General features: G+C 65.5%; 53 protein-coding genes and 1 tRNA gene (1 of these 54 only partly in view). 23 read left to right on the plus strand and 31 right to left on the minus strand.

Annotated elements, in window-relative coordinates:
• On the plus strand, positions 1 to 272 hold a 272-nt coding region (locus tag QMG28_RS14240), incomplete at its 5' end, for a hypothetical protein (protein WP_281842986.1).
• Here QMG28_RS14240 and ccmE read toward each other — a convergent pair.
• The 5 genes from ccmE to glnE all read right to left on the minus strand — a co-directional run bounded on the left by ccmE (position 254) and on the right by glnE (position 5972).
• Positions 254 to 697, minus strand: coding sequence for a cytochrome c maturation protein CcmE (gene ccmE, locus QMG28_RS14245; protein ID WP_281843141.1), 444 nt, complete (start codon positions 695 to 697; stop codon positions 254 to 256). The two genes, QMG28_RS14240 and ccmE, sit on opposite strands and share 19 nt — an antisense overlap.
• A 19-nt stretch (positions 698 to 716) precedes the next feature.
• On the minus strand, positions 717 to 1745 hold the full coding sequence (gene argC / locus QMG28_RS14250; RefSeq protein WP_281842987.1) for an N-acetyl-gamma-glutamyl-phosphate reductase: 1029 nt from the start codon (positions 1743 to 1745) through the stop codon (positions 717 to 719).
• Between the two features lie 54 nt (positions 1746 to 1799).
• Entirely contained in the window at positions 1800 to 2612 is an 813-nt protein-coding gene (locus tag QMG28_RS14255; RefSeq protein ID WP_281842988.1) for a glutamate racemase, read from the minus strand.
• 298 nt (positions 2613 to 2910) lie between these two features.
• Entirely contained in the window at positions 2911 to 3174 is a 264-nt protein-coding gene (locus QMG28_RS14260; protein ID WP_281842989.1) for a hypothetical protein, read from the minus strand.
• On the minus strand, positions 3171 to 5972 hold the full coding sequence (glnE, locus tag QMG28_RS14265; RefSeq protein WP_281842990.1) for a bifunctional [glutamate--ammonia ligase]-adenylyl-L-tyrosine phosphorylase/[glutamate--ammonia-ligase] adenylyltransferase: 2802 nt from the start codon (positions 5970 to 5972) through the stop codon (positions 3171 to 3173). The genes QMG28_RS14260 and glnE overlap by 4 nt, the downstream gene beginning before the upstream one ends.
• Before the next feature lie 116 nt (positions 5973 to 6088).
• Between glnE and QMG28_RS14270 the strand changes: the two genes are divergently transcribed.
• The 5 genes from QMG28_RS14270 to QMG28_RS14290 all read left to right on the plus strand — a co-directional run bounded on the left by QMG28_RS14270 (position 6089) and on the right by QMG28_RS14290 (position 9161).
• Entirely contained in the window at positions 6089 to 6565 is a 477-nt protein-coding gene (locus tag QMG28_RS14270; protein ID WP_281842991.1) for a YbaK/EbsC family protein, read from the plus strand.
• 110 nt (positions 6566 to 6675) lie between these two features.
• Positions 6676 to 7161, plus strand: a complete 486-nt coding sequence (locus QMG28_RS14275) for a DUF2852 domain-containing protein (RefSeq protein WP_281842992.1) — start codon at positions 6676 to 6678, stop codon at positions 7159 to 7161.
• A gap of 54 nt (positions 7162 to 7215) precedes the next feature.
• Positions 7216 to 7689, plus strand: a complete 474-nt coding sequence (locus tag QMG28_RS14280) for a DUF2852 domain-containing protein (RefSeq protein ID WP_281842993.1) — start codon at positions 7216 to 7218, stop codon at positions 7687 to 7689.
• Positions 7690 to 7750: 61 nt separating this feature from the next.
• Positions 7751 to 8218 (plus strand): RDD family protein, encoded by a 468-nt coding sequence (locus QMG28_RS14285; protein ID WP_281842994.1) that lies wholly within the window; start codon positions 7751 to 7753, stop codon positions 8216 to 8218.
• Positions 8219 to 8324: 106 nt separating this feature from the next.
• On the plus strand, positions 8325 to 9161 hold the full coding sequence (locus QMG28_RS14290) for an arginyltransferase (RefSeq protein WP_281842995.1): 837 nt from the start codon (positions 8325 to 8327) through the stop codon (positions 9159 to 9161).
• A 65-nt stretch (positions 9162 to 9226) separates the two neighbouring features.
• Here QMG28_RS14290 and QMG28_RS14295 read toward each other — a convergent pair whose 3' ends face one another.
• The gene (locus QMG28_RS14295) at positions 9227 to 11086 is read right to left on the minus strand and encodes a PhoX family protein (protein WP_281842996.1); all 1860 of its coding nucleotides are present in this window, start codon (positions 11084 to 11086) and stop codon (positions 9227 to 9229) included.
• 452 nt (positions 11087 to 11538) lie between these two features.
• Here QMG28_RS14295 and QMG28_RS14300 point away from each other — a divergent pair, with 452 nt between their 5' ends.
• Both QMG28_RS14300 and ilvN read left to right on the plus strand, forming a co-directional pair.
• Entirely contained in the window at positions 11539 to 13293 is a 1755-nt protein-coding gene (locus tag QMG28_RS14300; RefSeq protein ID WP_281842997.1) for an acetolactate synthase 3 large subunit, read from the plus strand.
• Between the two features lie 13 nt (positions 13294 to 13306).
• Positions 13307 to 13870, plus strand: coding sequence for an acetolactate synthase small subunit (gene ilvN / locus QMG28_RS14305; protein WP_281842998.1), 564 nt, complete (start codon positions 13307 to 13309; stop codon positions 13868 to 13870).
• 39 nt (positions 13871 to 13909) lie between these two features.
• Here ilvN and QMG28_RS14310 read toward each other — a convergent pair whose 3' ends face one another.
• From QMG28_RS14310 to pdxH, 8 genes are all read right to left on the minus strand, one after another.
• Positions 13910 to 14200, minus strand: coding sequence for a hypothetical protein (locus QMG28_RS14310; protein ID WP_281842999.1), 291 nt, complete (start codon positions 14198 to 14200; stop codon positions 13910 to 13912).
• 326 nt (positions 14201 to 14526) lie between these two features.
• On the minus strand, positions 14527 to 14823 hold the full coding sequence (locus tag QMG28_RS14315) for a hypothetical protein (protein WP_281843000.1): 297 nt from the start codon (positions 14821 to 14823) through the stop codon (positions 14527 to 14529).
• 15 nt (positions 14824 to 14838) lie between these two features.
• Positions 14839 to 15378: an ImmA/IrrE family metallo-endopeptidase gene (locus QMG28_RS14320; RefSeq protein ID WP_281843001.1), complete on the minus strand. Its 540-nt coding sequence runs from the start codon at positions 15376 to 15378 to the stop codon at positions 14839 to 14841.
• Positions 15379 to 15387: 9 nt separating this feature from the next.
• Positions 15388 to 19107: a vitamin B12-dependent ribonucleotide reductase gene (locus tag QMG28_RS14325; protein ID WP_281843002.1), complete on the minus strand. Its 3720-nt coding sequence runs from the start codon at positions 19105 to 19107 to the stop codon at positions 15388 to 15390.
• A gap of 602 nt (positions 19108 to 19709) precedes the next feature.
• Positions 19710 to 19786: transfer RNA gene (locus QMG28_RS14330), tRNA-Pro, on the minus strand.
• 54 nt (positions 19787 to 19840) lie between these two features.
• Positions 19841 to 20317, minus strand: a complete 477-nt coding sequence (locus tag QMG28_RS14335) for a DUF192 domain-containing protein (protein WP_281843003.1) — start codon at positions 20315 to 20317, stop codon at positions 19841 to 19843.
• Positions 20314 to 20886 (minus strand): cold-shock protein, encoded by a 573-nt coding sequence (locus tag QMG28_RS14340; protein WP_281843004.1) that lies wholly within the window; start codon positions 20884 to 20886, stop codon positions 20314 to 20316. The genes QMG28_RS14335 and QMG28_RS14340 overlap by 4 nt, the downstream gene beginning before the upstream one ends.
• 211 nt (positions 20887 to 21097) lie before the next feature.
• The gene (pdxH, locus tag QMG28_RS14345; protein WP_281843005.1) at positions 21098 to 21703 is read right to left on the minus strand and encodes a pyridoxamine 5'-phosphate oxidase; all 606 of its coding nucleotides are present in this window, start codon (positions 21701 to 21703) and stop codon (positions 21098 to 21100) included.
• Between the two features lie 122 nt (positions 21704 to 21825).
• On the opposite strand from pdxH, the gene fabI reads away from it, so the two are divergent.
• Complete coding sequence (gene fabI, locus QMG28_RS14350) at positions 21826 to 22650, plus strand: enoyl-ACP reductase FabI (protein WP_281843006.1); 825 nt, start codon at positions 21826 to 21828, stop codon at positions 22648 to 22650.
• Positions 22647 to 23150 (plus strand): xanthine phosphoribosyltransferase, encoded by a 504-nt coding sequence (gene gpt, locus QMG28_RS14355; protein ID WP_281843007.1) that lies wholly within the window; start codon positions 22647 to 22649, stop codon positions 23148 to 23150. Before fabI ends, gpt begins: the two co-directional genes overlap by 4 nt.
• Before the next feature lie 58 nt (positions 23151 to 23208).
• On the opposite strand, the gene QMG28_RS14360 is transcribed toward gpt, so the two are convergent.
• From QMG28_RS14360 to QMG28_RS14370, 3 genes are read right to left on the minus strand one after another with little or no spacing between them, the layout of a single operon-like run.
• A complete protein-coding gene (locus QMG28_RS14360; RefSeq protein WP_281843008.1) occupies positions 23209 to 23733 on the minus strand; it encodes a gamma carbonic anhydrase family protein in 525 nt (174 codons plus the stop codon).
• Positions 23730 to 24374, minus strand: a complete 645-nt coding sequence (gene gmk / locus QMG28_RS14365; protein ID WP_281843009.1) for a guanylate kinase — start codon at positions 24372 to 24374, stop codon at positions 23730 to 23732. Before gmk ends, QMG28_RS14360 begins: the two co-directional genes overlap by 4 nt.
• Positions 24375 to 24383: 9 nt before the next feature.
• Positions 24384 to 25274, minus strand: coding sequence for a YicC/YloC family endoribonuclease (locus QMG28_RS14370; RefSeq protein WP_281843010.1), 891 nt, complete (start codon positions 25272 to 25274; stop codon positions 24384 to 24386).
• Positions 25275 to 25445: 171 nt separating this feature from the next.
• Between QMG28_RS14370 and QMG28_RS14375 the strand changes: the two genes are divergently transcribed.
• A complete protein-coding gene (locus QMG28_RS14375) occupies positions 25446 to 26102 on the plus strand; it encodes a PAS domain-containing protein (RefSeq protein ID WP_281843011.1) in 657 nt (218 codons plus the stop codon).
• A 69-nt stretch (positions 26103 to 26171) separates the two neighbouring features.
• Here QMG28_RS14375 and QMG28_RS14380 read toward each other — a convergent pair whose 3' ends face one another.
• On the minus strand, positions 26172 to 27545 hold the full coding sequence (locus QMG28_RS14380) for a class II 3-deoxy-7-phosphoheptulonate synthase (RefSeq protein WP_281843012.1): 1374 nt from the start codon (positions 27543 to 27545) through the stop codon (positions 26172 to 26174).
• A gap of 206 nt (positions 27546 to 27751) precedes the next feature.
• Between QMG28_RS14380 and QMG28_RS14385 the strand changes: the two genes are divergently transcribed.
• On the plus strand, positions 27752 to 28717 hold the full coding sequence (locus tag QMG28_RS14385) for a GlxA family transcriptional regulator (RefSeq protein ID WP_281843013.1): 966 nt from the start codon (positions 27752 to 27754) through the stop codon (positions 28715 to 28717).
• Positions 28714 to 29226 (plus strand): GNAT family N-acetyltransferase, encoded by a 513-nt coding sequence (locus tag QMG28_RS14390; protein ID WP_281843014.1) that lies wholly within the window; start codon positions 28714 to 28716, stop codon positions 29224 to 29226. The genes QMG28_RS14385 and QMG28_RS14390 overlap by 4 nt, the downstream gene beginning before the upstream one ends.
• On the opposite strand, the gene QMG28_RS14395 is transcribed toward QMG28_RS14390, so the two are convergent.
• Positions 29210 to 30334 carry a PQQ-dependent sugar dehydrogenase gene (locus QMG28_RS14395; protein WP_281843015.1) on the minus strand — a complete coding sequence of 375 codons (1125 nt, stop codon included), beginning with the start codon at positions 30332 to 30334 and terminating at the stop codon, positions 29210 to 29212. The two genes, QMG28_RS14390 and QMG28_RS14395, sit on opposite strands and share 17 nt — an antisense overlap.
• A gap of 157 nt (positions 30335 to 30491) precedes the next feature.
• Between QMG28_RS14395 and QMG28_RS14400 the strand changes: the two genes are divergently transcribed.
• The 7 genes from QMG28_RS14400 to QMG28_RS14430 all read left to right on the plus strand — a co-directional run bounded on the left by QMG28_RS14400 (position 30492) and on the right by QMG28_RS14430 (position 36648).
• Entirely contained in the window at positions 30492 to 31667 is a 1176-nt protein-coding gene (locus QMG28_RS14400; protein WP_281843016.1) for an ABC transporter substrate-binding protein, read from the plus strand.
• Between the two features lie 74 nt (positions 31668 to 31741).
• Positions 31742 to 32530 (plus strand): ABC transporter ATP-binding protein, encoded by a 789-nt coding sequence (locus QMG28_RS14405; RefSeq protein ID WP_281843017.1) that lies wholly within the window; start codon positions 31742 to 31744, stop codon positions 32528 to 32530.
• Positions 32527 to 33354 carry an ABC transporter ATP-binding protein gene (locus QMG28_RS14410; RefSeq protein WP_281843018.1) on the plus strand — a complete coding sequence of 276 codons (828 nt, stop codon included), beginning with the start codon at positions 32527 to 32529 and terminating at the stop codon, positions 33352 to 33354. The genes QMG28_RS14405 and QMG28_RS14410 overlap by 4 nt, the downstream gene beginning before the upstream one ends.
• A 3-nt stretch (positions 33355 to 33357) precedes the next feature.
• Positions 33358 to 33723, plus strand: a complete 366-nt coding sequence (locus QMG28_RS14415; protein ID WP_281843019.1) for a hypothetical protein — start codon at positions 33358 to 33360, stop codon at positions 33721 to 33723.
• Positions 33723 to 34733: a branched-chain amino acid ABC transporter permease gene (locus QMG28_RS14420; protein ID WP_281843020.1), complete on the plus strand. Its 1011-nt coding sequence runs from the start codon at positions 33723 to 33725 to the stop codon at positions 34731 to 34733. Before QMG28_RS14415 ends, QMG28_RS14420 begins: the two co-directional genes overlap by 1 nt.
• The gene (locus tag QMG28_RS14425) at positions 34730 to 36049 is read left to right on the plus strand and encodes a branched-chain amino acid ABC transporter permease (protein ID WP_281843021.1); all 1320 of its coding nucleotides are present in this window, start codon (positions 34730 to 34732) and stop codon (positions 36047 to 36049) included. The genes QMG28_RS14420 and QMG28_RS14425 overlap by 4 nt, the downstream gene beginning before the upstream one ends.
• On the plus strand, positions 36046 to 36648 hold the full coding sequence (locus QMG28_RS14430) for a nucleotidyltransferase family protein (RefSeq protein ID WP_281843022.1): 603 nt from the start codon (positions 36046 to 36048) through the stop codon (positions 36646 to 36648). The genes QMG28_RS14425 and QMG28_RS14430 overlap by 4 nt, the downstream gene beginning before the upstream one ends.
• Before the next feature lie 95 nt (positions 36649 to 36743).
• On the opposite strand, the gene QMG28_RS14435 is transcribed toward QMG28_RS14430, so the two are convergent.
• The 7 genes from QMG28_RS14435 to QMG28_RS14465 form a co-directional block, all read right to left on the minus strand.
• The gene (locus QMG28_RS14435; RefSeq protein WP_281843023.1) at positions 36744 to 37454 is read right to left on the minus strand and encodes a Hint domain-containing protein; all 711 of its coding nucleotides are present in this window, start codon (positions 37452 to 37454) and stop codon (positions 36744 to 36746) included.
• 343 nt (positions 37455 to 37797) lie between these two features.
• Positions 37798 to 39699, minus strand: coding sequence for a Hint domain-containing protein (locus QMG28_RS14440; RefSeq protein WP_281843024.1), 1902 nt, complete (start codon positions 39697 to 39699; stop codon positions 37798 to 37800).
• Between the two features lie 294 nt (positions 39700 to 39993).
• Positions 39994 to 44937, minus strand: a complete 4944-nt coding sequence (locus QMG28_RS14445; RefSeq protein ID WP_281843025.1) for an Ig-like domain-containing protein — start codon at positions 44935 to 44937, stop codon at positions 39994 to 39996.
• A 1-nt stretch (position 44938) separates the two neighbouring features.
• A complete protein-coding gene (locus QMG28_RS14450) occupies positions 44939 to 45181 on the minus strand; it encodes a hypothetical protein (protein ID WP_281843026.1) in 243 nt (80 codons plus the stop codon).
• A 692-nt stretch (positions 45182 to 45873) separates the two neighbouring features.
• Complete coding sequence (locus QMG28_RS14455) at positions 45874 to 46860, minus strand: hypothetical protein (protein WP_281843027.1); 987 nt, start codon at positions 46858 to 46860, stop codon at positions 45874 to 45876.
• A 92-nt stretch (positions 46861 to 46952) separates the two neighbouring features.
• The gene (gene mfd / locus QMG28_RS14460; RefSeq protein WP_281843028.1) at positions 46953 to 50411 is read right to left on the minus strand and encodes a transcription-repair coupling factor; all 3459 of its coding nucleotides are present in this window, start codon (positions 50409 to 50411) and stop codon (positions 46953 to 46955) included.
• 57 nt (positions 50412 to 50468) lie between these two features.
• A complete protein-coding gene (locus tag QMG28_RS14465) occupies positions 50469 to 50996 on the minus strand; it encodes a component of SufBCD complex (RefSeq protein ID WP_281843029.1) in 528 nt (175 codons plus the stop codon).
• A gap of 124 nt (positions 50997 to 51120) precedes the next feature.
• Between QMG28_RS14465 and hemB the strand changes: the two genes are divergently transcribed.
• Positions 51121 to 52116, plus strand: coding sequence for a porphobilinogen synthase (gene hemB / locus QMG28_RS14470; protein ID WP_281843030.1), 996 nt, complete (start codon positions 51121 to 51123; stop codon positions 52114 to 52116).
• Between the two features lie 97 nt (positions 52117 to 52213).
• Positions 52214 to 52702, plus strand: a complete 489-nt coding sequence (locus QMG28_RS14475; RefSeq protein WP_281843031.1) for a GNAT family N-acetyltransferase — start codon at positions 52214 to 52216, stop codon at positions 52700 to 52702.
• Positions 52703 to 52807: 105 nt separating this feature from the next.
• On the opposite strand, the gene QMG28_RS14480 is transcribed toward QMG28_RS14475, so the two are convergent.
• The gene (locus QMG28_RS14480; RefSeq protein WP_281843032.1) at positions 52808 to 53233 is read right to left on the minus strand and encodes a DoxX family protein; all 426 of its coding nucleotides are present in this window, start codon (positions 53231 to 53233) and stop codon (positions 52808 to 52810) included.
• Between the two features lie 230 nt (positions 53234 to 53463).
• Between QMG28_RS14480 and QMG28_RS14485 the strand changes: the two genes are divergently transcribed.
• Positions 53464 to 54024, plus strand: a complete 561-nt coding sequence (locus QMG28_RS14485) for a lipid-binding SYLF domain-containing protein (RefSeq protein ID WP_281843033.1) — start codon at positions 53464 to 53466, stop codon at positions 54022 to 54024.
• On the opposite strand, the gene QMG28_RS14490 is transcribed toward QMG28_RS14485, so the two are convergent.
• From QMG28_RS14490 to QMG28_RS14505, 4 genes are all read right to left on the minus strand, one after another.
• Complete coding sequence (locus tag QMG28_RS14490) at positions 54014 to 54613, minus strand: hypothetical protein (RefSeq protein WP_281843034.1); 600 nt, start codon at positions 54611 to 54613, stop codon at positions 54014 to 54016. The two genes, QMG28_RS14485 and QMG28_RS14490, sit on opposite strands and share 11 nt — an antisense overlap.
• Complete coding sequence (locus QMG28_RS14495) at positions 54613 to 55197, minus strand: HupE/UreJ family protein (protein ID WP_281843035.1); 585 nt, start codon at positions 55195 to 55197, stop codon at positions 54613 to 54615. The genes QMG28_RS14490 and QMG28_RS14495 overlap by 1 nt, the downstream gene beginning before the upstream one ends.
• A 133-nt stretch (positions 55198 to 55330) precedes the next feature.
• Positions 55331 to 55774, minus strand: coding sequence for a phospholipase A2 family protein (locus tag QMG28_RS14500; RefSeq protein ID WP_281843036.1), 444 nt, complete (start codon positions 55772 to 55774; stop codon positions 55331 to 55333).
• A gap of 136 nt (positions 55775 to 55910) precedes the next feature.
• Positions 55911 to 56760: the 3' portion of an NAD(P)-dependent oxidoreductase gene (locus QMG28_RS14505; RefSeq protein WP_281843037.1), read on the minus strand. It continues 23 nt past the right edge of the window; only the last 850 of its 873 coding nucleotides appear in the window; its start codon lies off the right edge, out of view — the gene reads right to left on this strand; its stop codon occupies positions 55911 to 55913.

Genomic DNA, 56760 nt, shown 5'->3' on the forward strand with positions numbered 1-56760 from the left:
CGGTTTTCCGGTTTTCCGGTTTTCCGGTTTTCCGGTTTTCCGGTTTTCCGGTTTTCCGGTTTTCCGGTTTTCCGGTTTTCCGGTTTTCCGGTTTTCCGGTTTTCCGGTTTTCCGGTTTTCCGGTGAAGCCGAAATCCGGGCAAGGTGCGGCGTCAAGCGCCTTCTGCCCCGGCCACCTGCTTCCACGCGGCGGACAAGGAAAAACGCCCCGCACAAAACGGGGCGCTCAGCATTCCCGGGATCAAGGTCGCGATCAGGAGCCGGGCTCCTGATACAGCCCCTCGTCCTTCAGCGAGTCGATCACCTCTTTCGGCATGTAGCTTTCATCATGTTTGGCAAGGATGTCGCTGGCGACGAACACGCCGTTCACATAGGTGCCGGTGCCGATCATGCCCTGGTTCTCGCCAAAGAGGTCGGGCAGGATGCCGGTGAATTCGACCGGAATGCTCTCGGCCCCGTCGGTCACGCTGAAGCGCACCACCTCGCCATCGCCGCGCACGAGGCTGCCCGATTCGACCAGCCCGCCGATGCGGAACACCTCCGTCGGCCCCGGCGGATCGGCGAGGATCTGGCTCGGGTCGCGGAAATAGTTGATCCCGTCGCGCAGGGCATAGCCGATCAGCGCCGTCGATAGCCCCAGCGCAACAAACGCCACCAGCACGATCTGGATACGCCGTTGTTTTTTCAGACCTTTCATACCAGCCATTTTCGTCTCCTCAGGGGAATACCGGGGCGAGCATCAGCCCGGCCGTCTCCTCCTCCCCCAACATCAGGTTCGCGTTCTGCACAGCCTGGCCCGACGACCCTTTGGTAAGATTGTCCAAGGTCGAGACGACAAGCGCGCGGTTCTCCTTGCGGTCTGCAATAACACCGATATGGCACTGGTTGGACGCGGTAACATGTCCCATCCCCGGCGCCTGACCGTAGGGTAACACGGTGACGAAGGGTTCGCTTGCATATTGCCGCGCCAGCGCCGCATGGATCGCCTTCGGATCGCCCTCGACATAGCAATCGGCCAGGATGCCCCGGCTCGCCGGCACCAGATGCGGTGTGAAGACGATCTCCACCTTCCGCCCGGCCAGCGCCGAAAACTCCTGATCGAACTCGCCCAGATGGCGGTGCTTGCCGCCCTGGGCATAGCCCTCGACATTGGTCCAGCGCTCAGCGAAGAGCATGTTTTCCTTCAGGCTCCGCCCGGCGCCGGAAATGCCGTTCTTGAGGTCGCAGATGATCCGGTCGAGGTCGATCAGCCCCTGCCCGATCAGCGGCCGCAGCGCATATTGCACCGTCGCGGCGTTGCAGCCGGTGCCCGCCACCAGCCGCGCCTCGCGGATCTCGTCGCGGTAGAACTCGGTGAGGCCGTAGACCGCCTCCTTCTGCAGTTCCACCGCCACATGCGGCTGGCCATACCACTTTTCATATGCCGCCGGATCGCGCAGCCGGAAATCGGCGCCGAGATCGACCACCTTCACCGAGCGCGGCAGATCGCGCACCAGCGCCTGGCTCAGCCCGTGCGGCAAAGCGGCAAAGGCCAGATCGACCTGCGAAAAGTCGATCTCGTCGATCGTGGTCAGCTTCGGCAGCGCATAGGCGCGCAGATGCGGGTAGACGTCCGACATCTCCATCCCCGCCTTGCGGTCGGCGGAGAGGGCGACGATTTCCATCGTCGGATGGGTGGCGATGATGCGGACCAACTCCGCCCCGGTATAGCCGGATGCGCCGAGGATAGCGATTTTGTGGGTCATGGGTGACCTCTTCAATTCAAGTCAGATATGGGAATACAGGGGCCCGCGTGCAAATCAGGCGGCTTCGAAGGTGATCTGTCGTCGCAGGAATTGCGTCGCCTGGTTCGACACCTTGCGCGGATCGCCGGTGGTGAGCAGCCGCGACACCTCGCCCGGACCGATCATCTTCGGATGCCGGCCGAGGTAATCGGCAAGGCTGTCGGCCACGAGGCCAGCCTGGCTGTACACGGTCACATCCGCGCCCAGCGCATCCTGAAACACCTCCTGCATCAGCGGGTAATGGGTGCAGCCGAGGATCGCGGCTTCGGGCTTCGGCATCTTGCGTTTGAGCGCATCCACATGGCTGCGCACCAGCGCTTCGGCGAGGATCGCATCGCCCTCCTCGATCGCATCGACCACGCCGCCGCAAGCCTGCGCCTCGACATCGACACCGATGGCGCGAAACGCCAGCTCGCGCTGAAAGGCGCGGCTCGCCACCGTGGCGGGCGTGGCGAACAGCGCCACATGCTTCACCCCCACCTCGCGCGGCGGGCTGTTGTCGCCCCAGTCGCGCTCGGTCAGCGCCTCGATCAGCGGCACGAACACACCGAGCACCCGCTTGTCGGCGGGCAGCCATTGCTCCTGCATCCGGCGCAGCGCGGCGGCGGAGGCGGTGTTGCAGGCGAGGATCACCAGATCGCAGCCTTCGGCCCAGAGCCGTTCGACGGCGGCGGTGGTGAGGTTGTAGATATCGTCGGCATCGCGCACACCGTAGGGCGCATGCTTGTTATCGCCGAAATAGACGAAGGGCACGTCGGGCAGCCGTTTGGTCACCGCGTCGTAGACCGTGAGCCCGCCAAGCCCGCTATCGAAAATCCCAACCGCCATGTCACCCTGCCTGAACCGCGTTTTCCCGGTTTCTACGCCCTATCGTGGATCAAAGCCAGAGGGATGCGCGGACCCGCTGCCACAGGTGCAACCGGCCCGCTGGCAGGGCAAGTGAGCCTGTCACGCCCGCCGGGACGCAGCGAAGAAAACCGCACGCCCGGAAACCGGCGCCATTGCCGCTACAGCGCTAGAATCCTGGAGTTCTGGAGTTGCGGCATCGCCGCGCCACGACATCGCGGCACGGGTTCCGCAATACATTGTTTTTAGGTTGAATAACCCAAACTCGCCGCGATATCGCTCAATGCGCCAGCCGCCCGCGCCGCCCGCCGCGGCGGCCCTTGGGCCGGGCCGCGCCCGCAAGCCCTTCGCGCAGCACCGCCGTCATCGGGTGATCGGGCGCAGCGGCGCCGTGATCGGCAAGCAGCGCCGAGATCGCCTCGCCCTCGTCGCCTTCGGGGCGCGACATCGCCCAGTCGAAAAAGATCGACCGGCACTCGGCCAGGCCGATACCCTCGATGTTATACGCCTCGGCGATCAGCCTGCGTGGATCGTGATCGGTCATGTTACCCTCCCTGCGGGCACGCGGCCCAGCGCCGCCTCGATGGCCGCTTGCGCCGCGGCGGCGCGGGCGGTTACCGCCGCCTCCAGCGCGGCGGCATCCTCCATCCCGGTCTCGCGCAGCAAGAAGGCCAGCCCGCCCGCGCCGATGCTCTCGAAATCGAGCGGCCCGTCGCTCAGCAGCTTCGCCGCCGCCTGCATCCGCCACAAAAGCATATAGGCCGCGATCATCGCCCCGGCTTCGGCCTCGGTGAACCAGCCGATGGCGACGCCCTGCGCCAGTTGCCCGGCCACATCGCCGGGGCCGTCGCCCGCGAGCAGCACCGCGCATTGCGCGGCCAGTTCGATATCCTGCAGCCGCCCCGCACCGATCTTGGCGTCGAGCGGGCCGGCCCCCTGCGCCTTCGCCTCGGCGATGCGCGCGCGCATGTCGATCACATCCCTGAACACCGCCTCCGGCTCGTGCTTCTGCGCCAGCACGTCATGGCGCACCGCCTCCACCTCGGCGCCGATCCCGGCATCGCCCGCCACCAGCCGTGCCCGGGTGAGCGCGAGGTGCTCCCAGGTCCAGGCTTCATCGCGCTGATAGGCGCGGAAACTGTCGATCGAGGTCGCCACCGGCCCCTGCCGCCCGGAGGGGCGCAGCCGCATGTCGACCTCGTAGAGCTTGCCCTCGGGCATCGGTGCGGTGAGCGCCGTCACCATCGCCTGGGTAAGCCTGGAGAAATAGGCACGCGCCGCCAGCGGGCGGCGGCCGTCGGAGCTTTCCACCCCGTCCGCGTCGTAGATCACGATCAGATCGAGATCGGAGGTCGAGGAAATCGTCCGCGCCCCAAGGCTGCCCATGCCGATCAGCGCCGCGCCGCGCCCCGGCGGATCGCCGTGCTTGGCGGCGAATTCCGCCACCACCAGCGGCCAGAGCGCGCGCAGCACCGCCTCGGCCAGATCGGAATATTGCGCGCCCGCGTCCCAGCCCGAGATCAGCCCGCGCAGATGGTGCACGCCGATGCGGAAATGCCATTCCTTCATCCAGTGGCGCGCCGCGTCGAGCTGGGCCTCGTAATCGCCTTCCAGCGCCGCGAGCCGCTCGGTGAGCGCCGCGGTCAGCACGTCGAGCCCCGGCCAGGGGCTGAAGAAATCGCCCACGATCACCGCTTCGAGCACCCGGCTGTTGCGCCCGAGATAGACGGCGAGCGCCGGGGCGGTGGCGGCGATATCGACGATCAGGTCGACCAGCGCCGGGTTGGCCTCGAACAGCGCGAAAAGCTGCACCCCCGCCGGCAGGCCCTTGAGGAAGGCATCGAACTGCACCAGCGCCTCGCGCGGACGCGCGGCCTTGGAGAGCCGGGCCAGCAGATCGGGCTTCAGCCGCTCGAAGATCCCCGCCGCCCGCGCCGAGCGGCAGGCGGGATAGGAGCGCCAGCGGTCGACGATCTCGGCCTCTTCCTCGTCGATCTCCGGCATCGCCGTCACCCGCTCCTCGGGCGCGAAGAACCCTTCGGTCAGCGCGTGCACCTCCTCCAGCGCCGCGCGCAGCCGGCCCTGCCAGGCAGGCACGTCCGTCTCGCCCATCATCATCACCAGCCGCCGGAACCCTTCGGGGCTAGTCGGCAGCGCATGGGTCTGGGCATCGCGCACCATCTGCACGCGGTGCTCGATCTCGCGGTGATTGCGGTAATGCCAGGTGAGCAGCTCGGCCACATCGTCGGGCACCCAATTGGCGGCCGCGAGCGCCGCGAGGCCCGGCACGGTCCCCCGCTCGCGCAGGCTGGGATCGCGCCCGCCGGAGATAAGCTGGCGGGTCTGGGTAAAAAACTCGATCTCGCGGATGCCGCCACGCCCGAGCTTCATGTCATGCCCGTCAAGGGTGATCGGCCCGCCCAGCCCCTTATGGGCGCGGATGCGCAGCCGCATGTCATGGGCGTCCTGAATGGCGGCGAAGTCGAGATGCTTGCGCCAGACGAAGGGGCGCAGCCGGTCGAGATAGGCATCGCCCGCCGCGATATCGCCGGCGCAGGCGCGCGCCTTGATATGCGCCGCCCGCTCCCAGGTGCGCCCGAGGCTTTCATAATAGCTCTCGGCGGTGGCCATGGCGAGGATCACCGGCGTGACCGACGGGTCTGGCCTGAGCCGCAGATCGGTGCGAAACACATAGCCCTCGGCGCTCATCTCGCTCAGCGTGGCGCTCATCCGCCGCGTGGCGCGGATGAAGCTCGCCCGCGCCTCGTGAAAATCGTCGCGCTCGAAACGGCTTTCGTCGAACAGCATGATCAGGTCGATATCGGAGGAATAGTTAAGCTCCCCCGCCCCCATCTTGCCCATCGCCAGCGCCACCGCACCGGCGGCGGTGGGGATATCGTCTTCGGTCGCGCCCGGCAGCTTGCCGCGCGCGATCTCGCGGCCCACCTGGTAGGTAAGCGCCCGGTCGGTCGCGGCGTCTGCCAGCCGCGTCAGCGCCCCGGTCACCGTCTCCAGCGGCCAGACCCCGGCGAGATCGGCCAGCCCGGTCAGCAGCGCCACCCGGCGCTTGGCGATCCTGAGCGCGGCGGCCGGATCGCCCTCGCCCGCCACGCCCTCGGCAATTGCCGCATCAAGCGCTTCATCCGGATCGCCGGCAAGTGCCATGCGCAGCCAGTCGGCGTCGCGCTCCATCAGGCCCTTGAGATAGGGGCTGCACCCGGCGGCGCCCTCGATCAGCTCCTGAAGCTCTGGCGCAAGGTCACCAAAGGCATCGCGGGCCTCGGCGCCATGGTCGGCATCGAAGGGCAAGGGAACGCGGGTGATCCGGGCGGCGAATGTCATGGCCGGACCATGCGTCGGGGCCGCGGGACGGTCAAGCGGCACCCTGCCTCAGCCGGTGGACATTCCGCGCGCCCGCGGGAATAGTCGCGCGAAACGCGCAACGCCCGGAGCGGATCATGGCGAAATCGAAATCACTGAAACGGGTCGAGCAGGCGCTGGAGGCGGCCGGCGTGGCCGCCGAGATCATGGAAATGGCCGAGGGCACGCGCACGGCGGCGGACGCGGCGGCGGCGGCAGGCTGCGAGCTCGACCAGATCGTGAAGTCGATCATCTTTCGCGGCGAGGCCGACGGGCGGGTGGTGCTCTTTCTCACCGCCGGCGGCAACCAGGTGGATGCGGGCAAGGCCAGCGCCGCCGCCGGCGAAGCGCTCGGCAAGGCCGATGCCGGGCTGATCCGGGCGCAGACCGGCTTTGCCATCGGCGGCGTCGCGCCGCTCGGTCACCTCTCGCCGATCCGCGCCTTTTTCGACCCGCGACTCCTCGATTTCCGCGTCGTCTGGGCCGCCGCTGGCACGCCCCGGCACATTTTTGCCGCCGATCCGCGTGAAATCCTCCGCCTGACTGGGGCGGAAGTTACTGATTTTACAGTGTAATCAAAATTAATGTGAAAAGCCTTCACATTTTTCCTTGAAACCGGCGGGCATGGTGCCAATCTAGGCAATGTGAAAGACATTCACATCCAACCGGACCAAAGGAGCCCCCAATGACCTTCGCCGTCGATCTTGAAACCCAAAAGACTGACGAGGGCTTTTTCCGCCGGGCCGAGAACTGGCTCGATGACCGTGGCAAAGGCGCATGGATCGCCGTCATGGTCCTCGGTTTCATCTTCTTCTGGCCCGTCGGCCTCGCCCTTCTCGCCTATATGATCTGGAGCAAACGCATGTTTTCCAACGGTTGCGCCCAAAAGGGCGCCCATCGCCGCCACGCCTTCGCCGAAGCGCACCGCATGAACCGCCGCCACGGCTTCCGTTCGTCGGGCAACACCGCCTTCGACGCCTATAAGGCCGAAACGCTGAAACGGCTGATGGACGAACAGGAACAGTTCGAGGCCTTCCTCGACCGGCTGCGCGCCGCCAAGGACAAATCGGAATTCGACCAGTTCATGGACGATCGCGCCAGTGCCGCCCGCGATGCCCGCGCCTCCGACGAGGCCGATGACATCGAGGACGGCGAGGCCGGCAAAGCCTGATCCACCTTTCCGGGCTCCCCTCTGGGGGCCCGGCTTCATTCAGGGAGTTTTTTCATGCACGCCACGATGACCACCGAACGCGGCTTTGCCCGCCCTGCCCCCGCGCAGCCGCGGATGCCCGTCTCGGTTCAGATCCTGTCGACGCTGATCTACGGCGCCTTCGCCATCACCGCAGTCGCCCTGGCCTTCGTGCATTTCTGGCCCGCCGGCGTGGCGCTGGCCGCGATCCTCGGCTGGCGCGGCGGCTTCGTGCCGCAGAACTTCACGCAAGTGAATGCCGATGAGATCGTCGAGCAACTGCGCAGTCTCGGGCCGGAGGCGCGCGAGCGCACCAGCGGCAATGCCAGCTTCGACGCCTACCGCACCGATACGCTGCGCCGCCTCGAAGACGAGCAGCACAGCTTCGAGACCTTCCTCGACCGGCTGCGCTCGGCCCGCGACCAGCGCGAATTCGACACCTTCATGGACGAACGCGCCGACCGCGCCCGCCTTGCGCGCAGCGACGCCGACGCGCTGGCCGAGGCCTGATTTCCCAAGCCGATGCGCGGCCCCACCCCCCGGGGCCGCCCCCCTCATACCCCGGACCAAGATGACCTATTCGAGCAGCTTTCCCCCCAAAATCAGCGGGTTGCCAGACCCGGACACGCAGGCCGAGTTTTACGCCGATGTGCCGGCCAAGCGCCTGATCGCCTGGGCTATCGACGCCACGCTGATCTTTCTCACCGCCTTCCTGATCTCGCTTCTGACGGTCGGGGTGGGGTTTTTCTTCTTCGGCGTGCTGATCGTGATCATCGCCTTCATCTACCGCACGGTGAGCCTCGCCAACCGCTCGGCCACGCCGGGGATGCGGCTCGCGGCCATCGAGATGCGCACCCATCGCGGCGAGCGCTTCGATCTCGCCACCGCCGCACTGCACACGCTTCTCTACCAGGTGTCGATGTCGATGGTGGTGCCGCAGGTGATCTCGATCGTGCTCATGCTCACCTCGGCGCGCGCCCAGGGGCTGACCGACCACGCCCTCGGGACGGCGGCGGTGAACCGCATGGCGCGGGCCTGACGGGCGGATTTACCCCGTTCCGCATGCCCCCTTGGCGGAAGGCGCATTCATTGCTAGGCTTCCGGGCAAGGAAATCCTTACCGTTTCAACCGCTCACGCCCGACCCATGCGCCACACACTTCCGCTCGCCCCGCAGTTCTACGTGACTGCCCCGCAGACCTGCCCTTACCTGGCGGGCCGGATGGAACGTAAGCTGTTCACCGCGCTTCAGGGCGAACAGGCGGGCGAATTGAACGACACCCTGTCGAAGCAGGGCTTCCGCCGCTCGCAGAACGTGCTCTACCGGCCCTCCTGCTCGGATTGCTCGGCCTGCCTCTCGGCCCGGGTGCGGGTGAAGGACTTCAAGCCAAGCAAGAGCCAGCGCCGCGCAACCAGGCGCAACGAACAGCTTCTGCGCCGCACCCGCGCGCCCTGGGCGACGGAGGAGCAATACGAACTCTTCCGCCGCTACCTCGATGACCGCCACGCCGATGGCGGCATGGCGGATATGGACGTGTTCGAATTCGCCGCGATGATCGAGGAAACGCCGATCAAGAGCCGGGTGATCGAGTATTCCCAGCCGATCGACGATCCCGACCGCCAGCGCCAGCTTGTCGCCGTCTGCCTGACGGATGTGCTCGATGACGGGCTGTCGATGGTCTATTCCTTCTTCGATACCGACCGGCAGGGCGACAGCCTGGGCACCTATGTAATCCTCGATCATATCCGGCTCGCCGCCGAGGCGGGGCTGCCCTACGTCTATCTCGGCTACTGGGTGCCCGGCAGCCCGAAGATGGATTACAAGGCGCGCTTTTCCGCGCTCGAAGTCTATGTTGGCGGCGAATGGATCGAGATGGACGATCCCGCCGCCTTCTGTGCCGATCCGCACCCGCTCTCGAACGATCCGATTGCCGAGCAGGTGGCCGCGATCACCCTGCCCGGCTCCGCCCCCGTCAGAGGCTGACCTCCCGACAGAGCGAAAAGGCGCGCTCTGCAGCGCGCCTTTCCGGTTTGCCGATGCGATCGGGCTCAGCCGATGGTCGCGCCATCGTCGCGCCACACGGCGATGACCGACGAGCGCGGTTTGCCGTTGCCATCGGGCCAGGCGCCGCCCGGATGCTGGATGCCGACAAAGGCGGTCTTGCGGTCGGCCGACCAGCACAGGCCGGTCACCTCGGCGCCGTTCGGCGCGGTGAGGAAGCGGGCGATCTCGCCGGTATCGGGGTTGCCGACCAGCATCTGGTTGTTGCCCTGCCCGGCAAAGTCGCCTTCGTTGGAATCGTCGCCATCGGTCTGGATCCACAGAAGCCCGGTGCTGTCGAAGGCCATGCCGTCGGGCGAGTTGAACATGTTGCCATCGGTGATGTTGTCCGACCCGCCATAGACGTTGTCGTAAACCGCCGGGTTGCCCGCCATCACGTAGAGATCCCAGGTGAAGCCGGTGGCGCCGTGGTCGCCGCCCGCCGGCTGCCAGCGCACGATCTGGCCGTAATCGTTGGTCTCACGCGGGTTGGCCGCGTTCACCGGCATCGAGTCGCCGCCGCGCTTTGAGTTGTTGGTCAGCGCGCAATAGGCTTCGGCGCGGGCCGGATGCGCCGAGATCCATTCCGGGCGGTCCATCGTCGTCGCGCCCACTTTCGAGCCGGCAAGGCGCGCGAAAACAAGGATCTCTTCGAGGCTCATGCCGGTGGTTTCCGGCGTCAGCGCCAGCCATTCGCCGGTCATGTCGTCATTGAACTTCGCCACATAGAGTATGCCGTCCGACAGCAGCCCCTCGGTCGCGCCACCCTCGGTGTAGAGGCCGTTGGAGACGTATTTGTAGATGAACTCGCCGCGCTCGTCGTCGCCCATATAGACGACCACCCGGCCATCAGCGGCCTGCACCATCTCGGCGTTTTCGTGCTTGAAGCGGCCAAGCGCCGAATGCTTCACCGGCGTGCTTTGCGGGTCGGCCGGGTCGATCTCGGTCACCCAGCCATGGCGGTTGGGCTCGTTCGGCTCGGCGCTCAGGTCGAAGCGCGGATCGAACTTTTCGTAGGCGTAGCGGCCCTCGCCGCCGATGCCGTAGCGCTTGATCCCATCGGTCTCGTCATAGGCGCCGGTCGCGCCGAAATAGCCGTTGAAGTTTTCCTCGCAGGTCAGATAGGTGCCCCAGAGGGTCTTGCCCGAACCGCAATTGTTCATCGTGCCCACGGGTGACAGGCCCGCCGGGTCGGCATTGGTCTGCACCAGCGCGGAGCCCGCCGCCGGGCCATCCATGACCATCGGGGTATCGTGGTGAATACGGCGGTTATAGGGGCTGTCGACCACCACGGCGTAGCCGTTGGCCGATTTGGCCACTTCCATCACCGTCACGCCCTGCATGTGCTTGAGCATCGCCACTTCGTCGGCATTCTGCGCGACCCCCTCGGAGGCGGCGGGCAGATTGATCTTCGGGTTCACATATTCGGAGTTCACCGCGATGATCTCGCGGCCATCCACCTCGAACAGCTCCATCCCGTCGGTGTTTTCGCCAAACACCTTGTCGGCCATCGCCACCGGCACGCCGGTTTCGGGCGAATAGGCGCCCTCGGCCTCGGAGACGAGCGCATCGCCCCAGCGCACCAGCGTCGACCAGGAATAGCCGGCGGGCACGTGGATGTCGAAATCGGTGCCGATGGCGATCGGCTCGAACGGGAAGGCGCCCGAGGCGGCGGCGCGGGCGCCGAGCGGGGTCAGCATCGACGCGCCGAAGACAGCGGCGCCGGAGCCGAAGGCCAGCGCCCCGCCGAGAAAGCCCCGGCGCGAGATCGCGCGCTCGACGACCGCGTCGAATTCATTGGTTGCCGGGCGCGGGTCGCGCATCTCGTCGAAATCGTCCCAGGACATATCGGTGAGGTCTTTGGTCATGCTGGCTGCCTTTCCTGTTCGCGTGTGACCGGAATCGCCGCAAAACGCGGCGGTCCCGCGCCATGTGCCAGAGCCACGCGACAGAAAAACGACAGCCATGTAACGGATCGGTAAAACTCTCCGGCGCGGCAAATCGGCGCTCAAAGGCCGAAAATGACCAAAACCGCCGCCCAATTTTAAGGAAGTTCCGCACATCAGCACCATGACGGAAGAAAAAATCGCAGCTAAGCACCCCTGCGACACTTTATTCGGAGTTTTCAGCGTTGACGCCCCCGGTCACGCTGCTAGGGTGACGCCCGTTAAGAGAGGAGCCCTGAGAATGACCGGCATTCTCATCGTAGTAGTGGATGAGCGGCGCATGGGACGGTAAACGTCACCAGGTCTGAGACCCCATGCGCCCCCGAAACCTCGGGGGCCTTTTTTTTGAGACGACGCGTGATACGGAGAGAAAGATGACACGTCAGATGACCGGAGCGAAAATGGTGGTTCAGGCCCTGAAGGATCAGGGTGTGGACACGGTATTCGGCTATCCCGGCGGCGCCGTGCTTCCGATCTATGACGAGATCTTCCAGCAAAACGACATCCGCCACATCCTCGTGCGCCACGAACAGGGCGCGGTTCATGCCGCCGAGGGCTATGCCCGTTCGACCGGCAAGCCGGGCGTCGTGCTCGTCACCTCGGGGCCTGCCGCCACCAATGCGGTAACCGGGCTGACCGACGCGCTGATGGATTCGATCCCCATCGTCGTACTCACCGGCCAGGTGCCCACCTTCATGATCGGCACCGATGGCTTTCAGGAGGCCGACACGGTTGGCATCACCCGGCCCTGCACCAAGCATAACTGGCTGGTGAAGGACACCAACAAGCTCTCGGAGGTGATCCACCAGGCCTTCCACGTCGCCACCACCGGGCGGCCGGGGCCGACGCTGGTCGACATTCCGAAGGATGTGCAGTTCGCCACCGGCGACTATACGCCCCCCGCCAAATCGCGGACCGACCATTACCGCCCGCAGCTCAAGGGCGACGTGGCGGCGATCACCCAGCTCGTCGAGCTGATGGAAGCCGCCGAACGGCCGATCTTCTACACCGGCGGCGGCGTGATCAATTCCGGCCCGCAGGCCAGCCTCTTGCTGCGCGAACTGGTCGAGGCCACCGGCTTTCCCATCACCTCGACGCTGATGGGCCTCGGCGCCTACCCGGCCTCGGGCGACAAATGGCTGGGGATGCTCGGTATGCATGGGCTCTACGAAGCCAACATGGCGATGCATGATTGCGATCTGATGATCAATATCGGCGCCCGGTTCGACGACCGGATCACCGGCCGGCTCGACAGCTTCTCGCCGGAGTCGAAGAAGGCGCATATCGACATCGACGCCTCGTCGATCAACAAGGTGATCCACGTCGATATCCCGATCATCGGCGACGTGGCCCATGTGCTCGAAGACCTGCTGCGCATCTGGAAATCCCGGGGCCGCAAGGTCAACAAGGACGGGCTCAAGGGCTGGTGGGAGCAGATCGGAAAGTGGAAGGCGGTGAACTGCCTGAACTACACCAACTCCGACACGATCATCAAACCGCAATACGCGCTCGAACGGCTCGAAGAGCTGACCCGCGGCATGGATCGCTATGTAACCACCGAAGTGGGCCAGCACCAGATGTGGGCGGCGCAATTCCTCGGCTTCGACGAGCCGAACCGCTGGATGACCTCGGGCGGCCTCGGCACGATGGGCTACGGCCTGCCCGCCTCAAACGGCGTGCAGATCGCCCATCCCGATGCGCTGGTCATCAATGTCGCGGGCGATGCCAGCTTCATGATGAACATGCAGGAGATCTCGACGGCGGTGCAGTTCCGCCTGCCCGTCAAGCAGTTCATCCTCAACAACGAACGCCTCGGCATGGTCCGCCAGTGGCAGCAGCTTCTGCATGGCGAGCGCTATTCGCAAAGCTGGACGGAAAGCCTGCCGGACTTCCCCAAACTCGCCGAGGCGATGGGCTGCAAGGGCCGCACGGTGAAAGACCCCGCGGAGCTGGACGATGCGATCCGCGAAATGATCGAGTATGACGGCCCCTTCCTGCTGGAAGTGCTTGTCGAGAAACACGAAAACTGCTTCCCGATGATCCCGTCGGGCGAGCCGCATAACAAGATGCTGCTGGGCGACGCCCAGGCGACCGATGCGATCGGCGACGATGGCGCGGTTCTGGTGTAAGGAGGGTTGACCAATGGCCGCACTTAAAATCAAAAAAGGCGCCTCCCGCAAATCGGCCTACGATCTGCGCGACCCGCATGCCGAAGTGATCGAGCGCCACACGCTTGCCGTGGTGGTCGACAACGAGGCGGGCGTGCTCGCGCGGGTGATCGGCCTGTTCTCGGGCCGGGGCTACAATATCGAAAGCCTCACCGTGGCCGAGGTGGATCACACCGGCCACCGCTCGCGGATCACCATCGTCACCACCGGCACGCCGCAGGTGATCGAACAGATCAAGGCGCAGCTTGGCCGCATCGTGCCGGTGCATGAAGTGCATGACCTCACCGTCGAGGGTGCGGCGGTGGAGCGGGAACTGGCGCTGTTCAAGGTGGCGGGCAGCGGCGAACGGCGCGTCGAGGCGCTGCGGCTGGCCGATATTTTCCGCGCCAACGTGGTGGATTCGACGCTGGAAAGCTTTGTCTTCGAGATCACCGGAAGCCCGGAAAAGATCGACGCTTTCGCCGATCTCATGCGTCCGCTCGGGCTGGCCGAACTGGCCCGCACCGGGGTTGCCGCACTGGCGCGTGGCGCCGAGTAACCGCTGAGAATGTGCTGCGGGGCGATGGCCCCGCAGACCTCAGGCGACGATCGACAGCCGCGCTTCGGCGAAATCGCCGCGATACTGGCCCATGATGATGTCGCGCGGGTCGCTGCTCGCGACGCCGGGGGTCACATGGTAGATGTCGCGCACGTAGCGCACATCTTCGCGCATTTCGACGGTGAATGTGACCTGATCGCCGCTCGAAAGGGTCTCGTCGCCGCCCGTCATGGACGCTTCGGGACCGATAAAGGCCAATGGCCCCTGGTCTTCGCACCAAACCATTCCGACTTGCGCAGTCGGATTGTACCACAGAACAAGCCCGTTCATCGCATCTGCCTCCTGTATGCAGTGTTTACCACTGACTATTCTTGAATTGCGATAGTTTTAGGGCAGACCTACCCGAAAGTACAAGTCAACGCCAGAAAAATTGCATCTTCCGGCGCAGCGCTCGCGGCCTGTGGCCGGCACGCCGCGCCTCCGGCCAAGAAAAAGGGGAGCGCAGGGCTCCCCAGTTTCGCTGATAAGGCTCGTATTTCGTACCGCCCGGTTGCTTTCTGCCTGCGGCCCTATCCGCGTCGGGGGCGAGCGCACCCGCCCCGTGTGAGGTACTGGTATTCGCGCCGGTGGAGCGCCGGCCTACCTACCCTGCCCGTTCATGCCGATCGCGCCGTGCCGGAGCCGGCGGTTTGCGGCACCCGCCCGGAGGTGAGGAAATAGGCCCGCCCCTCGGTCAGAATGAAGTCGCGCACGAGAACGGTGATCTCGTCGCCCGCGCTGGTGCGAAAGGTGAGCGGGCCCTCCATGACCCGCCCCGCCAGCGCCGCCGGAACCGGAAAGCTGCCCGACCCGGAGGTGACCCCGCCGCCGGTGGAGAGGATCACACGCAGATCCATCTCCTCGGTTTCGCGGCCGTCGATCAGGAAAGACCCTGTGAAATCACGGACTTCCATTGAGTGACCTCGCCATCAACGAATGTTGAACCGCTTCAAAGCAATTCGAAGAACATTGTCGGAAACGCCGAAATGCCTGCGCACACGCTCAATGTTCCCGAAATGCAAAGAATAGGCTGCCTGAAGAGCACCGTCCCCGAACAACAGAGTTTCGGCAAACTCGTTCGCTTCGCGTTCCTTGATGCGGTCCTCGTCAAAGTAGAGCCAGTTTCCCGACGCATCAAAATGCATGTCAAAAGCAAATGGATCTTCATGATCCGCATGCCGGAAAAAGTGTCCTATTTCGTGCAAAACCGCGAACCGCCGCGCCTCAACGCTATGGTTCCTATTTACTTCGATCCGGTAGCCCGCCCTTGCAAATGCATCTTTTACCAGTCTACCAGTCATCCCTTTTGGAAGATCAACCTGGTCGACTTCGAAGCCCAAGCGTTCGGCGAACTCTTTGACTGATCGGGCTTTCCCCTCAATGATAGGAGAAATGTTAAAGTTCCGAAAAAGTTGGCGGATTTCTCCGTTGTCCGGGAGATACCGCATGATATCACGCATGCTCTTCATGTGTTCACCTCACGAACAACCCGTCGTGCCACCGCAGGTATTGCACTTCAGGCAGGTGCCGTTGCGCACCAGCGTGTAATTGCCGCATTCGGGGCACGGATCACCCTCGTAGCCCTGCATCCTGGCCTTGATGCGCGCATCCACCGTGGTCACCGTGCCGGAGGACAGCGCCGTCGAGCCGGTGGTGCCGGTCGATTTCAGCATCGTGCCGCCGGCAAGCCCGTCGGCCGTTTCCGGCACCAGGGTGTGCAGCGCCTCTTCCGGGTCCGCCGCGGCGAAGCCGGCACTGCCCTGGGCGCCGCCCTGCAGCACGACCAGCTCTTGCGGCAGGCGCTTGCGCAGATAGCCGGTGGAGCTGATCTGCTTCAGAACCTCCAGGCTGCGCGATGCGGCTGTTTCGCTCATCTCCTTGATATTGCTCACACCTTCCTCTTCGCCACGGCCCAGATCGTCAAAGGTCGAGCCTTCGGGTTTGACATGGGCCAGGTCCGTGCGGTCGAGGTAGGACACGGCAAGCTCGCGGAAAATGTAATCGAGGATCGAGGTCGCGTTCTTGATCGTGTCGTTGCCCTGCACCATGCCCGCCGGTTCGAACTTGGTGAAGGTGAAGGCGTCGACGAATTCCTCCAGCGGCACGCCATATTGGAGGCCGACCGAAACCGCGATGGCGAAGTTGTTCATCATCGCCCGGAAGCCCGCGCCTTCCTTGTGCATGTCGATGAAGATCTCGCCGAGCGCCCCATCCTTGTATTCGCCGGTGCGCAGGTAGACCTTGTGGCCGCCCACCACCGCCTTCTGGGTGTAGCCCTTGCGGCGTTCGGGAAGTTTCTCGCGGCCAGCGCGGGCCACTTCCTTGATGATGACCTTCTCCACGATCTTCTCGGCCAGCACTTCCGCCTTCTGGTGCGGGGTGCCGGTGGCGAGCACCTCTTCGGCCTCCTCGTCATCCTCGACGAGCGCCGAGGCGAGCGGCTGGCTCAGCTTCGAGCCGTCGCGGTAGAGCGCGTTGGCTTTCACGCCGAGGCTCCACGAAAGCTCATAGGCTTTCTGGCAATCCTCGATGGTGGCGTCGTTGGGCATGTTCACCGTCTTCGAGATCGCGCCCGAGATGAAGCTCTGCGCCGCCGCCATCATGTAGATATGGCTGTCGGTCGAGAGGGTGCGCCTGCCCTTGCGGCCCGAGGGGTTGGCCGTGTCGAACACGTTGTAATGCTCTTCCTTCAGGTGCGGCGCGCCCTCGGTGGTGCCGGTGCCGATCGCATGGTCGTTGGCGGCCTCGATATCGGCGCGGGTGAAGCCCAGATGGCGCAGCATGTCGAAGGACGGGTCATTGAGCTGCTCATCGGTCAGCCCGAGGCTTTGCTTGCAGAAATCCTCGCCCAGCGTCCACTGGTTGAACAGGAAGCGGATGTCGAAGGCGCCCTTGAGGCTGGATTCGATCTTTTCGATCTCGGCCTCGCCGAAGCCCTTCTGCATCAGCGTTGCGGTGTTGATCCCCGGCGCGTTGCCAAGGGTGCCGTGACCCACCGCATAAGCGATGATTTCCTCGATCTGGCTCGACGAATAGCCGAGCGCCTCAAGGCCGGCGGGCACCGAGCGGTTGATGATCTTGAAGTAGCCGCCGCCGGCCAGCTTCTTGAACTTCACCAGCGCGAAATCGGGCTCGATGCCGGTGGTGTCGCAATCCATCACAAGGCCGATGGTGCCGGTCGGCGCGATCACCGAAACCTGGGCGTTGCGGTAACCGTGCGCCTCACCCAGCGCCAGCGCCTCGTCCCAGCAGCCCATGGCCAGATCCACCAGCTTGCGGTCGGGGCAGTTGGTGTGGTCCAGCGCCACCGGCTTCACGGTCAGGCTGTCATAGCCCTCCTCGGCGCCATAGGCGGCGGTGCGGTGGTTGCGGATCACCCGCAGCATGTGCTGGGCGTTGCGGGCATAGCCGTCAAACGCGCCCAGCTCGCCCGCCATCTCGGCGGAGGTGGCGTAGGCCGTGCCGGTCATGATCGCGGTCAGCGCGCCGGTGAGCGCCCGGCCCTCTTTCGAATCGTAGCCGTAGCCCATGTTCATCAAGAGCCCGCCGACGTTGGCGTAACCAAGGCCCAGCGTGCGGAAATCATACGACAATTGCGCGATTTCCTTCGACGGGAACTGCGCCATCATCACCGAGATTTCCAGCGTGATCGTCCACAGCCGGGTGGCGTGCATGTAGTCTTCGGCCTGGAACTCGCCGCCTTCAAGGAATTGCAGCAGGTTCATCGAGGCCAGGTTGCAGGCGGTGTCGTCGAGGAACATGTATTCCGAGCACGGGTTCGAGCCGCGGATCTCGCCATCCGCCGGGCAGGTGTGCCAGTCGTTGATCGTATCGTGATACTGGATGCCCGGATCGGCCGAGGCCCAGGCGGCATGGCCGATCTGCTCCCACAGATCGCGCGCCTTGATCGTCTTGGCGACCCCGCCATCGGTGCGGCGGATCAGTTCCCAGTCGGCATCGTCCTTGACGGCTTGCAGGAAGGCATCGGTGACGCGCACGGTATTGTTCGAGTTCTGGCCCGATACGGTGGCATAGGCTTCGCTGTCCCAGTCGGTGTCATAGGTCGGGAATTCGATCGAGCTGTAGCCCTGACGCGCGTAGTCGAGCACGCGCTTGACGTAATTCTCCGGGATCGCGACCTTTTTCGCATCGCGGATCGCCGTCTTGAGGGTTTCGTTCACCTTCGGATCGGTGGCGTCTTCGATCGCGCCGTCCCAGGCGCGGATCGCGGCGAAGATCTGGTTGAGATGCATCTCGTGCATCTTCGAGCCGGCGACGAGCGAGGCCACCTTCTGCTCTTCCTTCACCTTCCAGTTGATATATTCCTCGATATCCGGGTGGTCGGCGTCGACGATCACCATCTTCGCCGCCCGGCGCGTGGTGCCGCCCGACTTGATCGCGCCCGCCGCGCGGTCGCCGATCTTGAGAAAGCCCATCAGGCCCGAGGATTTGCCGCCGCCCGAGAGCGGCTCGTTGGCCGCGCGCAGCGACGAGAAGTTGGTGCCGGTGCCGGAGCCGTATTTGAACAGACGCGCCTCGCGCACCCAGAGATCCATGATGCCGCCATCGCCGACAAGATCGTCGCCAATCGACTGGATGAAGCAGGCATGCGGCTGCGGGTGCTCATAGGCCGAGGCCGACTTGGTGAGCTCTTTCGTCTCGTGATCGACGTAGTAATGCCCCTGGCTGGGGCCGTCGATGCCATAGGCCCAGTGCAGGCCGGTGTTGAACCATTGCGGGCTGTTCGGGGCTGCCATCTGGCCTGCCAGCATGTACCGCATTTCGTCGAAATAGGCCTGGGCGTCGGCCTCGGTGGTAAAATAGCCGCCCTTCCAGCCCCAATAGGCCCAGGCGCCCGCAAGGCGATTGAACACCTGCTTGGCCGAGGTTTCACCGCCAAAGCGCTGATCTTCCGGGAGTTTTTCAAGCGCCGCCTCGTCGGCCACATGCCGCCAGAGGAACGAGGGAACGCCGGTTTCCTTCACCGGCTTGGTGGCGGCGGGCACACCGGCTTTGCGGAAATATTTCTGGGCGATCACGTCGGACGCCACCTGGCTCCAGTTTTCGGGCACTTCCACGCCTGCGAGGTGGAAGACCACCTTGCCATCGGGATTGCGGATCTCCGACGATGTCGTGGTGAAGGATATATCGTTATAAGCGTCTTTGCCTGCCTCGGTAAATTTGCGTTCGATCTTCATATCGGCCCCTTCGTCTGCCACCCGCCTTTTCATGCGGATTGAATTGATACCTCCCGGTCAGGCGATAAGCAGGAAAAGGATAGTGATGGACGGCCAAAGAGGGGCCGCCGCCGACCGATGACGCGATCAACGCTTTATCGCTCCCCACCTCTGAGCGGGGCTGCTCGATACCAAGGTCTTCCTATCCCTACCTGCCCAACGGCCACACTATATATTGTGGCTTGCCGACCAGCTCGCACAAACTGGCGTAGGCTTAACGAAATATCAACGTCCAATTTTCATGTTTTTTGCTTGACGCGGGCGCCGGTTTGCGCGGCTCCGAGTCGGCGCCTGTGGGCGATTTGTGGACAGAGCGGGAAACGGCCCGTTTTTTCAGGCCCTTCCCCCACGCTTCTTGCGCAGCGCTTCAGCCTGCCCCCGGCAATGGCGAAAACGCCGCAGCAGACCCAAAGCGCGGCAGGGCTGCAACAGGCAAGCGCCAGCCTGGGTGAAATGTTGGATTAGCGTAAGAATCGGGCAGAAAGCACACCAGATTTCGGCCCTGCTGATCGAAATCCACTGTATGTTGTGGTTTCCCAAAGGGTTGGGCCAAACGGTGAAGATGGTCGGGACGGCGAGATTCGAACTCACGGCCTCCTGTACCCAAAACAGGCGCGCTACCAGGCTGCGCTACGCCCCGACGGCGGTGTCATACAGAGGCCCGCCGGAATTGGGAAGCCTTGTTGCGCCACGATCACTCGGCGCAGGGCCAGGCCGCGTCAGATCCGAAGGCCGGGTGGCGCAGCTCGTCGCCCGGCGCGATTCCCAGCATCGCCGCAAGCCCGCCCCTGATCTCAAGCACCGCAATCACCCCGTCGCCGCCGCCGATCGGCGTCAAATCGCCGGGTTGGGCCATCGCATGCACATGCTGCACCACACCCTCGGGAGTGACGAAAACCATGTCGAGCGGAATGAGCGTATTCTTCATCCAGAACCGCGGATCACCGGCGCGCGGATAGACGAAGAGCATCCCCTGCGAGGTGCCCAGGCTCTCGCGGAACATCAGCCCCTGCGCCCGCTCGGCATCGTCATCGGCAATCTCGACGGTGAACCGCGCCTCGCCAAAGCCGCCCCGGATATCGAGCCGCTCGGGCGCGCAGACATCTCCGGCCCAGGCCGCCTGTGCGAAAGCTGCCAGCGCAAATCCTGCCGCTGCCAGCCCTGCCCTCACGCGCCCTCGCCTTCGTCGCCGCCGTCGCCTTCGTCGCCGCCCAGCGCCATGTCCCAGGCGCAGACCAGCACCGCCATCCGGCCGCGCGATCCGTCGATCACCCGCAGGCAGACGGCCTCGCCCGGCTGCAGATCGGAAAAGCCCGACCGGCGCAGAACCTCGATATGGATGAACACGTCTTCCGGCTTGCCGAAGACGTTGGCGAAGCCGAAGCCCTTGCCCTTGTCGAACCATTTGATTCGGGCCGGCTCCAGCGGGCCGGCCTCTGACAGGTCGACCTGATCGTGCTGCAAAACGTCGGAGCTTGCCTCCGCGCTTTCGGGCGGTTCGATGGCCAGCACCTCGACGGCCTGCATCCCGCGTTTGGTCGTCTGCGCGATCAACTCGATCTGCGCGCCGTCCGCCACGGAACTCTGGCCGAAGTTTCGCAATACATTTGCGTGCAGCAGGATATCCGGCCGCCCCTGATCCACCACCACGAAGCCGAAGCCCTTGGCTGGATCAAACCATTTTACTTGCCCGCGCACGGTTTCCCGCTCGCCGGCGACCTCATCATGATCTTTCGTCATGTCGCGCGCTTCCCGCGATGTGTTCGCATCCCACCACATATCTGCGACAGAACGTTGTTATGTGCAACCAACTAAAACATATACTTTTGTACAGAACACCATATCACGGATTTTTCGTTGCGTCACATTGGGGATAGGTGAATCACGAATAATCATCCGCAAGGCGAAACGCCCGCCGGAGCTGTATGCATAGGTTGAGTAGCGGGCCGAGTCAGGGGTTGAGGCGCTGCACATCCCAGGCGGCATCGACGCTGTCGCGCCGCCAGCGGAATCGGTCATGCAGCCGGAAGGCGCCATCGGCCCAGAACTCGATCTCAAGCGGCCGGATCCGGTAGCCGCCCCAGAAATCCGGGCGCGGCGGATGCAGCCCGAGCCGGGGGGTGAGCCGCGCCACCTCGGCCATCAGCGCCGCCCGGCTGTCGAGCGGCTGGCTCTGCTGCGAGGCCCAGGCGCCGAGCCGGCTCTTGAGGCTGCGCGAGGCGAAATAGGCATCGGCCTGTTCCCCCTCCTCGCGCGTCACCAGCCCGCGCACCCGCAACTGACGGCGCAGGCTTTTCCAATGCATCACGAAGGCCGCCTTGCCCGCGCCCTCGATCTCGCCCGCCTTGGCGGAGCCGTAATTGGTGTAGAAAACGAAAGCGTCCGGCTCGATCTCTTTCAGCAGCACCATACGCACATTCGGCAGCCCGTCGGCATCGACACTGGCCAGTGCCATCGCATTCGGATCGTTGAGCTCCAGCGCCTCGGCCTCGTCGAGCCAGTCCTGGGCGATCCGGAACGGATCGTCGCCCGCGAAAATGCCCGTTCTGTCACTCATGCCGGCCTCCGTCTTCGCGCCCCGATTGCCGCCACGTCAGCACAGCCTCGTGGCAGGCTTGAAGCAGTCCGATCAATCGCCTAAACCGACTTAACCGATAGTAGCGGGACGGGGAACAGCGAATGTCGAACGGGTTGATGAACGGCAAGCGGGGCCTGATCATGGGGCTCGCCAACGACAAGAGCATGGCCTGGGGCATCGCGAAAGCGCTGAGCGACGCGGGTGCCGAACTGGCCATCTCCTATCAGGGCGAGACCATGCGAAAACGGGCCATCCCGCTGGCCGAACAACTCGGCGCTCCCATCGTCGCCGAATGCGACGTGTCGGACGACGCCTCCGTGGATGCGCTGTTCGGCCGGCTGGAGGAGAGCTGGGGCAAGATCGACTTTCTCGTTCACGCCATCGGCTTTTCCGACAAGTCGCAGCTGCGCGGCAAATACGCCGATACGACGCGCGACAATTTTCTGCTGACGATGGATATCTCCGTCTATTCCTTCACCGCCGTGGCCCGCCGCGCCGCCGCGCTGATGCCCGATGGCGGCGCGATGGTGACGCTCACCTATCTCGGCGGCGAGCGCGTCATGCCGCATTACAACGTGATGGGCGTGGCCAAGGCCGCGCTGGAGGCCAGCGTGCGCTATCTCGCCGAGGATTTCGGCAGGGATGGCATCCGCGTCAACGGCATCTCCGCCGGGCCGATCAAGACGCTGGCCGCCTCCGGCATCGGCGATTTTCGCTATATTCTGAAGTGGAACGAGCTTAATTCGCCGCTGCGCCGCAACGTGACCATCGACGATGTGGGCAACTCGGCGCTCTATCTGCTCTCCGATCTCGGTGCCGGCGTGACGGGCGAGACCCACCATGTCGATGCCGGCTATCACGCGGTGGGTATGAAGGCAGTGGATTCGCCCGATATCGACGTGTCCAACGGGAGGAAAGACGCATGACCGACCGCCTGCCCCACGAAAAGGGCTTTCACGTTTCCTGGGATCAGATCCACCGCGACAGCCGGGCGCTCGCCTGGCGGCTCGACGGCCACGGGCCGGATGGCGGCGGCTGGAAGGCCGTTGTGGCGATCACCCGCGGCGGCATGGCCCCGGCGATGATCGTCAGCCGCGAACTGGATATCCGGCTGGTCGATACGATCAGCGTCAAGAGCTACGACCACCAGGCCCAGTCCGAGCCGGTGGTGATCAAGTCGCCCGACATGGCGATGATGGGCGACGGCACCGGCGTGCTGATCATCGACGACCTCGTCGACACCGGCAAAACCCTCGAAGTGGTGCGCGCCCTGCTGCCCAAGGCGCATTTCGCCACCGTCTATGCCAAGCCCAAGGGCCGCCCGATGGTGGATACGTTCATCACCGAGGTGAGCCAGGATACGTGGATTTTCTTCCCGTGGGACATGGCTTTGCAATATGTCGAGCCTTATCGCGGCAAGGACTGAGCGAAACCCGGTTTCTTTCTAAGAAACCGATCCGAATTCTTAGAAAGAATTCGGCGTCTTATCCGATCTTCTTAAGCCCCGCCCGGTAGCGCGCCGCGTTCTCGCGGTAATGCGTGGCCGAGCCGACCAACTTGGCGCGCGCCGCCGCGTCCAGTTCGCGCACCACCCGGCCCGGGCTGCCCATGACCAGCGATCCCGGCGCGATCTCCTTGCCTTCGGTCACCAGAGCGCCGGCGCCGATCAGGCAGCCCTCGCCGATCACCGCGCCGTTCAGGATCGTCGCCCCCATGCCGATCAGCGCGCCGTCATGGATCGTGCAGCCATGCAGCATCGCCTTGTGGCCCACGGTCACATTGGCACCGATGGTGAGCGGAAAGCCCATATCGGTATGGCAGACCACGTTTTCCTGCAGGTTCGACCCCTCGCCCACCACGACCGGCTCATTGTCGCCCCTCAGCGTCGCCCCGAACCAGACCGAGGCCCCGGCGCGCAGCACCACCTTGCCGATCAGATTGGCATCGGGGGCGACCCAGGCATCGTCGGCCAGCTCGGGCGCGATCCCGTCGAGCGAATAGAGCGTCATTCCAGATCCTCGAATTCCGATTGCAGGCCACGGATGAAATCGAACAGGCCCGGCTGCTGGGCCTGGCGCAGCCGTTCGGCGATGACGATGGTCTTGAGTTTTTCAAACGTCACGTCGAGATCGTCATTGACCAGAACGTAATCGTAGCCGTGCCAATGGCTGATCTCGTCCCAGCTTTTCTGCATCCGCTTCTGGATCACATCGGCCGCATCCTGCCCCCGGCTCACCAGCCGGCGGCGCAGTTCGGTGATGGAGGGCGGCAAAACGAACACCGAAAGCACATGATCGCGCAGCGCCGAATGCTTGATCTGCTCGGCGCCCTGCCAGTCCACGTCGAACAGCACATCGCGCCCGGCGTCGATCGCCTCTTTCACCGGCGCCATCGGCGAGCCGTAGAAATTGCCGAACACATGGGCATGTTCCAGCATCGCACCATCGGCCACCATCTTCTTGAACGCGGCTTCGCTGACGAAATGGTAATGCACCCCGTCCTCTTCACCAGGGCGCGGCTTGCGGGTGGTGGCCGAGACCGAAAAGCTCAGCGTCTCATCCCAGTCCATCAACTTGCGCGCCAGCGTCGTCTTGCCCGCACCCGAGGGCGAGGACAGGATGATCAGAAGGCCGCGGCGAGTGCTGTTCATACCCATCCCCTATTCCACGTTCTGAACCTGTTCGCGCATCTGGTCGATCACCGCCTTGAGATCGAGCCCGATGCGGGTCAGTTCCTGGTATTGCGATTTCGAACACAGCGTGTTGGCCTCGCGGTTGAACTCCTGCATCAGAAAGTCGAGCTTGCGCCCGCGCGCCTCTTCGCCCGCCAGCAGGGAGCGGGCCTGGGCGACATGGGCGCGCAGCCGGTCGATCTCTTCGCGCACGTCGGATTTGACCGCGATCAGCGCCAGTTCCTGCGCCACCCGGTCGGCATCGGCGCCGTCGGTATTGTCGATCACCCGGGCGAGCGCGCTTTGCAGCGCCTCGGCCTGCGCCTCGCGCCGGCCCTCGATGGCGACGCCTGCGTCGCCCACCAGCGCCTCGACCTGGGCAAGCTGATCGGTGAGGATCGCGCCGAGCGCCGCGCCTTCATGGGCGCGCATCGCGTTGAACGCATCGAGCAGCGCCGGCAGATCGGCGATCAGCGCCTTGGCCAGCGGCGCGGTATCGTCCTCCTGCGGCGCGGCGTCGATCACCCCGCGCATGGCAGCGATATCCACGGCGGAAGGCCGCGCCAGCTCCATCCCCCGCGCCTCGGCGGCATGGGTGATCTCGGCGATCAGCGCCAGCGTGCGCTCCAGCGCCACAGGGTCGAGCGCCAGCCCCCCCGCCTCGGCCTCGCGGCTGACCCTGAGCCCGAGCGAGACATTGCCGCGCGCCACCGCCGCGCCCACCGCCTTGCGCACCGGCTGCTCCAGCCCGTCGATCCATTCCGGCAGCTTGAGCCGCACATCGAGCCCGCGCGCATTCACCGCGCGGATGTCCCACACCCAGCTCCAGGGGCCGAACTGCCCTTTCAGCGAGGCGAAGCCGGTCATCGAATGGATCATCGCGGACCCCCTTGGAGGTTAACCATTTGTTCAGAATTCGCCCCCGCCGGGAGCCGCTTGTGGCACTATAGGGCATCGGCGCCGTGGCCGGTCTTTCGTTAACAGACGGGCTACGGCGGGGCAACATCGCGGGCGGGTCCGGGGGGACCGCCCCAGCGCAAGGGGGCCGTCATGGCACATGGCTATTGGAAGGGCGACAAGGTGGTCGAGATCGCGCCGCTGCGGCGGCGGGCACTGTTCCCCGCGCTTGGCCGGGTCGAAAGCTACTGGGAGGGGCTGCGCGACGGGCGGCTCATGCCCATGCGCAGCGAGGTCGATCCGCGCGGCATCGCCGATATGCTCGAATATGCCTTCATCCTCGAAAGGATCGCTCCTGGCCTTGCCCGGCTGCGGCTCGCGGGGATGCATCTGAACGACCTGATGGCGATGGAGGTGCGGGGGATGCCGCTGACGGCGATGCTCCTGCCAGATGCGCGGCGCGAGATGCAGCGGGTGCTGGAGGCTGTGCTCGACACGCCCGCCGCCACGCGGCTCACGCTCGCCGGCGATACCGGCTTTGGCCGCGCACCGCTTGAGGCGCAGATGATCCTGCTGCCGCTGCGCGACGATCACGGGCGGGCCAGCCGCATCCTCGGCGCGCTGCAAAGCCGGGGCGAGATCGGGCGCGGCCCGCGCCGCTTTGCCATCCGCGATGTGGAGACCAAGCCGCTGACCGGCGCGGTGCGCGCAACGCACCCGGCTGCCGACACCCCGCGCCCCATGCCGCAGGCCGCAAAGCAGCCCGCACCGGGCCATCTGCGCCTGGTCCACGACGCGACCGACGCCTGACTCCGCCCGGCAACGAAAAACCCCGGGCGCCTGGCCCGGGGTTTGTCACGATTGCATGTGGCGTGGCGCTCAGCCCGCCGCCGCCTGCCCCGGCGCGGCATTGTTCTCGCGCGCCAGTTCCTCGGCGACGAGGAAGGCCAGCTCCAGCGATTGCGAGGCGTTCAGGCGCGGATCGCAGACCGTGCGATACCGGTCCGAAAGATCCTCGTCCGATACCGCCGTCACGCCGCCGGTGCATTCGGTCACGTCCTGGCCGGTCATCTCGAAATGCACGCCGCCGGGGATGGTGCCCATCGCGCGGTGCACGGCGAAGAACTCCTGCACCTCCGACAGCACCCGGTCGAACGGCCGGGTCTTGAAGCCGGTGGCCGATTTGATCGTGTTGCCGTGCATCGGGTCGCAGGACCAGACCACCTCGGCGCCCTCTTCCTGCACCGCCTCGATCAGACGCGGCAGGTGCTTGTCCACCTCGCCCGCGCCGAAGCGCGCGATCAGGGTGAGACGGCCCGGCTCGTTCTTCGGGTTCAGCTTTTCCATCAGCACCTTGAGGTCGTCCTTGGTGGTGCTGGGGCCGGTCTTGAGGCCGATCGGGTTGATCACGCCACGGGCGAATTCCACATGCGCGCCATCGGGCTGGCGGGTGCGGTCGCCGATCCAGAGCATGTGGCCCGAGCCCGCCACCACCTGGCCGGTGGTGCTGTCGATGCGGGTCAGCGCCTCTTCATATTCCAGAAGCAGGCTCTCATGGCTCACGTAGAAATCCACCATCTGCAGCGCATGGGTGGTCTCGCCGGTGATACCGGCGGCCTGCATGAAGGCCAGCGTGTCGGAAATCCGCTCGGCCATCTCGCGGTAGCGCTCCGACTCGTCGCGCTCGGTAAAGCCCAGCGTCCAGCTATGCACCTGATGCACGTCGGCATAGCCGCCGGTCGAGAAGGCGCGCAGCAGGTTCAGCGAGGCCGCCGACTGGGTGTAGGCCTGCAACATCTTGTCGGGATCGGGCATCCGCGCCTCGGGCGTGGCCGCCAGCGCGTTGATGATGTCACCCCGGTAGGAGGGCAGCTCGACGCCGCCGATCGTCTCGAACGGGGCCGAGCGCGGCTTGGCGAATTGCCCCGCCATCCGGCCCACCTTGATCACCGGCACCTTGGCGCCATAGGTCAGCACCATCGCCATCTGCAACAGCACCTTGAACGTGTCGCGGATCACATCGGCGGAAAATTCGGCAAAGCTCTCGGCGCAATCGCCGCCTTGCAGCAGAAAAGCCTCGCCGCGCGCCGCTTTCGCAAGCTCCGCCTTCAGCCGCCGGGCCTCGCCTGCAAAGACGAGCGGCGGATATTTGGCAAGCTGCTTCTCAACAGCCCCGAGCGCACCTGCGTCGGGATAGTCGGGCATTTGCACCCTGGGCAGGGAGCGCCAGGAAGATTTCGTCCACTCGGTCATCGCCGTCTCCGTTCGGTCTTGCGCGCCGCTGTCAGCGGGCACGTCAACTGCGGTCCGGGTCATATAGACCGCACCCGCCGCAGGTGCAAAAGAAACTTGCCCGATCTTGCGCCTTGCCGCCAAAGCTGGTCAGGTCTTTGCCACCAGGCAGGACGGGGAGAGCTGGGCCGGTGAGTCGGACAAGCGAAACGAACGGGCAGACGGGCATGACCGCGCGGCGCTTCGTCTTCGTGCTGCTCGATCAGTTCACCCTGCTGTCCTTCGCCGGTGCGGTCGACGCGCTGCGCCTCGCCAACCGGGCGCTCGGCTACACCGCCTATACCTGGCTTCTGGCCGGAGAAAGCGGCGACTGGGTCGAAAGCTCCAACGGCACCCGCGTCGCGGTGGATATCGGGCTGGACGAGCTGCGCCATTCCGACACCGTGATCGTGGCGGGTGGCGAGGATGTGCAGGAACATTCGACCAGGGCGATCCTCAACTGGCTGAGGCGCGAGGCGCGGCGCGGCGCGCGCATAGGCGCCTTCTGCACCGGCGCGCATACGCTGGCCAAGGCCGGGCTGCTCGACGGCAAGCGCGCGACGATCCACTGGGAAAACCACGATGGCTTTGCCGAGGATTTCCCCGATGTCGACCTTACCCGCTCGGTCTATGTGATCGACGGCAACCGGATGACCACGGCGGGCGGCACCGCCTCGATCGACCTCATGCTCACGCTCGTGGCGCAGGATCACGGGCCGGAAGTGGCCAATGCGGTGGCCGACCAGCAGATCTACACCACCATCCGCACCGACCGCGACCAGCAGCGCCTCTCGGTGCCCACCCGGATCGGCGTGCGCCACCCCAAGCTGGCCCAGGTGATCCACGAGATGGAAGCCAATATCGAAGAGCCGGTCAGCCCGGCGGAACTGGCCAAACAGGTGGGCCTGTCGACCCGCCAGCTTGAGCGGCTGTTTCGCCGGTACCTCAACCGTTCGCCGAAGCGCTATTACATGGAGCTGCGGCTCGGCAAGGCGCGCAACCTCTTGATGCAGACCGATATGAGCGTGATCAACGTGGCGCTGGCCTGCGGCTTCACCTCACCCTCGCATTTCTCCAAATGCTACCGCGCGCATTACGAAACCACCCCCTACCGCGAGCGCGGCAGCCATTCCGGCGCGCGCGCCGAACCGTGATCCGCACCGAACGGCTGCTGTTGCGCCCCGTCGAAGAGCGCGATCTCGACGATCTTTTCGCGGTCTATTCCAACCCGCAGGCGATGCGCTACTGGTCGCGCCCGCCCCATGAGAGCCGCGAGGTCACGCAAGCACGGATGCAGGGGCTGCGCGCCTCGCTGGCCGAAACCGGCTCGGAATTCGTCATCGACCGTGGCGGGCGGGTCATCGGGCGCGCCGGGGTCTGGCGGATCGCCGAAATCGGCTACATCCTGCATCCCGATTTCTGGCGCCGCGGGATCATGCACGAAGCGTTGAGCGCGCTGATCCCGCACGCATTTCGTCAGCTTGAGCAGATCGACGCGCTCACCGCCGAGATCGACCCGCGCAATATCGCCTCGGCCCGGCTGCTCGCAAAGCTCGGCTTTCATGAGACCCATCGCGCCGCGAACACCATCGAGGTGGGCGGCGAATGGTGCGATTCCAGCTATTGGCGGCTCGCCCGGCCTGCGCTCACTCCGCCGGGCTGATGCGGTAGACCGCATCCGAGTATTCGGCGAGAAACCAGATCGAGCCGTCCGGCGCCTCGCGCACATCCCGAACGCGCCCCGTCTCTTCCGCGTGCAGTTCTTCCTCGTCCCATGTCTCGGGATCGAGCACCGCGATATAGTCGAATTTCAGGCTGCCGATCAGAAAGGCGCCGCGCCATTCGGGCCAGAGCGCGCCGGAATAGACGGTAAAGCCAGACGGCGCGATGGAAGGATCCCAGTAATATTCCGGCTGGGCCATCCCCTCGCGTTCGGTCCCCATGCCGATCTTCGAGCCGCTGTAGTTCAGCCCGTAGGCGATCACCGGCCAGCCGTAATTCACCCCCGGTTCGATGCGATTCACCTCGTCGCCGCCCATCGCCCCGTGCTCCACCGCCCAGAGCTGCCCCTCACCGTCGAGCGCGGCGCCCTGCGGATTGCGGTGACCGTAGCTCCAGATCGCCGCCGCCGCGCCGCCCTCGCTCGCGAAGGGATTGTCATCGGGCAGGCTGCCATCGCGTTCGAGCCGCACGATGCTGCCATTATGGCGGCTGAGATCCTGCGCCAGGTTCCGGTCACCGCGATCGCCGATGGTGAGAAACAGCCGCCCGTCCGGCGCCTCGACGATCCGGCTGCCGAAATGCTCGCCGCGATCGTCGCTCGCCGTCATTTCGAAGATCACGTCGAGATCCTCCAGCGCGTCGCCCGCCTCGTTCAGCCGGCCAACGGCGAGCGCGGTGCCCGCGCCCCCCTCCTGCGGCTTGGAAAAGCTCAGAAATACCTCGCGGCTCTCGGCAAAATCGCGCGGCACCATCACGTCGAGCAGGCCGCCCTGACCCAGCGCCCAGACCTCGGGCGTGCCCGACACCTCGCGCCGCTCACCGTCCCTATCAAAATGCCACAGCCGCCCGTCGCGCTCGGTGACGAGAAAGCCGCCATCGGGCAGAAAGGCGAGCGCCCAGGGCACGTCAAGCCCGTCGGCGACACGCTCCACCTTCACGGTGCCCGCCCGCGTCTCGATCGTACCCGCCGAAAGCGGCGCGGCGAGGGCGAGCAGCAGCGCCGGGAGAGCCGGGGCGGCGAAACGGAGGATGGGCGATACAGCAGCCATGCCCGGCAACCTGCCGTAAGGGCAGCCGCGGCGCAACGCCGCCCACGCGAAAGTGACTGAAAAGCCAATCGCAATACCCCACGTTGAAAGGCTTTTCTTTTTGATCAGAAACGCTAGGCTGAGGGCCGGAGTTTTTGTCCAACTTTGGGAGACACACATGAAGAAGCTGCTTATGGCGAGTGCCGCGTCGGCGCTTATGGCGACCGGCGCCTATGCCGAGGATATCAAGATGGGCGTGCTGCTGGCCTTTACCGGCCCGCTCGAATCCCTCGCTCCGGCGATTGCCGATGGCGCCGAGCTCGCTTTCACCGAAGCGACGGCGGGCGGCAAGTTCCTCGATGGCACCACGGTCACGCCGGTGCGCGCGGACTCGACCTGCATCGACAGCGCCGCCGCCACCGCCGCCGCCGAACGTCTGATCACCGCCGATGGGGTGAAGGGCATTGTCGGCGCGATGTGCTCGGGCGCCACCGGCGCCGTGCTGGCCAACGTTGCCATGCCCAACGGCATGGTCATGATCTCGCCCTCCGCCACCTCGCCCGCGCTCTCGACCGTCGAGGATAACGGCCTGTTCTTCCGCACCGCGCCGTCGGATGCGCGTCAGGGCGAAGTGATGGCCGATATCCTGATGGAAAAGGGCATCACCTCGGCCGCCGTGACCTATACGAACAACGACTACGGCAAGGGCCTTTCGGACAGCTTCGCCGCTGCCTTCGAGGCCAAGGGCGGCACGATCACCATCAACGCCGCGCATGAAGACGGCAAAGCCGACTACTCGGCCGAAGTGGGCGCGCTCGCCTCGGCGGGCGGCGACATTCTCGTCGTCGTCGGCTATGTCGACCAGGGCGGCTCGGGCGTTATCCAGGGCGCGCTCGACACCGGCGCCTTCGACATGTTCCAACTGCCCGACGGCATGGTCTCGGTCACGCTGGAAGAACGCTTCGGCAGCGATATCGACGGCTCCTTCGGCCAGATCCCGGGCTCGCCCGCGGCCGAAAGATTTGCCGAAATCGTCGGCGGCGCCTTCGACGCCACCTCGACCTATGCCGATACCGGCTACGACGCCGCGGCGCTGATCCTGCTGGCGATGCAGGCTTCGGGCTCGACCGATCCGGCCGTCTACAAGGATGCGGTGATGAATGTCGCCAACGCGCCGGGCGAGGAAATCTACCCCGGCGAGCTTGAAAAGGCGATGGATATCCTCGCCGCGGGCGGTGACATCGACTATGTCGGCGCCTCTGCGGTGGAGCTTGTCGGCCAGGGCGAGAGCGCCGGCTCCTATCGGATGATCGAGATCCAGGACGGCAAGATCGTCAACGTCGGATATCAGTGAGCCGCGACGGAGACTTGCGAATCGCACAGCCCGGGGCCATCACCCCGGGCTGTGTCACATAAAGGGGTGGACGTGTGATCAAGGTCGAGAACCTGCACAAGCATTTCGGCGGTTTCCATGCCGTCGACGGGGCGTCTCTGGAAATCGCGAAAGGCTCGATCACCGGGCTGATCGGCCCGAACGGCGCCGGAAAGACCACACTTTTCAACGTTGTGGCGGGGGTTCTTCAACCAACCTCCGGGCGCGTGACGATGGAGGGCGAGGATATCACCGGCCTCGCGCCGCACGAGCTGTTCCACAAGGGGCTGCTGCGCACCTTCCAGATCGCCCATGAATTCGGCTCGATGTCCTGCCGCGAAAACCTGATGATGGTGCCCGGCGATCAGGCCGGCGAAAGGCTGTGGGACACCTGGTTCGGCCGCAGGCGCATCGCCGAGGAAGAGCGCGCGCTGAAGGCCAGGGCCGACGAGGTGCTGGAATTTCTCACCATCGAACATCTGGCCGACCACAAGGCAGGCCAGGTCTCGGGCGGGCAGAAGAAACTGCTGGAGCTTGGCCGCACGATGATGGTGGATGCGCGCATCGTCTTCCTCGACGAGGTGGGCGCGGGCGTGAACCGCACCCTGCTCAACACCATCGGCGACGCGATCATCCGGCTCAACAAGGAGCGCGGCTATACCTTCGTGGTGATCGAGCACGATATGGATTTCATCGAGCGGCTCTGCGATCCGGTGATCTGCATGGCCGAGGGCAAGGTGCTGGCCGAGGGCACGCTGGCCGAGATCAAGGCCAACGAACAGGTGATCGAGGCCTATCTCGGCACCGGCTCCAAGCACAAGAAAACGGCGGAGGAAGACGCATGAGCAGACCCTTCGACGACAAAGGCTATAACCGCGATGCGTCGATCGTGAACCCGAAGGGCCAGGGCGAGCTGACGCCAGGGCCCCAGCACGGCAAGGCCCGCCCCGCCCCCGGCGGCCCCTTCCTGATCGGCGAAGCGATGACGGGCGGCTATTCCAAATCCGGCCCCGACATCCTGCAAACCTGCACAATCGCCGTCGACAAGGGCGAGATCGGCGTGATCGTCGGCCCCAATGGCGCGGGCAAATCCACCGCCATGCGGGCGCTGTTCGGGATGCTCTACCTGCGCGGCGGATCGGTGCGGCTCGATGGCGAAGACATCACCGAACTCACGCCCCAGGCCCGGGTGGTGAAGGGGATGGGCTTCGTGCCGCAGACGCACAACATCTTCACCTCGATGAGCGTCGAGGAAAACCTCGAAATGGGCGCCTTCATCCGCAAGGACGACATTCGCGAGACGATGGAACAGGTCTATGACCTCTTCCCGATCCTCAGGGAAAAGCGCAACCAGCCGGCGGGCGAGCTTTCGGGCGGCCAGCGCCAGCAGGTGGCGGTGGGCCGCGCGCTGATGACCCGACCCAAGGTGCTGATGCTCGACGAGCCCACCGCCGGCGTCTCGCCCATCGTGATGGACGAGCTGTTCGACCGGATCATCGAAGTGGCCCGGACCGGGCTGCCGGTACTGATGGTCGAGCAGAATGCCCGCCAGGCCCTTGAGATCGCAGACAAAGGCTATGTGCTGGTGCAGGGGGCGAACGCCCATACCGGCACCGGCAAAGACCTTCTGGCCGATCCCGAAGTGCGCCAGAGCTTCCTGGGGGGCTGAAAGATGATCCGGCTGGCCGCCGCCCTTCTCGCCACCGCCACGGCCCCGCTCGCCACCGCCGCCATGGCGGAAGGTGCACGGCTGGTGTTTGACTGCACCGGCGACGATGGCGCCGGGATCTCGTTCATCGTCGCCCCGCTCCACACCGATCCGTCCGGCAAGGGACCGATCGAGGTGACCTATCGCGGCGAAACCTATCCCGGCGTCGCCGCCTCCGATCACGGCCCCTTCCAGTTCGGCACCGATACCGAGCATTTCGCCCTGCTGGTCCACGGCATGACGGAAGACGGGCGGCTGGATATGCAATTGCACCATGCGGGCGCTGGCGGCAGCACCCTCACCCCCTATACCTGCGAGACGAACAGCTGATGGACTTTCTCAACGCCATCGTGGCGCTATCCAATTTCGTGCTGATCCCGGCCGTGGCCTATGGCTCCCAGCTCGCCCTCGGCGCGCTCGGCGTCACGCTGATCTATGGAATCCTGCGCTTTTCCAACTTCGCCCATGGCGACACGATGGCCTTCGGCGCGATGGTGACGATCCTGTTCACCTGGTGGTTCCAGTCGATGGGCCTGCATCTCGGCCCGCTGCCCACCGCGCTCCTCGCCCTGCCCTTCGGCATCCTCGCCACCGCCGCGATGATGCTGGCGACCGACCGGGTGGTCTACCGCTTCTACCGGCGGGTGAAGGCCAAACCGATTGTCTTCGTGATGGCCTCCATCGGCGTGATGTTCATCATGAACGGCGTCGTCCGCTTCATCATCGGCCCGGAAGAGCAGAGCTTTGCCGATGGCGAGCGCTTCATCATCTCGGCGCGCGATTTCAGGGACTGGTCGGGGCTCGACGAAGGGCTGGCCTTCAGAACCTCGCAGGGCATCACCATCGTCACCGCGGTGATCGTGGTCGCTGCATTGTTCTGGTTTCTGAACAACACCCGCACCGGCAAGTCGATGCGCGCCTTTTCCGACAATGAAGACCTTGCGCTGCTCTCGGGGATCAATCCCGAGCGGGTGGTGATGATCACCTGGCTGATCGTCGCCGCGCTGGCCACCATCGCGGGCGTGCTCTACGGGCTCGACAAATCGTTCAAGCCCTTCACCTATTTCCAGCTCCTGCTGCCGATCTTCGCCTCCGCCATCGTCGGCGGCCTCGGCAACCCGCTCGGCGCCATTGCCGGCGGCTTCGTCATCGCCTTTTCGGAAGTGACCGTCACCTATGCCTGGAAGAAGGTGCTGGGCTATCTGATGCCCGAGAGCCTTGAGCCCTCCGGCCTCGTCCAGCTCGTGTCGACCGACTACAAGTTCGCGGTGTCCTTCGCGATCCTCGTGGTGGTGCTCCTGTTCAAACCCACCGGGCTCTTCAAGGGGAAAGCGGTATGAGCGGCGTGAAGATCAACTGGAAGAATATCGGCCTCTTCGCCATCGTCGGCCTGCTCATCCTCTGGACGGGGATGTTCCAGAGCTGGAACGTGGCGCTGGCGATCCTCAATATGGGGCTGATCTCGGCGATCATGGCGCTCGGGGTCAACATGCAATGGGGCTATGCCGGGCTGTTCAATGTCGGCGTGATGGGCTTCGTCGCGCTTGGCGGGCTGGCCGTGGTCATCACCTCCGAGGCGCCGGTGGCCGAAGCCTGGAGCGCCGGGGGCCTGCGGGTGATCCTTGGCCTCGTCTTCGCGGCTGCCGTGCTGATCGGCGCGGTGTTCACCTACCGCCGGATGCGCCCGGGCCGCAGCCGCGCGCTCACCCTTACCGCGATGCTGGTGGTGGGCTTTTTCGTCTACCGCTGGATCTTCGACGCCGGGGTCGATGCGGTCGAAGCGGTCAACCCGGCCGCCACCGGCTTTCTCGGCGGTATGGGCCTGCCGGTGATCCTGGCCTGGCCGGTGGGCGGGCTGCTCGCCGCCGGGGCGGCCTGGGCGATCGGCAAGACCGCGCTCGGGCTGCGCTCGGACTACCTTGCCATCGCCACGCTGGGGATATCCGAGATCGTCATCGCCGTGCTCAAGAACGAAGACTGGCTGGCGCGCGGGGTGAAAAACGTCAACGGGCTCGACCGGCCCTGGCCCGTGCCCTACGAGGTCGACCTGCAGCAAAGCGCCGGATTCCTGAGCTGGGCGCAGAGCTGGGGGATGGACCCGGTCACCGCCTCCGCCATCCTGGTGAAGCTGATCTATGCCGGGCTGTTCATCATCGTGCTCGCCATCCTCATGTGGATGAGCCAGACGGCGCTGAAATCGCCCTGGGGCCGGATGATGCGCGCGATCCGCGATAACGAGACCGCCGCCGAAGCGATGGGCAAGGACGTGACCCGCCGCCACCTGCAGGTGTTCATCCTCGGCTCGGCCGTGGTCGGCATGGCGGGCGCGATGATGACCACCTTGGACGGGCTGCTCACCCCGTCGAGCTACCAGCCGCTGCGCTATACTTTCCTGATCTGGGTGATGGTGATCGTCGGCGGCTCGGGCAATAACTGGGGCTCGATCCTCGGCGGCTTCCTGATCTGGTTTCTCTGGGTGCAGGTGGAACCGCTGGGGCATGGGCTGATGCAGCTTATCACCGCCGGCATGGCCGATGGCTCGGCGCTGAAGGCCCATCTGCTCGCCTCCGCCGCCCATATGCGGCTTTTGACGATGGGGGTGGTGCTGCTGCTCGTGCTCAGGTTCAGTCCACGCGGGCTGATCCCCGAGAAGTGAGCCTGCCGACCATCCTGATCCTCGCCGCCGGCGCCTCGTCGCGGATGGAGGGCGGCGACAAGGTGATGGAGCCGGTGCGCGGGATGGCGCTGCTCGAAGAGCGCGCGCGCGCTGCACTTGGCACCGGCGCGCCGGTGCTGGTGGCGCTGCCGCCCGCCGATGCCTTTCCCGCCCGCTGGGCCGCGCTCGACGATCTGGGCGTGCCCCGGCTGACGGTGCGCAAGGCCGGTGACGGAATGAGCGCGAGCCTGGCCGCCGGGGTCGATGCCCTGGACGACCGGACGCCGGGCGTGATGATCCTGCCCGCCGACATGCCGGACATCACCCGTGACGACATGCGCGCCCTGCTCGACGCCTTCGACGGCAACGCAATCCTGCGCGGCGCGGCAGCCGATGGCAGGCCGGGGCATCCGGTGCTCTTCCCGCGCCGCGACTTTCCGGCGCTTCTGGCGCTGAGCGGCGACACGGGCGCGCGCATGGTGCTGCGGCAGGAGGCGGCGCGGGTGCGGCTGGTGCCCCTGCCCGGCACCCATGCGCTCACCGATCTCGACACGCCCGAAGACTGGCAAAGCTGGCGCGCGGCAAACCCGGAACGCTGACCCGGGTCCCGCCATGCAAACACACGAATGCCGGGGCGCTTACGCATCCCCGGCACCCGCTGTCAGACCAGGCGAAGCCCGGCCAGGAAGCCCGGTCAGATCGAGTCGAGAAGGCTCGCCTCGCGCCCGTCCAGCGTGATGCGGCTGGGCAGATAATTTGCGGCGGTGTTGTCGTAGCGCAGGCGCGGCATCGCCTCGGTGATCGCGTGCCATTCCTCGGGATAGGCCACGCGGATCGACCACATATCGGGCGCGAAGCTCTCCATCCAGAGATTATTCACCCGGATCATGTCGTGCATGTCGAGCAGCAGATGGGTCCAGCGGCCCACGCCGCGCGGCGCGATATCGACACCGTCAAGATGGGTCAGGTCGGCGGTGGCCACCATCACCTCTTCGGCGCCGAAAAGCATGTCGTTCAGCGGGTTGCGCGCCAGCAGGCACTGGCCCGGCGCGAGAATGAGGTTGCCCGCCTCCGGGTTCGACCCCAGCGCACCGGCGCGGATGCGCACCGGGCCGAGCGCGGGCGCATCGCCTTCTGCGGCCTCGATATCTTCATACATCACCGTCGAGGTGCCGACCCAGCGCACCGGCTGCAGGCCGTGATCGCGGGTGACCACCCGGTCGCCCAGCCGCAGATCGCGCGCCAGAACGGGGCCGCGCGCCGTTTCGACCAGGCTGTTCTGAGCCAGGCCCGAGACGGCGAATTCCGGCATTGCCACGGGAGCATTGGCCGAAAGCGATCCGGATTTCAGATCCAGCACGGGCGGCAGATCGTTTTCAAGGGCTGGAGAGCGGAAATGCAGCATGTCTATGGTCCGGTATCTGCGCGTTGTGAACTCTTGCGAGCAATCTACGGGGCAATCGTGCCCAGAATGTGAAAGAAATCCGGAAAATCGCTTGTAACCATGGCGGCAATCCGGGCCGCCATGCCCCTTGTTTTGCAGGCGTGCCCGGATATTTCGCCCGGATTTTGCCACAATTCGCCTTATTTCATCCCCGTTGCCCGCCCTTTCGGGGCGCCCTGCCCGCACCGCCGGGACTGCCCAAAAAGCGTTGAAAAACAGGTGCCTCTCAGCGTTTCCGACAGCGCAACAATGCACCCGGACCCGGCTAAAGACGAATGTGGCGAAACAATGGCCCGCCAGCCCGTCAGCGGATCAGCATCCCCGCCTCGTGGCGCTTCAGCGTGCGCCGCGCCGTGCCATAGCCACCCGCGCCCGCGCTCTGTTCAAGCTCGGGGAACAGCTCGAAAATCTCGCGCTGCGCCGCCTTGCCCGCCCCCTTCAGCGCCTGCTCGCCGGGCTGGAAGCTTTCGGTCCAGGCCCCGTCCGACAGGACCACCTCGTGATGATCGAACATGAAGTGCAGATAGGTCACCGCGCTGGCCTCGACGCGCAGGATGCTCTCGCCATTCACAAGGTGCTTGGCGGCGGCGAACACCTCGGTCTCGTCGAAATAGAGCGCCGGGCGGTCGCCCATGATCAGGAGCCGGTGATTGGGGCTGACCAGCATATCGCGCTCCGGCAGGCCCTTGCCCAGCGCCCCGGCCCGGATCAGCACCGGCTTGAGCCGCGGCGTCACGTCAAGCAGCGCGCCCGACACGGTCTGCCGCCCCAGCCAGCGGATTTCCTGCAAACCGTTATCGCGGGTCACCACCTTGTCGCCCTCGCGCAGCCGCTCCACCGGCACTTCGCCGCGCGGCGTGGCGATCAGCGTGCCGGGGGTGAAACAGGGCACCACCAGTTCCTCGATATCGGTGAAGTTGATATTGGCGTATTCGCCGGTGGCGGGATTGTAGAGCTGGATCTGGCCGTTGAAGCCGGGATTGCCGTTGGTCTCGGGGGTTTTCAGCCGCGAATGCACCTCCCAGCCCGCGTCGATCAGGGCCGAAATGTCGAGCGTATCCCAATCGTTGCCGCCCGAACCACCATCGACGGTCGTATTATTCACCCCGGCGCTGCCGAGCGTGTTGACATGGATCGTATCGGCATCGTCACCGCCGGCCAGCAGATCGTTATCGCCGCCGCCAAAGAGCACGTCATCGCCGGCACCGCCATCGAGCCGGTCGAAGCCATCGCCCGCGTCGAGCAGGTCATCGCCGTCGCCGCCCAGCAGCACGTCATTGCCCGTGCCGCCGTACAGCGCATCGTCGCCGGTGCCGCCCTCAAGCGTATCGTTGCCGCCCTGGCCATAGAGCACGTCATCCCCGGCACCGCCAAACAGCGTATCGTCGCCATCCGGGATCGGTGTGACGACGGCATCGTCGATCAGATCGCCCGACAGCGTATAGCCCGAGCCGCTGGGCCGCGCGGTCAGGGTGAACTCGATGAAGGTCCGGTCTTCGAAGCCGGCGGAGAACCAGGCGTTCTGATCGTTCGGATTGGTGTCCTCCCCGCCCGAAGCGGTCACCACGCCACTGCTTTCGGTGATGTTCAGATCGCTGTGCCCGGAGGTGGCGAAGGTGGTGAAGCTCGCCGACGACACCTGCACCGCTTCGGTGCCGATGGTGCCACGGCCATAATCCACCCGGTCGATATCGTTGAAGGTGGCGATGGAGTTGAGCGCGATTGCCTCGCCGGTGGCGGGATCGAAGAATTCGAGCCGCAGCGTCGCCTGTTCGCCGTTCATAGAGCGGCTGTTCTCGCCGTTCAGCAGGATCTCGGAGCCATCGCCGCCGGTGAGATCAACCGTCAGGCGGCTGTCGGTGGTGCTGACCAGAACGAGCCGCCCCGACACCGCCGTGCCATCGTCGAGATAGGCAATCCTGTCGTAGATCACGCTGTCGCCCGGCTCGTCGGAATTGCTGCCCCAGGCGGTCTGCGATCCGGGGCGGACATTGCGGCTGTCCAGTTCCAGCGGCGTCGCGTCATGGCCCGAGGCGGTGCCCACCCCTGTATCGCCATAGAGCGTATCGTTGCCATCGCCGCCCTGCAGGGTATCGTGGCCGCCTTCGCCGGAGGCCAGATCATCGCCGCCAAGCAGCGCGATCAGATCGTCCTCGCCGGTACCCTCGATAATATCGGGCCCATCGGTCCCGGTGATACTCGTCATGTGGCCCCCCAGCCAGAACGCAAGATAACGCCGTCACACTACAAGACCGGAACAGCAGAGGAAATGCCGGGGCGCCGCGAGTCAGCGGGGAAAATCCGGGCGAATTCCCCCTGCGCGGCAACCAGCCGCAGAAAAAGAAACAACCCCGCGGCGTCCCGCAGGATTGTTTCCAGACCCGAAATGGAACCCTCGGCGCGGCGCGGCACCGGTTCTCGGCCGCACGCACGGCCGGGGCAGCCCCTCCCCCTTCCAGGCCGGGAGCCCGCCGGGTGACCCCGGCGGGCACGCTGCACCCTATTTGACCAGCATCCGGGCCTCATGCTTCTTGAGCACCCGCCGCGCGGAGGCGTAATCCTCCAGCCCTTCGGCGGTTTCAAGCTCGGGGAAGAGCTCGAACAATTCCTGCCGCTGGGCATTGCCGATGCCTTTCAGCGAGTAATCGCCCGGCTGGAAGCTCTCGGTCCACGCGCCGTCCGACAGCACCACTTCGTGACGCTCGAACATGAAGTGCACATAGGTCACCCCGAGCGGCTCGACCACCTGGATACCCTGGTTGTCGACCAGATGTTTCGCCGCTGCCAGCACCTCGCGCTCGTCGAAATAAAGCGTGGTGCGGTCATTGGCGACCAGCACCCGGTGGTTCGGGCTGACCATCATGTCGCGCTCCGGCAGGCCATTGCCAAGCGCGCCGGCCTTGATGAGCACGGGCTTGAGGTGATCGGCCGCCGCCAGTTCCTTGAAGGTGATCGGCTTGTGGCCCACCCATTTGATCTCCTGAATGCCGTTGTCGCGGGTGATCACCCGGTCGCCCGGCTCCAGCTCTTCGACGCGGCGCTCGCCCTTCGGCGTGGCGATCATCGTGCCCGGCGTGAAGCAGGGGATGACCTTCTCGATATTGTAGAAATCGAGCGTGCCGAGATCGTTGCCGTCCTTGTCGAAATAGGTGACGTAGCCGTTTTCCTCGTTCGGCGTGGTGAAGGTGACCTTGAGCGAGCCGTTGGAGGGGGCCGATCCGGTCAGGTCGAGCGTATCCCAGTCGTCGCCGCCTTCGTTGCCATCGACATAGTCGCCGTAATTGACGTTGACGAAGAGATCGCGGTCATCGCCGCCCGAGAGCGTATCGTTGCCCTCGCCGCCGTCGATCACGTCATTCCCGGCACCGCCGTCGATAGTGTCGTCACCCGTGCCGCCGGCAATCTCATCGTCGCCCGCGCCACCGTAGACCTCGTCGTTGTCGGCCCCGGCGTCGATCACATCGTCGCCGTCGCCGCCTTCGATGTAATCGTCGTTATTGCCGCCGGTGATAGTGTCGTCACCGTCGCCGCCATAGAGCTGGTCCGCCCCGGTGGTGCCGATGATCGTATCGTCGCCTTCATCGCCGTAGAGGATATCCTCGCCGGTTTCGCCGTCGATGTAATCGTCGCCGGCGCCGCCGTGGACAACATCCTTGCCCTGACCGGCATAGATGACGTCATCCCCCTCGCCGCCGTCAATGGTATCGGCGCCGTCGCCGCCATAGATCAGGTCATCGCCCTGACCGCCGATCAGCGTATCGAGCCCGTCGCCGCCATAGATCGTGTCATTGTCGATCCCGCCGTCGATGTAATCGTCGCCGGCATCGCCGTAGAGCACGTCATCGTCGTCCTGGCCGTAGATCACGTCATTCCCGGCGCCACCGTGGATCACGTCGATGCCGTTATCCGGGCGCGGGTCGAGCGCGTCGACGATGTTGAGCGGATCGGTGTCCGGCCCGAGGCCGCCCCAGATCTCGTCATCGCCATCGCCGCCCTCGATCGTATCGGAGCCGTGGCCGCCGATGATGTAATCGTCGCCCTCGCCACCGTCGATCGTGTCGTCGTCAAGGCCGCCGTCGATCGTGTCGTCGCCCGCGCCGCCCAGGATCACGTCCTGGTCGTCGCCGGTGATGATCGTATCGTTGCCGTCGCCGCCCTCGACATAGTCGCGGTCGTCAAACATGTCGGTGTCTTGCGGCAGGATCGGCGGGAAGCCGTAATCGGTCATCGGGTTGGAGCCCGATGTGTCGATGTAGTCGTCACCGTCGCCGCCATAGACGGTATCGGACCCGTCGCCGCCGATGATGGTGTCGTTCCCCTCCTCGCCATAGACGGTATCGTCGCCCTCGCCGGCATCGACCTCGTCGTCGCCGAGACCGGCATAGACCGTATCGTCGCCCTCATAGGCTTCGATGATATCGTCGTTCGGCCCCTCGCCCGGCAGGAACTCGTCATTATGGTCGACCATGTCGCCTTCCGGGTCGCCGGCATAGCCGTAGTCGATCAGATCGTCGCCGGCGGTGCCCTCGACGATGCCGTCATTCACCAGAATGGTGACGGTGGCGCTGTCGGTGCCGCCATTGCCATCGGAGATGGTGTAATTGACAACCGCCTCGCCATCGAAGCCCGCCGCCGGGGTGAAGGTGATCGTGCCATCCGGGTTGATCGCCACATCGCCATCCGGGCTCGTCGCCTCGGTCACGATCAGCGGATCGCCATCGGGGTCACTGTCATTGTCGAGCACCGCGATGGTCACCGCCGTATCCAGATGGGTGCTGGCGGTGTCGTCCTCGGCCACGGGCGCATCGTTGACGTTGTTCACATTCACGGTGACGGTGGCGGTATCGGTGCCGCCATTGCCGTCGGACACGGTATAGGTGAAGCTGTCGGTGCCCGAGAAGCCCGGATCGGGGATGTAGTCCACGGTGCCGTCGCCATTGTCGACGATGGTGCCGTTGGCCGGATCCGAAATGTCGACGATCTCCAGCGTATCGCCATCCACATCCGAGTCATTGCCCAGCAGATCGACGGTGACGGTGGTGTTTTCGTCCGTCGAAGCGGTATCGTCCACCGCGTCGGGATCGTCGTTCACCGGGGTCACCTCGACCGTCACGGTCGCCGTGTCGGTGCCGCCATTGCCGTCGTCCACCGTATAGGTGATCTCGGTCGTGCCGTTGAAGTTCTCGTCCGGCGTGAAGGTGATCGTGCCATCCGGGTTGATCACCACATCGCCATCCGGGCTGGTCGCCTCGGTCACCGTCAGCGGATCGCCATCCGGGTCGGTGTCGTTGCCGAGCACGTCGATGGTGACCGCCGTGTCTTCGTCGGTGGTGGCCGTGTCGTCCTCGGCAACCGGCGCATCGTTCACCGGAGTCACCTCGACCGTCACGGTGGCGGTGTCGGTGCCGCCATTGCCGTCATCCACCGTGTAGGTGATCTCGGTCGTGCCGTTGAAGTTCTCGTCCGGCGTGAAGGTGATCGTGCCATCCGGGTTGATCACCACATCGCCATCCGGGCTGGTCGCCTCGGTCACCGTCAGCGGATCGCCATCCGGGTCGGTGTCGTTGCCGAGCACGTCGATGGTGACCGCCGTGTCTTCGTCGGTGGTCGCGGTGTCGTCTTCGGCATTGGGGCCGGAATTCGGCGGCAGGATGATCTGTTCGATCTCGGTGAAGGTCATCTCGCCGGTCACGTTGCCGCTGTCGTCGAGGAACTGGACAATGCCCGAGGTCGAGTTGCCGTCGGGGTCGGTGGTCTGGTCGACGATGCGCAGCGGGCCCGAGCCCGATAGGTCGAGCACATCGTAATCGTCGCCCTCGCTGCCGCCATCCACCGCGTCGCCGGCAGTACCGCCGATGAAGGTGTCGCGGTCGGCGCCGCCATGCATCGTGTCGGCCCCGTCGCCGCCGGTGATGGTATCGTCGCCGCCCTCGCCGAAGATCAGGTCGTCACCCTCGCCGCCGAGCAGCGTGTCATCGCCCGGCTCGCCACTGCCGCCCGTGCCGGTCGTGTCGAAGGTGATATCGGAGACCCAGATCGCCTGGTCGGTATTGGCGCCGTTGTCATAGTCGATCTCGATCCGGGCAACCGGCCCGGCAATCGCAACCTCGACCGAGCCGATCGCGTCTTCCGGCCCCTGATAGCCATTGTCGGGGCTGGTGCCGGTGACGGTGTTGCCGCTGACATTCTGCACCCCGGTGGGCGTCAGCACCACGGCCACCGCGTTACCCTCGGCGTCGTAGGCGCGGATCGTCACCCGGTCGATATGGTTGTCGTGGTAATTGCCGACATCGACATCGTTGAGCCGGAAGGCCACGTTCTGGACCTCGTCGCCATAGGCGTCATCGGTCGAGGAGAAGGAAAGCGTGGTGGTCGAGGTATTGTCCCAGCCGCCCTCGCCGCCCAGGCCATGGAGCATGAGGCTGGAATCGGCATCGAACCCCTCGCCCGGCTCGACATAGGTCTGATCGTTCGAGATCGTCGCCGTTGCGCAGTAATCCTGCGCCACGAAGCCGATATTCACGTTGATGCCGCCAGCGTCGTAATCCGTCGAACTGCCGAGCTTGGTGCCATCGGAGGCCACGTTATCCCAGACCAGCGTCTTCGCCTCGCCGGGGGCGCCGGCGCCGTAGGGGCCGTCGCTGTCGCCATAGATCACATCGTCGCCCGCGCCGCCTTCGACGTAATCGTTGCCCGCACCGGCATAGACCTCGTCATCGGCCGCGCCGGCATAAACCTGGTCGTCGCCCGCGCCGGCGACGATGATATCGTCGTTCGGGCCTTCGCCCGGCAGCAACTCGTCGTTGTTATCGACCATGTCGCCATCGGGATCGCCGGTATAGGCCAGGTCGATCAGGTCATCGCCGGCGGTGCCTTCCACGATCCCGTCGCCCTCAGGCGCGGGCACACAGTTGAAGCCCATATCGGTGATCGAGATATGGCCCGATTCCCCGGCGCTCGACCCGTTATCGTGAATCACCACCAGCTTCACGATCGGCTCCGAGACGGTGACGGTCACGCCCTCTTCGCACAGCTCCCGGCCGCCTTCGATGGTGTTGCCAGTGACCTGCTGCCCCGATTGCAGGGAGGTGAATTCGACATCCACCAGATTCCCGTCGGCATCGTAGGCGAGCACCGTCACCTTGTCGTCCCAGCCCCAGCCCTGGTCAACATCCTTGAGCTGGAAGTTGAGGTCGGTGACGGCCTGGTCGAATTCGACCACGGTCTGCGTCGGCTTGGAAACATCGTCCGATTTCAGCAGGCCGCCGGAAAGCGTGAAGCTGTCGCCGCTGGCGCTTGTCGGGGTCGAGACGGTCACCCCGACCGTGCCGCTGCCCGCCGACGAGGTCAGCGTGGCCGAACCGTCTGCGCCGGTGAGAGTCCAGTCGAGAAGGTAGTCGCCGCTCGGCGTGTAACCGGCCGGATAACTGGTATGATAGGTCATGTCACTCGTTCCCTTGCTCAAGCCCGGCGCGGACGGGTGTCTGGACAACCGCAGCACAGGTCAGATTGGCGACGCCGGCAAACACCTGCCGGAAATCGAAGATGTCATAAGAATCTGCACGAAGAAGAGTGAGGCCGAATGCGCCCGAGATGGTGCGCCCGCACATCCGGTCAAGTTCGGTAAAGGACAACATGCCTTCGATTCCCCTCGCAATACGCTCGTCCAAATTCCAGGTTTCGGGCAATGCTGCCGCCACGGGAGCCCGCACCCGACACCTGAATCATGCGCCTTCGAGGAGATGAACAGCCCAATGCGGGGCTACGAGCATGGATCGGCGGGCCCCCCCGGCCCCGCTTTTCCGACGCTCCGTGCGCCGCCAACCGCATACGCGCCAAGGCGACACACGCATCTCCCCACGGCAATCCGTGGGTCGCGTGCGGCCGCCCCCGTGGCCTCAGACATTACCCCCCAGTTGGGCAGGGTCAAAATACGCCCGGGCCGCGGGCAACAAAAGCGAATTCTCGCCGAAACGGGTGCAGGACCACGTCCAAATGGTTAAGATGACGGGATTTTCGGGCTGAGCGCGGCGGCGGATGACGCCGGGTTTGTTTCCGTTTGAGAGACGATTTCAACCGTCAGGCGCAGCCGCGCGCGCGGTTCACCGGCGACAATCCACAATTCGGGCGGGTTATCCACAGAGCGGCGCGCGAAATCGCGCCCGTTTCTGTTTCCGTAGCGAAAACATTCTCGCCACGATGACCGGTAAAGCGGATCGGCAGAATTTGTCAAAAATTTGTCGAAACCCGGGGCAGAATTGTGTTCGTCGCCCCGGCCTAATCGTCATGGAACGCCCGGATCGGTGCGATTTTGCGAACGTCACGCCCCGGCGCGCGGTCGAATCATTGCCGCTGCTGAGTGCCCTCCGGCCCGGTCGGGTCAGCCAGCGCCACGGTCATCCGCCGGCACCGATTCCGGTGCCCGGGCCCGCGCCGCCATCCGCCCGCGCAGCACCCCCGCCGCGCTGAACTGGATCACATAGGCGATCATGACCGGCAGCAGAAAGCTCGCCCCGAAGGTCGGCAGCGAGAAGGAGGCGAGGATCAGCGCCAGGGTGATATAGCGCGTCACCATATGCCAGTAGATCGCCCGCCCTTCGCCACTCGCCGGGGTCAGCCATGTGGCGAGCGCGATGGCCACCGCATAGAAGGCGAGCGTGGCCAGCGCGGCCGTGGCGAAGGTCGCGGCAGGCACGGCAAAGATGAGCTGCGAGGTCTCTAGCCCGAACAGGTAGAAGACGATCCCGGCGATCACCGCCTGGCTGATCCTGCTCTGATGGCGCTCGATGCGGGCGACGAGGCCCGGCGCGTCCGATTTCAGCCATTGCGACAGGATGAAGGGCAACACGATCAGGATCATGAAGGGCGCAAAGGGCGGAATACGGATACCGCTTCCGGCGCCGACCCCGCCCAGATCGGGCGGCGGAAAATACGGGCCGAGCCAGCCCGGCAAGGCCGCAAAAACGAGCGTGACCGGCAGCACCATCGCGAGGTTCACCACCGAGAGCAGAAAGCCCAGCCGCACATCCGCGCCAGAGGATTTGATCCAGTGCATCACCATGCCCCCGCCCGGCAGCATGGCCAGCAGCAGAAGCGCGGCGGCAAGGCCGAGATCGCCGGTGAGCCAGCCGATCCCGAGTGCCGCGAGCGGCAGGGCCGCGAAGTTCAGCACGAGGTTGAGCGCGATGGGCTTCAGCTCATGCGCGGCAAAGGTCAGATCGGAGCGGCCGAACCGGAACAGCGAGGGCGTCACCAGGAACACCCCCGCCACGATGCAGATCGCGGGCGAGAACGGGAAGCCCCCGGTCAGCCGGCCCGTGGCGAGGCCGAGCGCCATGGCGGCGAGGACAATGACAATCTGGCGCATGGCGAGGCTCCTCGGGATGACCCGACCGAGATAGGCGCGGCGGCGCCGAACGCAACCAGTGACATTCAGTTTTCAGAATATTTATGCGCGACTCAGGCTTTGCGCTTCACCGTGCCCGCCTTCTCGGCGAGGTCGCGGGCAATGGCAAAGGCGCCCTTGATCTTGTCGCTGTCCTTCGCCCAGTCGCGGCGGATGACGATCTTGTTGTCCTTGACCTTGGCCAGCCCGTTCTGGGCCTGCAGGTATTCGACCAGACCCGAGGGGCTGGCGAATTTGTCGTTGTGAAACTGGATCGTCGCCCCTTTCGGCCCACCGTCGAGCCGGGCGATGCCGGCGCGCTTGCACATCGCCTTGATGCGCACGATCAGCAGGAGCGTGTTGACCTCTTTGGGCAGCTTGCCGAACCGGTCGATCAGTTCGGCGGCAAAGCCTTCCAGCTCCACCTTGGTGCTGAGACCCGACAAGCGCCGGTAGAGCCCCAGCCGCACGTCCAGATCGGGCACGTAATCGGCGGGGATCAGCACCGGCACGCCCAGATTGATCTGCGGCGCCCAGGTCTCGTCGGCCTCGGTCAGCCCTTCCAGCTCGCCCGCGCGGATCTTGGCAATCGCCTCTTCCAGCATCTGCTGGTAAAGCTCGTAGCCCACCTCGCGCATCTGGCCCGATTGCTCCTCGCCGATCAGGTTGCCCGCGCCGCGAATATCGAGATCCTGGCTCGCCAGCATGAAGCCCGCGCCAAGGCTGTCGAGGCTGCCCAGCACCTTCAGCCGCTTCTCGGCATTCGGCGTCAGCGGCACGCGCGGCTTGGTGGTGAGATAGGCATAGGCGCGCGTCTTCGAGCGGCCCACCCGGCCCCGGATCTGGTAAAGCTGGGCCAGCCCGAACATATCCGCGCGCCAGACCACCATCGTGTTGGCGGTGGGAATATCGAGGCCGCTTTCCACAATCGTGGTGGCGAGCAGCACGTCGAACTTGCCGTCATAGAAAGCGTTCATCCGCCGGTCGAGCTCGCCCGCCGCCATCTGGCCATGGGCGACCACATAGCTCACCTCCGGCACATGGGTTTGCAGGAAATCCTCGATCTCGGGCAAGTCCTTGATCCGCGGCACCACGAAGAACGATTGGCCGCCCCGGTAATGCTCGCGCAGCAGCGCCTCACGGATGGTGACCGTATCGAACTCGCTCACATAGGTGCGGATCGACAGCCGGTCGATCGGCGGCGTGCCGATCACCGACAGATCGCGCACCCCCGACAGGCTCATCTGCAGCGTGCGCGGGATCGGCGTGGCGGTGAGGGTGAGCACGTGAATATCGCTGCGCAGCTCCTTCAGCCGCTCCTTGTGGCCGACGCCGAAGCGCTGCTCCTCGTCGATCACCAACAGCCCGAGATTTTTGAACCGGATCGCCTTGGCCAGCAGCGCATGGGTGCCGACGACGATATCCATCGTGCCATCGGCAATGCCCTTGCGGGTGCGCTCGGCCTCCTTCTGGCCGACGAAGCGCGAAAGCTGGCCCACGCTGATCGGAAAGCCCCGGAACCGCTCGGCAAAGCTCTTGTAATGCTGGCGCGCGAGCAGCGTGGTGGGGGCGATCACCGCCACCTGCATCCCCGCCATCGCCGCCACGAAGGCGGCGCGCATCGCCACCTCGGTCTTGCCGAAGCCCACATCGCCGCAAACCAGCCGGTCCATCGGCTGGCCGGCGGCGATATCCTCGATCACGTCCGAGATCGCGGAAAGCTGGTCTTCCGTCTCCTGATAGGGGAAGCGGGCGGCGAATTCTTCCCAGGCGTGGTGCGGCGCTTCCAGCACCGGCGCCTTGCGCAGCGCCCGTTCGGCGGCGAGGCGGATCAGCTTGTCGGCCACCTCCTTGATGCGCTGCTTGAGCCGGGCTTTCTTGGCCTGCCAGGCACCGCCGCCCAGCTTGTCGAGCAGCCCCTCGTCATGGCCGAACTTGCTGAGAAGCTCGATATTTTCCACCGGCAGGTAAAGCCGGTCGCCGCCGGCATATTCGAGCGCGATGCATTCATGCGGCGCACCGGCGGCGGTGATCGTCTCAAGCCCGGTATAGCGCCCGACGCCATGGTCGACATGCACCACCAGATCGCCCGGGCTGAGCGCATTGGTCTCGGTCAGGAAATTCTCGGCCCGCCTGCGCTTTTTCGGCGCGCGGATCAGCCGGTCGCCCAGCACGTCCTGTTCGGAGATCACGGTGAGGCCCTTCGCCTCGAAGCCGTGCTCCAGCGGCCAGACGGCGAGGAAAACCCCGCCATGGCTCTCGGGCACATCGCGGAAATCGGCGATCTCGGCGGTGGCGGTCAGCCCCTCATCGGCCAGAAGCCCCTTGAGCCGCTCGCGCGCGCCCTCGGAATAAGACGCGACCACCACCGCGCCCTGCTCCCGCTTTGCCCGAATGTGATCGGAAAGCGCACTGAAAAGGTTTATCTTTTCCTGCTGCCGCTCGGGTGAGAAATTGCGCCCGATCCGCCCGCCGCCATCCAGCACGCCCGGGCCGGTGGGCTGCGGCAGGGCGCCGAAGCCGATCACCCGCACGCCGGCCGTGGCCGCGCTCCAGGCCGCATCGTCAAGGTAGAGCAGCCCCGGCGGGCACGGCTTGTAGACCGAATCCATCCGGTTTCTGGCGTTCATCGCCTCGCGCCGCGTCTCGTACTGGTCGGCGATCCCGTCCCAGCGGCTGATCCGGGCGGGGGTGAGCTGATCGTCCAGCATCACGCTGGCGCCGGGCAGATAGTCGAACAAGGTTTCCAGCCGCTCGTGGAAGAACGGCAGCCAGTGCTCGGCGCCCTGATGCTTGCGCCCCGCGCTCACCGCCTCGTAAAGCGGATCGTCCGAGGTGCCGGCGCCGAACTCGATCCGGTAATTCTGCCTGAACCGGGTGATCGCGGCCTCGTCGAGGATCACTTCCGAGACCGGCGCAAGCTCCACCACCGACAGGTTCTCGGTGGTGCGCTGGGTGGCCGGGTCGAAGCGGCGCGCGCCGTCGAGCACGTCGCCGAACAGATCGAGCCGCACCGGCCCGGCCTCGCCCGGCGGATAGATGTCGATGATCCCGCCGCGCACGGCAAAATCGCCGGGCTCGGTCACCGTGGGCGCCTGCGAAAAGCCCATCCGCACGAGAAACGCGCGCAGCGCGTCCACGTCCAGCCGGTGATCGACACGGGCGGTAAAGCTCGCCTCGCGCAGCACCTCGCGGGCGGGCACGCGCTGGGTGGCGGCGTTGAGCGTGGTGAGCAGGATCACCCGGCTGGTCGGCAGCCCATGCGCCAGCGCCGCCAGCGTCGCCATCCGGTTGGCCGACACATCGGCATTGGGCGAGACCCGGTCATAGGGCAGGCAATCCCAGCCCGGAAAGGTCATCCGCGCCACATCGGGCGCGAAGAAATCGAGCGCGGCTTCCATCGCCGCCAGCCGGCGCGCATCGCGGGCGACATGCACCACCGGGCCGCCGGACTTTTCCAGCTCGCGGACCAGCAGGGCCGCGTCGAAGCCCTCGGGGGCCCCGGAAAGGGTGATGGCACGGATGTCGTTCATGGCGCTGGCCTACCCCCGGGCGGGCGCGGGATCAACCGGCGATCTGCGCCCGGCGGCTCAGCTCCCGATCGCGCCGATGCTCATGTTCTGATACATGCCCCAGAGCGCGGTCACGAAGATCGAGAGCATCCCCACCACCTGGGTCTGGATCCGGTGGCGCATCATCCGCCGCCGCAGCCCGTCGCCGGTCAGCCCGCCGTCGCGGATGATCCGTGCCGTGTTGAGCGAGAGAGCGCCCACCAGCGTCATCGGCGCGGCCAGCAGAAACACCGCCTGGGCGAATTCGATCCCGTACCAGAAGCCGAGCATGGCAAGCGAGGTGAGCAGCCCCGAGACCAGCCCGAGCAGCCACAGGCCCGACACGCCGGCGATATAGAGCAGCCGGTTGCAGTTGATCCGCACCATGTCTTCAAGGTCCACCTGCGCCTCGCCGCCATGGCGCCCGGCGCGCTGGATCATGTCCCATGGCACGCCCAGCACCCAGTGCGAGGTGGTCGACCACAGAACGGCCAGGGCGATCCAATACCACAGGTTGGAAAAGGATCGCATGTCGATGAGTTCGAAAATGGCGGAATACCAGTCCAACAGCCTGCCCGTTCATCACAGAAATTCGTCCCGCGTTTCATAGCCGCCGCCGTCCGCGAGCGCCAGCCCTTGAGCGCAAGGCCCGGGCGTGGCAAAGGAAGGCGTCCAACGCAGGAGCCAGCCCATGCGCACCGTCGCCCCCTTCCCCGCCGCCCGCCTGCGCCGCAACCGCCGCACCGAAGCGCTGCGCGGCCTCGTGCGCGAAACCAGCCTGAGCGTGACCGACCTGATCTGGCCGGTCTTCGTGATGGAGGGGCAGAACGACACCCATCCCGTGCCCTCGATGCCCGGCGTGTCGCGCCTGACCATCGACAAGGTGGTCGAGGCCGCACGCCATGCCGAAAGCCTCGGCATCCCGGCGATCTGCCTGTTTCCTTACGTCGATCCCGCGCTGAAAACCGAAGCCTGCGAAAACGCCTGGGACCCCGACAACCTGTCGAATCGCGCCACCAAGGCGATCCGCGATGCCGGGATCGAGGTCGCGGTGATGACCGATGTGGCGCTCGACCCCTACAATGCCAACGGCCATGACGGGATCGTGCGCGACGGCATCATCGTCAACGACGAAACCGTCGAGGCGCTGGCGAAGATGGCGCTGGCGCAGGCCGAAGCGGGCGCCGACATCCTCGGCCCGTCCGACATGATGGATGGCCGGATCGGCGCGATGCGCAGCATCCTTGAGGAAAACGGCCACAAGGACGTGTCGATCATGTCCTATTCCGCCAAATACGCTTCGGCCTTCTACGGGCCCTTCCGCGATGCGGTCGGCGCGTCGGGCGCGCTGAAAGGCGACAAGAAGACCTACCAGATGGACCCGGCCAACGCCGACGAAGCCCTGCGTCTCGTCGAGCGCGACCTGATGGAAGGCGCCGATATGGTGATGGTCAAGCCGGGGATGCCCTATCTCGACATCTGCCGCGCCGTCAAAGACACGTTCCGCGTGCCCACCTTCGCCTATCAGGTCTCGGGCGAATACGCGATGCTGATGGCGGCGGCCCGGAACGGCTGGCTCGCCGAGGAACAGGTGATGATGGAAAGCCTCGCCGGCTTCAAACGTGCCGGGCTGGACGGGATCCTGACCTATTTCGCGCCGCGTGCGGCGGAAATCCTGAACGGGTGAGGGCCTGAGGCGAACGAAACTGGCCCGCTCGCTGCGGCACGCCTGCCATAGCGCCTGGAGCCATACCTCCCGGCGTGCGATCTGCTAAACTGTTCGCATGACGGCACCCGATCCTTATAATTTTCGCAAAGTGGCGCGGGACGATCTCGATATGCTCATGCGGTGGCAATCGACGCCGCATGTCCGTGAATGGTGGGAGTCGGATGAGCCATACGATGACGCGGCCCTGGCTGATCCGCGGGTGGCGCGCTGGATCGTTTCATATGCCGAACGCCCCTTCGCCTTCATGCAGGATTACACCGTTCATGGGTGGGAAGATCACCATTTTGCCCATCTTCCCAAAGGCGCGCGCGGCATTGATCAATATATCGGCGAGCCCGAGATGGTCGGTGCCGGGCATGGACCGGCCTTTATCGCGATGAGAATGCGGGCGCTTTTCGACGAGGGCGCACCTGTGATCGCCACCGATCCGCATCCAGACAATGCACGCGCGATCGCCGTCTATAAGAGGCTGGGTTTCGAACCGTCCGGGCCGCCCCGAAAAACCCGATGGGGTTTGATCCTGCCCATGTTGGCGGCGGCCTGAGCGCGCCCACGGCAAGGATCGCTTCGCCCGGCAGAGCACCCATCCGAAACGACAGCGCCCCCGCAGAAAGCTGCGGGGGCGCTTTTCTTCGTATGGAACGCGGCCTCAGGCTGCCTGCGCCGCCGCGCCGCCTTTGCGGGTATCGAGCGCATAGGCCCCCGCGCCCATGGCGGTCACCATCAACAGCCCGCCGGCAATCGACAGGTTCTTCATGAACATGATGATCTGCATCTGCGCCATCATCCCCTCGGCGGCCCCAGCCGGCACGAGGTGATAAAGTACGCCCGCCACGATGGAGAAGCCTGCCAGCAGCAGCGCCGCGATCCGCGCCTGATAGCCGATGGCAAGCGCCAGCCCGCCCAGCACTTCGACAAGGATGGTCGGCCAGATCAGCACGCCCGGCAGCCCGCCGGAGGCGATGTAGGCGGCATTGCCGGAAATGTCGCCAAGCTTCTGAAGCCCCGAAACGATGAAGATCAGGGCAAGGAGGATGCGCGCCACGGGGGCGAGCAGCGAAAGGGAATTGGTCATCTGATGTCTCCGATCTCGAAAAGATGGGATATCTGTGCCCCAACACCACACCACCGCACAATTCGGAGTGATTGCGCAGGGTCTGTTCGAATGCGCACAACAGCCGCTGCCCCGCGCGACTTTCCGCCCATCGCCCCTGCGCGCGTGACACTCCGCCGCGCCTCCGGTATCATGCCGCAAAATCCGGGCGTTAGACCCGGGGTATCAAGGCGACAGAAAGGTTGAGAGGCATGAGCAAACTCTCCAGACGCGGTTTCATCCTGGCGACGGGCGGCAGTGGGCTTGTGCTCGCGGGCTGTGGCAACGGGCTTGGGTCGGAAGGGCCGGGCAGGATCGACGCGCGCGTGAGCGCGACGCTGAACCAGATGTACAATGATGTGCCCGACAGCCGGCGGCTTGAGGAAAAGGCCTCCGGCATGCTGGTCATGCCGCTGGTGACCGAGGCGGGCTTTGGCGTTGGCGGAGCCTATGGGCGCGGCGCGCTTCTGGTCGACGGGATCACCGTCGATTACTACTCGCAGGCCAAGGCGAGCTTCGGGCTGCAGATCGGTGCCCAGCAATTCGCCCATGTGCTCTTTTTCATGACCGATGACGCTCTGGCCGATTTCCGCACCGCCAGCGGCTGGGTTGCCGGGGCCGATATCAAATATGCCGTCGCCTCCGAAGGCGGGCGCTTCTCGGCCGATACGGTGACCACCACCAGCCCGGTCGTGGCCGTGGTCTTCGGTCAGGCCGGCCTGATCGTGGGCGCCAGCCTCGAAGGGTCGAAATATTCCCGCATCATCCCCTGAGGGTGAACGCCAGGTAAAGCACGAGGATCGCGGCGATCCATGAGGCGGCGATGCGCCAGAAGATGGCGGTCGCCGGATAGCGGATCGTGGCGAGGCTCATGCGGATCGCTCCCACGGCAAGGGCCAGCGCGCCATGCAGGCCAATGAGCAGGCCCGCACGGGTGGCGTTGCTTACCTCGCCGAACCCGTGCCCCTCCAGCGCATAGCCCACCACCGCCAGCCCCGTCATCCCGGCGAGCCAGGGCAGCGCCGGGGCGAGCCGCGCCACCGGCACCAGCGCCGCGACCACAGCCAGAAGAAGCCCGATCCCCATCGCCGTCAGCCCGATCCAGGGGCCGCTGACGGGCGCGATGGCCAGGCCGATCAGCGTGCCTGCGAGCAGATACGGCCAGGCGGCGCGCAGGCCCCGCGCGCCCCAAAGCGCCAGAGCGACGGCCAGCGCCAGCATCGGCAATAACAGATCGGGATTGGTCAGGGCGAGCTTCAGCCCGGCACCGAATGGCTGGCCCGCCCCCGCGCCGATGGCGTGGGCACTGGCCGCCTGCGGCATGAGCGCGAGCGCAAGGCCCGCGCGCAGGCGCAGCGGCATCAGGCGAACCCGAACAGGAACCCGGCCCCCGCCGCGGCGATGGCCGCACCCACGGCACGCACCACGATCCGGCCCCCGGTTGAGCCGACAAAGGCGCCCAGCCCGATCCCGGCGAGATGCAAGAGGCCGGTGGCGAGCACGAAGCCGATACCATAGGCATAGGGGTTGGCCGCGTCCGGCAATTCCGTCCCATGGGCATGGCCGTGGAACACCGCGAAGACGCCGACAATCACCGCGGCCACCCAAAGCGGCGCGCGCACCGCGAAGGCGATCAGCAGGCCCAGCACCACGCCCGACAGCGCGATCCCCGCCTCGACCATCGGCAGCGGAACGCCCAGCACACCGAGCGCGCCGCCGAAGGCCATCACCAGCGGAAAGACCACCGGCAGGAGCCAGAGCGCAGGCGCGCCGAGAAACGCCCCCCAAAGCCCGACCGCGACCATCGCCACGACGTGATCCCAGCCGCCGATCGGATGCGCGAAACCGGAGGCGAAGCCGCCCGCGCTACCGCCGGTATGGGCGGCGGCGGCGGTGGCGAGCAGCATCAGGGGCAGGCTCGCGATCAGGCGCCGGGGCTGGGTCATAGCGGTCTCCGTTCCGTGATTGCGGTGCATATTGGCGCAGGCGGCACGCCAGGTCCATCCTTTATCCGCGCGCTCTCAACCCGAATGCGCGGGTGCCATTACACATATATATCAGCATCTTATTAAGATACCTTCATTCTCCGCTGCGCGCGACGCCCTCGGCCATCAACGCGCCGAGACGATCGAGGATCGCCCAGGGCGGTTCGCGGCCGGAGGCCACACCGGCGGCCCAGTCGGCTGCGGCAAGGTTCATCTTGCTGCGCTGCCCTTCGGAATCGGTGCAGGGCGCGAGCGCGATGGCCTCGTAGACCGCCCGCGCCTTCTCGGCCAGCGCCGGGTTCGGCCAGGGCCGCTCGCGCAGCTCGGTCATGAAGGCCAGATCGCAGCCGCAATTGAACAGCCCGTTCTGGCTGGCGCAGAAATCGTGGCGGAAGCAGGCATCGTCCAGCGCGTCGAGGATCGGCCCGCTGCCGTGATAGGGCCCGCACCAGTTGCCATGAACGGGAAAGGCCATCTCCTGCGCCACGGCGGGCGCGGCGGTCGACACGGCAAGAAGAAAGGCGGCGATGCGGATCATGCCGCCATTCTGCCGCGCGCGCGCCCACCGGTCCAGCGCCGCGCGGCGGGGTGAGCGGAAAAGCCCGCCGGGCCACGACCCGGCCCCGGCACCCCGCGCGGCCTGTCAGCCAGCGCTTAGGCGGCGACCGGCACCCTCACCCCAGCGCGCGCAGCCGCCTGATCAGCGACGATGTGTCCCAGCGCCCGCCGCCCAGCTTCTGCACGTCCTTGTAGAACTGGTCGACCAGCGCCGTCACCGGCAGGCTCGCGCCGGTTTCGTTGGCGGTGGCAAGGCAGATGCCCAGATCCTTGCGCATCCAGTCGACCGCGAAGCCATGCTCGAAGAAATCGTCCGCCATCGTCTCGTAGCGGTTCGACATCTGCCAGCTCCCCGCCGCACCCTGGCTGATCACCTGCACCACCTCGCGGATATCGAGCCCCGCCTTTTCGGCAAAATGCAGCCCTTCCGACAGGCCCTGCACCAGCCCGGCGATGCAGATCTGGTTGACCATCTTGGTGAGTTGCCCGGCGCCGCTTTCGCCCATTCGGCGGATCGTCTTGCCATAAGCGGCCATCACCGGCTCGGCCGCGTCATAGGCGGCCTGCGCGCCGCCGCACATGATCGAGAGCACGCCGTTCTCGGCCCCCGCCTGCCCGCCGGAGACCGGCGCATCGACAAAGGCCACGCCCCGCCCCGCAGCCGCCTCTGCCAGTTCACCGGTCACCTTCGACGATACGGTGGTGTGATCGACGAACACCGCGCCGGCCGCCATGCCGGCAAAAGCGCCGTCCGGCCCAAGGCAGACGGCGCGCAGATCGTCGTCATTACCGACGCAGGACATCACGAAATCGGCCCCCGCCGCCGCCTCGCGCGGGGTTGCCGCCATCGCTTGGCCATGCTCGGCCACCCAGGCTTCGGCCTTCGCGGCGGTCCGGTTATAGACGGTCACCTCATGCCCCTTCGCCGCCAGGTGGCCCGCCATCGGGTAGCCCATCACACCAAGG

It is taken from the genome of Sinisalibacter aestuarii (assembly GCF_027923545.1).
Lineage (GTDB): Bacteria > Pseudomonadota > Alphaproteobacteria > Rhodobacterales > Rhodobacteraceae > Sinisalibacter > Sinisalibacter aestuarii.

Bases quoted from the DNA above. Each gene is read 5' to 3' on its own strand.
- ccmE (WP_281843141.1), bottom strand. From the start codon at position 697: ATGAAAGGTCTGAAAAAACAACGGCGTATCCAGATCGTGCTGGTGGCG.
- argC (WP_281842987.1), bottom strand. From the start codon at position 1,745: ATGACCCACAAAATCGCTATCCTCGGCGCATCCGGCTATACCGGGGCG.
- QMG28_RS14255 (WP_281842988.1), bottom strand. From the start codon at position 2,612: ATGGCGGTTGGGATTTTCGATAGCGGGCTTGGCGGGCTCACGGTCTAC.
- QMG28_RS14260 (WP_281842989.1), bottom strand. From the start codon at position 3,174: ATGACCGATCACGATCCACGCAGGCTGATCGCCGAGGCGTATAACATC.
- glnE (WP_281842990.1), bottom strand. From the start codon at position 5,972: ATGACATTCGCCGCCCGGATCACCCGCGTTCCCTTGCCCTTCGATGCC.
- QMG28_RS14270 (WP_281842991.1), top strand. From the start codon at position 6,089: ATGGCGAAATCGAAATCACTGAAACGGGTCGAGCAGGCGCTGGAGGCG.
- QMG28_RS14275 (WP_281842992.1), top strand. From the start codon at position 6,676: ATGACCTTCGCCGTCGATCTTGAAACCCAAAAGACTGACGAGGGCTTT.
- QMG28_RS14280 (WP_281842993.1), top strand. From the start codon at position 7,216: ATGCACGCCACGATGACCACCGAACGCGGCTTTGCCCGCCCTGCCCCC.
- QMG28_RS14285 (WP_281842994.1), top strand. From the start codon at position 7,751: ATGACCTATTCGAGCAGCTTTCCCCCCAAAATCAGCGGGTTGCCAGAC.
- QMG28_RS14290 (WP_281842995.1), top strand. From the start codon at position 8,325: ATGCGCCACACACTTCCGCTCGCCCCGCAGTTCTACGTGACTGCCCCG.
- QMG28_RS14295 (WP_281842996.1), bottom strand. From the start codon at position 11,086: ATGACCAAAGACCTCACCGATATGTCCTGGGACGATTTCGACGAGATG.
- QMG28_RS14300 (WP_281842997.1), top strand. From the start codon at position 11,539: ATGACACGTCAGATGACCGGAGCGAAAATGGTGGTTCAGGCCCTGAAG.
- ilvN (WP_281842998.1), top strand. From the start codon at position 13,307: ATGGCCGCACTTAAAATCAAAAAAGGCGCCTCCCGCAAATCGGCCTAC.
- QMG28_RS14310 (WP_281842999.1), bottom strand. From the start codon at position 14,200: ATGAACGGGCTTGTTCTGTGGTACAATCCGACTGCGCAAGTCGGAATG.
- QMG28_RS14315 (WP_281843000.1), bottom strand. From the start codon at position 14,823: ATGGAAGTCCGTGATTTCACAGGGTCTTTCCTGATCGACGGCCGCGAA.
- QMG28_RS14320 (WP_281843001.1), bottom strand. From the start codon at position 15,378: ATGAAGAGCATGCGTGATATCATGCGGTATCTCCCGGACAACGGAGAA.
- QMG28_RS14325 (WP_281843002.1), bottom strand. From the start codon at position 19,107: ATGAAGATCGAACGCAAATTTACCGAGGCAGGCAAAGACGCTTATAAC.
- QMG28_RS14340 (WP_281843004.1), bottom strand. From the start codon at position 20,886: ATGACGAAAGATCATGATGAGGTCGCCGGCGAGCGGGAAACCGTGCGC.
- pdxH (WP_281843005.1), bottom strand. From the start codon at position 21,703: ATGAGTGACAGAACGGGCATTTTCGCGGGCGACGATCCGTTCCGGATC.
- fabI (WP_281843006.1), top strand. From the start codon at position 21,826: ATGTCGAACGGGTTGATGAACGGCAAGCGGGGCCTGATCATGGGGCTC.
- gpt (WP_281843007.1), top strand. From the start codon at position 22,647: ATGACCGACCGCCTGCCCCACGAAAAGGGCTTTCACGTTTCCTGGGAT.
- QMG28_RS14360 (WP_281843008.1), bottom strand. From the start codon at position 23,733: ATGACGCTCTATTCGCTCGACGGGATCGCGCCCGAGCTGGCCGACGAT.
- gmk (WP_281843009.1), bottom strand. From the start codon at position 24,374: ATGAACAGCACTCGCCGCGGCCTTCTGATCATCCTGTCCTCGCCCTCG.
- QMG28_RS14370 (WP_281843010.1), bottom strand. From the start codon at position 25,274: ATGATCCATTCGATGACCGGCTTCGCCTCGCTGAAAGGGCAGTTCGGC.
- QMG28_RS14375 (WP_281843011.1), top strand. From the start codon at position 25,446: ATGGCACATGGCTATTGGAAGGGCGACAAGGTGGTCGAGATCGCGCCG.
- QMG28_RS14380 (WP_281843012.1), bottom strand. From the start codon at position 27,545: ATGACCGAGTGGACGAAATCTTCCTGGCGCTCCCTGCCCAGGGTGCAA.
- QMG28_RS14385 (WP_281843013.1), top strand. From the start codon at position 27,752: ATGACCGCGCGGCGCTTCGTCTTCGTGCTGCTCGATCAGTTCACCCTG.
- QMG28_RS14395 (WP_281843015.1), bottom strand. From the start codon at position 30,334: ATGGCTGCTGTATCGCCCATCCTCCGTTTCGCCGCCCCGGCTCTCCCG.
- QMG28_RS14400 (WP_281843016.1), top strand. From the start codon at position 30,492: ATGAAGAAGCTGCTTATGGCGAGTGCCGCGTCGGCGCTTATGGCGACC.
- QMG28_RS14410 (WP_281843018.1), top strand. From the start codon at position 32,527: ATGAGCAGACCCTTCGACGACAAAGGCTATAACCGCGATGCGTCGATC.
- QMG28_RS14415 (WP_281843019.1), top strand. From the start codon at position 33,358: ATGATCCGGCTGGCCGCCGCCCTTCTCGCCACCGCCACGGCCCCGCTC.
- QMG28_RS14420 (WP_281843020.1), top strand. From the start codon at position 33,723: ATGGACTTTCTCAACGCCATCGTGGCGCTATCCAATTTCGTGCTGATC.
- QMG28_RS14425 (WP_281843021.1), top strand. From the start codon at position 34,730: ATGAGCGGCGTGAAGATCAACTGGAAGAATATCGGCCTCTTCGCCATC.
- QMG28_RS14435 (WP_281843023.1), bottom strand. From the start codon at position 37,454: ATGCTGCATTTCCGCTCTCCAGCCCTTGAAAACGATCTGCCGCCCGTG.
- QMG28_RS14440 (WP_281843024.1), bottom strand. From the start codon at position 39,699: ATGACGAGTATCACCGGGACCGATGGGCCCGATATTATCGAGGGTACC.
- QMG28_RS14445 (WP_281843025.1), bottom strand. From the start codon at position 44,937: ATGACCTATCATACCAGTTATCCGGCCGGTTACACGCCGAGCGGCGAC.
- QMG28_RS14455 (WP_281843027.1), bottom strand. From the start codon at position 46,860: ATGCGCCAGATTGTCATTGTCCTCGCCGCCATGGCGCTCGGCCTCGCC.
- mfd (WP_281843028.1), bottom strand. From the start codon at position 50,411: ATGAACGACATCCGTGCCATCACCCTTTCCGGGGCCCCCGAGGGCTTC.
- hemB (WP_281843030.1), top strand. From the start codon at position 51,121: ATGCGCACCGTCGCCCCCTTCCCCGCCGCCCGCCTGCGCCGCAACCGC.
- QMG28_RS14475 (WP_281843031.1), top strand. From the start codon at position 52,214: ATGACGGCACCCGATCCTTATAATTTTCGCAAAGTGGCGCGGGACGAT.
- QMG28_RS14480 (WP_281843032.1), bottom strand. From the start codon at position 53,233: ATGACCAATTCCCTTTCGCTGCTCGCCCCCGTGGCGCGCATCCTCCTT.
- QMG28_RS14485 (WP_281843033.1), top strand. From the start codon at position 53,464: ATGAGCAAACTCTCCAGACGCGGTTTCATCCTGGCGACGGGCGGCAGT.
- QMG28_RS14490 (WP_281843034.1), bottom strand. From the start codon at position 54,613: ATGCCGCTGCGCCTGCGCGCGGGCCTTGCGCTCGCGCTCATGCCGCAG.
- QMG28_RS14495 (WP_281843035.1), bottom strand. From the start codon at position 55,197: ATGACCCAGCCCCGGCGCCTGATCGCGAGCCTGCCCCTGATGCTGCTC.
- QMG28_RS14500 (WP_281843036.1), bottom strand. From the start codon at position 55,774: ATGATCCGCATCGCCGCCTTTCTTCTTGCCGTGTCGACCGCCGCGCCC.